Consider the following 57,017-nt stretch of genomic DNA (forward strand, 5'->3'; position numbering starts at 1 on the left):
TTGACCTGGCGGAGGCGCAGCCCGTTGGGGAGCGTCTGTCCGCGCACCACGTTGCCCACCGGATCAGGAAGGTTTGCCAGGATTTCCAGGGCGGCCACGAGTCCGTCAATCCGGGCGTCCGTGAGTGTCAGCCGGTCCAGCATGGCCGCGGAGGTGCCGTTGGCTTTTCCTGCCTCGACGTCCTTCGCATTGGCGGAAAGAATCGCCCGCGTATTCTCCTGGAGGGCTGTTCCTACAGCGCGGAGGGCGCGGTCCTTCCATGCCCGGTTTGCCATGGCCATCCGGCGCGCGGCATGACGGGAACGGTCGGCGATGGCATGCACTGCTGCTTCAACTTCGCCGGCGGACAGCGGGGCCTCGGCCGGAACGGGCGCTGCCGATGACTCGACCGGCTGCGTGGCGGCAGCAGCGGTGTCTCCGGAAAGGTCGGCAGTCTTGTGGGTCAGGGCCTCAGTCATGTTCCAAGTTTAGGCGAGCCGGAAGCTCAGACCAGCACCAGGTCGTCAACATGAACAACTTCGCGGTCGTAGCCGCTGCCGAGTTCCTCGCCCAGGTCCCGCGTGGACCGGCCCAGCATCCGGGGCAGTTCCGCGGAGGAGTAATTGACCAGTCCCCGCGCCACCACGGTGCCGTCAGCACCGGCGATTTCGACGGGGTCGCCCGCTTCAAAATCGCCGTGGACGGAGGAGATTCCGGCCGGCAGCAAGGAGGTGCGGTGGTGCCGCACAGCCTTGACGGCGCCGTCGTCCAGGACGAGCCTTCCCTGCACGGAGGCAACATGAGCCAGCCACAACAGGCGGACGGGTTTCCGGGCACCGTTGACGGTGAACCAGGTACCCACGTCCTCACCGCTGAGCGCGGCGCCGGCGTTGGCAGTGGACGTGACCAGGGCGTGGATGCCGGACCCGGCGGCCATGGATGCCGCCTCCACCTTTGTGAGCATCCCGCCGGTGCCGACGCCCGCTTTGCCGGTTCTTCCTATGGAGACGCCGGCCAGGTCATGTGGACCTTCCACCAGGGGGATCCGCTTCGCACCATGGGACGGCGGGCCGTCGTACAGGGAGTCGACGTCGGACAGCAGCACCAGCGCGTCGGCCCGGACCAGGTGGGCCACCAGGGCAGCAAGCCTGTCGTTGTCACCGAACCGGATTTCGTGCGTGGCCACGGTGTCGTTTTCATTGACCACCGGAACCACCCCGAGGTTGAGCAGCCGGTCCAGTGCGCGGAAGGCGTTGGTGTGCTGGCTGCGCCGCATCAGGTCTTCGGCGGTGAGCAGCACTTGGCTGACCGTAACGCCGTGGGCACCGAAGGCCTGGGTGTAGCGCGCCATCAACAAGCCCTGGCCCACGCTGGCGGCCGCCTGCTGGGTGGCGAGGTCCCGGGGGCGCTTCACCAGGCCCAGCGGTGCCAGGCCCGCCGCAATGGCACCCGAAGACACCAGGATGATTTCGGTTCCGGTGTTGCGCTTCGCGGCAAGCGCGTCTGCCAGGGCGGTGAGCGCCTCTTCCGAGATGCCGCCCTTGATGCTGGTGAGGGAGGATGAACCCACCTTCACCACGATGCGGCGTGCGCTGGCCAGCACCTTTCGATCAACGGACCGTGCCAGCGGCTCCGCTGCTGATGCCCTAGAGGTCATCGTCTGCGCCCAGTCCACTCTCCTTGAGCGGCTTGGCAACGCGGCGGCTGCTCACGGATTCGGTCCAGATGCCCGCCTTGCGCTCGGCTTCAAGCTCGGCGCGGGCAGCGGCTTTGGCGTCCTTGCGTTCCTGCTGTTCCTCGCGCTTCTGTCCGCGGGTGGGACGGTCGCCGAGGTCGGCAAAACGGACGTCCGTGCCTCGCGGCGACGCCAGCAGTTCAGCGCCCGCCATCATGGTGGGCTCCCAGTCGAAGACGACGCCGTCATCCTCGCCGATGACGACGGTATCGCCGGGCTTTGCGCCCTGCTTGAAGAGTTCGGTTTCGACGCCGAGCTTGGCCAGGCGGTCCGCAAGGTAGCCAATGGCTTCCTCATTGGTGAAGTCCGTCTGCTTGACCCAGCGTTCCGGCTTTTCGCCGATGACGCGGAACAGCGGCTCGAGGCCCTTCTCCTCCCGGCGGATCCTGAAGCCGGCCTCGTTGACGGCGCGGGGCTTGATGACCACCGGCTGCACCTTGGGCGGGGCCGCAGCAACAGCGTCGCGGGCTGCCTGGACGATTTCCGCCATGGCGAAGCCGAGCCGGCGCAGGCCCTCATGGCTTGTGGCGGAGATTTCGAAGACCCGGTAGCCGCGCGATTCCAGTTCCGGGCGGACGAACTCGGCCATGTCCTTGCCGTCCGGCAGGTCCACCTTGTTCAGCGCCACCAGGCGGGGCCGGTGGTTCAGGGGAACCACCTCCCCGTCCTGGCCGGCGTAGCTCATATCTACAGCGTACTTTTCCAGCTCAGCTTCAATAACGGCGAGGTCTGAGAGCGGATCGCGGTCCGCCTCGAGCGTTCCGCAGTCCAGGACGTGGACCAGTGCTGCGCAGCGCTCCACGTGGCGCAGGAAATGGTGGCCCAGTCCCTTCCCTTCGCTGGCACCTTCAATAAGGCCCGGCACGTCCGCGATGGTGAAGCGGACGTCGCCTGCCTGGACCACGCCCAGGTTCGGGACCAGCGTGGTGAACGGGTAATCGGCGATCTTGGGCCGGGCCGCGGACATGGCGGCGATGAGGCTGGACTTGCCGGCAGACGGGTAACCAACCAAAGCGATATCCGCGATGGATTTAAGTTCCAGCACGATGTCGCTGGCTTCGCCTTCGATGCCCAGCAGGGCAAAGCCCGGCGCCCGGCGCTTCTGGGAGGAGAGCGCAGCGTTGCCCAGGCCGCCGATGCCGCCTGCTGCGGCCACGTACTCGGTGCCCTCACCGACAAGGTCCGCCAGGACAGTGCCGTCCTTGGACTTGACCACTGTGCCGTCCGGGACAGGCAGGATGAGTGTCTCGCCGTTCTTGCCGCCGCGCCAGTCGCCCATGCCCGGGCCGCCGTTGCTGGCGTGGCGGTGGGGCGCGTGGTGGTAGTCCAGGAGGGTGGTGGTCTGGTGGTCCACGCGAAGGATCACGTCGCCGCCGTTGCCGCCGTTGCCGCCGTCGGGACCGCCCAGCGGCTTGAACTTCTCGCGGTGGACGGAGACGCACCCGTGGCCGCCGCTACCGCCGGATACGTGCAGTACTACCCGGTCTACAAAGCTGGCCACGTAAATCTCCTCAGTGCTGTTTCCTGGCCGCCCAAAGGCGCCAAGATGATTGTAATGCGGTTAAAAGAACAGTGGAGCGGACCATATGGCCCGCTCCACCGCTTCAGAACTGGTTGTTACTCTGCAGCTGCAGCAGCGACGATGTTGACGACGCGACGACCGCGGCGGGTGCCGAATTCAACGGCGCCCGGGGTCAGTGCGAACAGGGTGTCGTCGCCGCCACGGCCAACGCCGGCGCCCGGGTGGAAGTGGGTGCCGCGCTGGCGGACGATGATTTCGCCGGCGGAAACTACCTGGCCACCGAAGCGCTTGACGCCGAGGTACTGTGCGTTGGAGTCACGACCGTTGCGAGTGGAGCTCGCGCCCTTTTTATGTGCCATCTGAAATGCCTGCCTTTAAATTCTGGGGAATCTGCTGAAAAACCTGAACAGTAACGGAAGGTTACTTGATACCAGTGATCTTGACCTTGGTCAGTTCCTGGCGGTGACCCTGGCGCTTCTTGTAACCGGTCTTGTTCTTGAACTTCTGGATCACAATCTTAGGACCACGGAGGTCCTGGAGGATCTCAGCCGTAACAGTTACCTTGGCCAGGTCAGCAGCGGCAGAGGTGACCTTGTCACCATCAACCAGGAGCAGTGCGGGCAGCTGAATGGTGCTGCCAGCTCCACCGGCGACGCGGTTCAGGGTAACGAAGTCTCCAACGGAAACCTTCTCTTGGCGGCCGCCTGCGCGGACAATCGCGTACACCACTTGGGAACTCACTTCTCTCGACGTTTATTACAAATTTGCGTGCGGAACCCGGTTCCATAATTGGTTGGGCTCTCGCTGTGCCTCAACGCCGTGGGGTCATAACCCAAGTGTTGGCGTAAGCACCGAAGATCTAGAATACGCTAGTTTTGTCTTCGGCCGCAAATGAGGCTGGTTCCAGCGGGTTGTCTGTGATAGGTACCACACGACGTTTTCCCGGCCGGACCGCGCCCCACCATAGTACCCGCGGGACAGCCTTCCCGCTGTCAGGCATGAAGGCGCGGCGCGTCGAAGAATTCCACTTCCAGGCGGCAGGACTGCCTGAACGCCGTGATCATGGCGGCCCGTTCTGTCTCTGACGCTGCCCGCCCGGCCGCGTCCACGAGGGATATTGCTTCCCGGGTTGCTTCTGCGAAACCCTCATCGGCGTAGGTGCGGAGCCAATCGGCGTAGGGGTGCCCGGCGGGTTCGCCGGCAGCGACGAAGCGCCCGTGGAGTGCTGCGCCTGCCTCTGCGTAGAGCCAGAAACAGGGCAGGACGGCTGCCGCCAGGACACCGTAACTGCCCGAGGCCGATGCCGCCAGCAGGTGGTCGACGTAGGACTTGGTGACGGGGCCAGGCACGCGCTCGACCGGACGGGTGCTGAGCCAGGAGCGGTGCAGCTCCGATTCGACCTCGAGGCACTGCTGGGCGGACCGTGCCCAGAAGAGCTGTCCGGCTTCCGTCGGAGCGAGGGCACTGGCCCGGGCAAGCACCCGGGAGTAGCCGTTGAGGTAGATGGCGTCCTGGGCAAGGTAGTAGGCAAACTGGTTCTCCGGAAGGCTGCCCGAGGCCAGGTCCCCGATGAAGGGCAAGGCGTAGATGGCTTGCAGGTCCGTTTCCGCTTCCGTCCACAACTCGGCTGCGAAGCTGCCTTCCCCGCGCAGTGCCGGGAAGTGGTGGAAGTGATGGACGGGCCCGTTGCCGGTTCCCACGTCCAGTTGCGCCGAGGCCTCCAAGGCACCAGCCAGCCAGGGTTTGACCTCCCGGAGGGCTGCTTCCCAGTCCCCCAGCCGGGCCTGGACAGTGGCCATTGCCGAGGACAGGGAGCAGCCGGTGCCGTGGCTGTTCCTGGTTGCCACACGTTTCCCCGGAACCACCACCACGTCCCGGTCCAGCCCGCCGGCGGTATTGACGAGGGCATCGGGGCACTCATCCCCTGCCAGGTGCCCGCCCTTGACCAGCACCGTTGCACCCGTTACCGCAGCGAGTGTGCGGCCCTGTTCCAGGGCGCCTTCCCAGCTCTCCTGGACTGTCCCGCCCACCAGCATGGCAAGTTCGGCCAGGTTTGGCGTGATGAGGTGTGCCAGCGGCAGCAGCTGCCGCAGTGCGGCCTCGGCGGATTCCTGCAGGAGACGGTCACCGCTGGTTGCCACCATGACAGGGTCCACAACCACGACGCCGGGCCGCACCTTTTCGAGCCACGCCCGCACTGCTTCGATCACCGCAGCGTCGCCCAGCATGCCGATTTTCACGGCATCGATGTTGATGTCCTCACTGAGTGCATCGAGTTGCCGGGTGAGGAAGGCGGCGGGCGGAACGTGCACATCCTGCACACCGCGAGTGTTTTGCGCGGTGAGGGCTGTGATGGCGGCCATCCCGTAACCGCCGTGGGCAGCGATGCTTTTCAGGTCAGCCTGGATGCCCGCACCGCCGGAAGGATCGGAACCGGCAATGGAGAGGACGCGGGGGACGTCCCGCCGGCCGGGCCGGACGGCAGGAAAGACTGCAGGCGTGGCCTGGGAGGTGGCAGCGGGCATTGCAAGAGCAGTGGACAAGAGACATCCCTTCGCCGGTGCTAACCGGACAGGTTCAACGGGTCTGGATCTCAGCCGGCTCTCTGCGCGGCACCCCGTGTCGGTTCCCCAGCCTAGCTTTTTTGCCCTGCCCACGGCGAAGGTGACACATTGCGACTGGCACCGGGACAAGGGCGCAGGCCTTAAACAACGGATGCCCGGCCGCCACGAGGTGTAGCGGCCGGGCATCCGGTCACGTGTAGCGACTGCTCCTAGAGCTCCGAGGCGGGGACCCCGACGCCGAGAATGATCGGGGCCTCTTCGGGCTTGCTGCTGCCCGACCGGGCCGCCGGCGCCTTGGCCGCGTGGGAGTGACCTCCTGCCGCGGCCGGAGCATTCTCATGCTGCTGTACCGAGGTTTCGTTGGCCGCGCCCTGGGCACGGCTGGCACTCCGGTTGCGCCGCGCCCGCCGGGGGCGGGCCTGCTCCAGCGTGTGGTCCGAGTATTCCCTCTCCGCCGCACCGGGCGCCGTGCGCTGCGGCTGGACCGCTTCCGGTTCTCGCTGTTCCGGGGCCTGGGCAGGCTCCGGCGACCCTGGCTGCTCAACCACCGCTTCGGCGGCGGGAACTGGCTCCCCCAGGTGGGCGAACGCCTCGGCGAGCCGGTCCAGCGTGAGGGCAGGCTTTGGCTGCTGCTCCTCAGCGTGCTCGACGAAGGGCAGGACCACTTTCTCCCCGCCAAAGGTGAGGACTGCGGCAGGCCGGGAAGCCTCGCCGTCGTGCTTGTCCGCTTCTTCCGCCGGTGCTGCCGGCTGGGCCGGCGGCGCCTGCCTGGCAGCGGCCAGCTCATCGTCGTGCAGGTGGGCTGCGTGGGCAGCTGCCGCGATGTTGGCGAGGGCCAGCCGGGTGGCCTCGGCCTTGGCGTGCCGCTCAGCGTCCGAGGGGTCGGGATGGACGGTGTGGACCTGCAGAGCAGGGGCCGGGGCAACGTCAGGCTGCTGTCCGCCGCGGCCGCGGCGGCGTTTCCGGTCAGGACGAACGCCGGGCTGCGTGGTGTCCGCGCGCTGGACCTCACCACGGTTGCCCTCGGCACGGGGCTCCGGGCGGGTGTCAGTCCGCTGGACATGGTGCTCGGCCGCCACAATGTTGGCCCTGCGGTGTTCCACCGGGTCATCGTGGGTAACAACCCCACGGCCGGCACAGGCCTCGCACTGTTCGCCGAACACTTCGAGCAGTCCAGTGCCCATCCGCTTGCGGGTCATCTGCACCAGGCCCAGGGAGGTGACTTCGGCAACCTGGTGCTTGGTGCGGTCCCGGCCAAGGCACTCCACCATGCGGCGGAGAACAAGGTCGCGGTTGGATTCGAGGACCATGTCGATGAAGTCGATGACGATGATGCCGCCGATGTCACGGAGGCGCAACTGGCGGACAACTTCTTCCGCAGCCTCAAGGTTGTTCTTGGTGACAGTTTCCTCGAGGTTTCCGCCGCTGCCGGTGAACTTGCCGGTGTTGACGTCCACAACGGTCATGGCTTCGGTGCGGTCAATCACCAGCGAACCGCCGGAGGGCAGGAAGACCTTGCGTTCGAGCGCCTTGTGGATCTGCTCGTCAATTCGCCAGGCACTGAAGATGTCCTGGTCCTTGGTCCATTTCTCCAGGCGCCCCACCAGGTCCGGCGCCACGTAGGTAACGTACGCCTCGATGGTGTCCCAGGCTTCCTCGCCTGAGACGATCAGCTTGGAGAAGTCCTCATTGAAGACGTCGCGGACTACCTTGATGGTGAGGTCCGGTTCACCGTAGAGCAGCTCTGGAGCGAGGATCTTGGTGGACTTCGACTGGCTCTCGATGCCCTCCCACTGCGCGCGCAGCCGGTTGATGTCGTGCGTCAGCTCTTCCTCGGAAGCACCCTCGGCGGCGGTGCGGACAATAACGCCTGCCTGTTCCGGAAGGCGGTCCTTCAGGATCCGCTTGAGGCGGTTGCGTTCGACGTCGGGCAGCTTGCGCGAGATGCCGGTCATGGAACCGCCGGGCACGTACACCAGGTACCGGCCCGGCAGCGAGATCTGGCTGGTCAGGCGGGCGCCCTTGTGTCCCACGGGGTCCTTGGTCACCTGGACCAGGACGGTATCGCCGGATTTGAGGGCGTTCTCGATGCGCCGCTGCTTGCCCTCGAGGTTCACGGCTTCCCAGTTCACCTCACCGGCGTACAGGACGGCGTTACGGCCGCGTCCGATGTCCACGAAGGCAGCTTCCATGGAGGGCAGCACGTTCTGGACCTTGCCCAGGTACACATTGCCGATCAGGGAGTCCTGCTGGGTCTTCGATACAAAGTGCTCAGCCAGGACGCCGTCTTCGAGGACGCCAATCTGGATTCTGTCATCGCGCTGGCGCACAATCATCTGCCGGTCCACGGATTCCCGGCGGGCCAGGAATTCTGCTTCGGTGATGACGGTACGGCGGCGGCCGGTGTCGCGGGATTCGCGGCGGCGCTGCTTCTTGGCTTCCAGGCGGGTGGAGCCCTTGACGCTGGTGACGCGGTTGTTCACGACGGGTTCGGTGACGGCGCGGGGTGCGCGGACGCGGGTGACCGTGTTGGGCGGATCGTCGTCTCCCCCGCCCGTCAGCTCAAGGTCCTGGTCCCCGCGGCGGCGGCGGCGACGGCGGCGGGACGTCACGCCTTCATCAGCCTGCCCGGCGGACTCCTCATCGGCGTCGTCGGCATCGCTGTCCGCGCCATCGACGCTTTCTGCATCTCCTTCACCGTCGCGCTCACCGGTCCGGCTCCGGCCGCGGCGACCGCGCCCACGGCGCCTGCGGCGGTTGCCGGCGTCGTCTGCGTCCTCTTCCGCTTCGTCTTCCTCAGTTTCTTCAGCTTCCACCGGTGCAGGACGGACAACGGTGCTGAGGTCAGGAGCCTGGAAAAGTACCGAGGTGGCGGAACCAGGTTCCATGAACAGGGAGCCGAACGGGCTGGCCGGGGCGGCGGGTTCAGCGTCCTGCGGGGCGGCAGCGGCGGGTTCAGCGTCCTGCGGGGCTGCCACCGGGGCAGCTGCCTGGGCCGGGGCGGAAGCTTCGCCGGCCGGCTGCGTCTGCGGGGCGTCGCCGCCAGCCTGCCCGGCAGCCTGGGCTGAGAGCTCCGCGGCGTCTACAACCGGTGCACTGATCTCCGACGCGGCGAAGGAGGAGGCTTCAGCCGGTGCGGCGTCAGCAGATGGCCCTGCGGCCTCCCCGGGAGCGGGCTCTGCCTGGGCGGACACGGGGGCAGAGGTCTTTCGGGTGGCAACGCGGCGGCGCCGGACAGGTTTCGTGTCCTCCGCGGCAGCACCGGACGGTTCGCCTCCACCTACGCCCCGGGCACCAACATCGACGGTTGCTGCAGCGGGTGTGGCAGTCTCCGCAGCGGGTGTGGTGGTCTCCTCGGCGAAAGCCGGAAGCGGCTCGGCTGTGTCAACCTTTTTCCGCGAGCGGCTCCGGCGGACGGGGGTCTTGGCAGCCCCGGCTTCTGGTGCTTCACCGGCGGACGGATCCGCACTGTCCCCGGGCGCTGTAACTGCGTCGGAGAGGCCAGCTTCAGCGATCAGTGGGTCGCCGGCCTTGGGAGCTGCTTTCCGCCGGGTCCTCGTGGCCTTCTTCGGCGCGGGATCGGCATCCGTGACAGCTGCTTCATCATTAACGGCTGGAACTTGTTCATTATCCATATGTGGCAACACTCCTGCCCCTGACGTACCGCCACATCCGGCACCCATTGGGGCACATATTGTCAAAACCCGCAGGCATTGACAGAAGTCAAGTGGATACCCCCAGGTTCGCACCGGCTGTGGGGTGCGGCAGCCCGTGGGGGCCGGCAGGATGTTCTGAAACCCGTTGTTCACGTGCCACAACCAGGTGCCGTCCAATGGAGTTGCGGGACCTGGATTGATGATTCCGGGTCCTGCGCTGCTCATCATTGGCGGTCTTGCGAACAAGCTACCGGACTGGAATCCGAATGTGGATCGGGCTCCAGCCACGTTCATTCTCTCATACCCGGGCTATTTCACGGTGGAAGCGGCAGCACCCGTTCCCGTACCTGAAGGGTCTTTCCAGCGTCCGGCGTTACAATCGGGCAAGGACCACCCGATGAAAAGGACGCCTCGACAATGCCCAGCATCTCCCCCGTCAACGGCACCCACGCGCCGGAACGGCCTGTGGCTCCGGACAGCAGTACAACCGGAACCCGCCCGCCTATGACCCGCAACCGCCAGCTTGGCTGGCTGATGGTCATCACCGGAGTCGTGGGGTGGATTGCCTCCGGGATCCTGGTCCTCGAAAAACTGGAGGTCCTTAAGGACCCCAACCACACGACCGTGTGCGACGTGAACCCGTGGATCTCCTGCGGACAGGTGATGCAGACGTGGCAGAGCTCGCTGTTTGGCTTCCCCAACATGTTCATCGGCATCGTTGCCTTCGCCATCGCCATCACCGTGGGCATGTCACTTCTCGCCGGAGCCACCTTTGCCCGCTGGTACTGGCTGGGCCTGCAGGCCGGTGTCACGCTGGGCTTTGCGTTCGTGGTGTGGCTGTGGTCCCAGGCGCTCTACGTGATCCACGTTCTCTGCCCGTTCTGCATGGTTGTCTGGGCGGCCATGATTCCGTTGTTTGTCTGGGTGACAATCCGGAACATCACCACCGGGGTCATTCCGGCCCCAGCCAATGCTGCCCGCATTCTGGGTGACTCCGGCTGGATTATCACCGCCCTGCTGTACGTGGCCGTCATCGCCACCATCTTCTTCGCCTTCATCCAGGTCTTCGCCGGGACCTCGGGGTTCTGAACCGCCCCGCACAAAAGCCCCTGGTTCGCCATGAACCAGGGGCTTTCTGCTGTCCGGGAGGGTGTCAGCCCTGGAACCAGATCTTGATCTCGCGCTCGGCGGAATCGGTGGAGTCGGAGCCGTGGACCAGGTTCTGCTGGACCTTCAGGCCCCAGTCCCGGCCGAAGTCGCCACGGATGGTGCCGGGGGCCGCGGTGGTGGGATCGGTGGTGCCGGCCAGGGAACGGAAGCCCTCGATGACCCGGTGGCCCTCGAAAATGGCCGCCACCACAGGACCGGAGAGCATGAATTCCACCAGGGGCTCGTAGAAGGGCTTGCCCACGTGTTCCTCGTAGTGCTGTTCCAGGAGGTCGCGTGTGGCCTCAACCTTCTTCAGCTCGGCCAGGGTGTAACCCTTGGCTTCGATCCGGGCCAGGATGGCGCCCGTGAGGTTGCGGGCGACGCCGTCGGGCTTGATCAGGACGAGGGTGCGCTCAGTAGTCACAACTGCTCCAATGCGTTGGTAAGGGGTTTCGGCATCAAGTCTACGGGGACTGGGGCTGCTGGCCGGGACCGGCCTGGTCCGGTTGGGCTGCTTCCCATGCCGCTTGCTCGCGGGCCCGCGCCCCGGCTTCCCGGTCCAGCCTGATGCCCGTACGGATGCCGTACCACCAGGCGGCTGCGAACAGGGCGCCCACCAGGAACATGGCCGGTTCGAAGATGCCGGAGAGGATCAGGACGAGTTGCAGGATCCATCCCAGGCCCATGCCCCAGGGCCTGGTGAGGAAGGCGCAGGCCACGATCATCACCACGCTCAGCCCGATGCCAACCCCGAGGATCACGGCAGGCGGAAACTCCCCGCGGCGGAGTCCAAATACTGCCAGCGTGGCGAAGAACATGACGAAGGCTTCCAGCAGCAGTACCGTCGAAGCGAACATCACCTTGGTGGAACGCCGTTTTTTGGGCATGCCCGGGCGCCACTCGCGCTGGGCTTTGGTAAGCCTGGCCATAGCCTACGCCTCCGTCTTTCCGAGCAGGATCCGCGCTTCGGCCACCAGCGTGATGGAGCCGGTGACGAGAACGCCGCCGGAGAGGTCGTCGTTCGCTTCGGCCCGTTCCACAGCCCACTCCAGGGCGTCGTCGAGCTTCTCGGCGATGTGCACGTTGTCCTCGCCGAAGCCAAGCTCAACCGCAAGTTCGGCGAGCTCTGCTGCCGGCACGGCCCGGGGCGAATTCGACTGCGTAAAGCAGTACTCCTCGGCCATCCCGCCCAGGGACTCCTTCAGCTGCCGGAGGATCTCCTCGGCATCCTTTTCCTTCAGCACTCCTACCACCGGCACCAGCCTGGTGAACGTGAAGGCTTCCTGCAGGGCGGCGGCGGAGGCCTTAATGCCGTCCGGGTTGTGTGCAGCGTCCACAACAATGGTGGGTGCTGTCCGCACGACTTCAAGGCGTCCCGGGGACGTCACGTCTGCGAAGCCCTCCTGCAGCACCTCGAAGTCGAGTTCCTTCTCACCGCCGAAGAAAGCCTCGAGCGCTGCCACCGCGACGGCGGCGTTCTGGGCCTGGTGGGCGCCGTGCAGCGGGACGAGGAGTTCCGGGTAGCGGCCGGCGATGCCCTGGATGGTCACCATCTGCCCGCCAACGGCCACCGTCCGGGAGTCGACACCGAATTCCACGCCTTCGAAGCGGAACGGCACCCCCACGTCCTTGGCCTTGTCCAGCAGGACCTGGGCAGCGTCCAGTGGCTGCGCGGCGCTGATGAGGTAGCCGCCCGGCTTGATGATGCCGGCCTTCTCGTAGGCGATATCCTCCGTGGTGTCACCCAGCAGGTCCGTGTGGTCCAGGGAGATCGGGGTGATGACGGAAACCTGGCCGTCTCCCACGTTGGTGGCATCGGTGATTCCGCCGAGGCCTACTTCGATGACCGCGACATTAACCGGCTGGTCCGCGAAGATGGCGAACCCCAGGATGGTGAGGCATTCGAAGTAGGTCAGCCGGGGCTCGCCGGCGGCCTCAAGCTCGGAGTCCACAATCTGCAGGTAGGGGCGGATTTCGTCCCAGATCCTGACGAAGGTTTCATCCGGGACCGGGTGCCCGTCGATGCTGATCCGCTCCGTCACCTTGGACAGGTGCGGGCTGGTGTACCGCCCGGTGCTCAGCCCGTGGGCGCGCAGGACGGACTCGATCATGCGCGCGGTGGAGGTCTTGCCGTTGGTCCCCGTGACGTGGATGATCGGGAACGCCTTGTTGGGCTCCCCCAGCACGTCCATGGCCCGGAACAGCGGGGCAAGCCGCGGCTCCATTTTGTTCTCCGGCGCCCGGCCCAGCAGTTCGGCGTAGACGCTCTCTACGGAAAATTCGTCAGTCATGGATCAGGCCCCTGCCTTTTCGACGGCGATCTGCTGCTCTGTGCCGTCACCGCTGGAATACAAGCCAAGCTCCACGGTGAGGGTTTCGGTGGACACAAGGTCTTCATGGGCTTTCAACGCATCCACAACGTCCTGCGTCGCGGTGATGCTTGTCCGGATCCGGTCGCTGACGTTCAGTCCGGCGTCCTTGCGTGCCTGCTGGATGGCCCGGACCATGTCGCGGGCCAGTCCTTCCGCTTCCAGTTCCGGCGTGACCTCGGTGTTGAGGACAACGAAGCCGCCGCCGGGCAGGACTGCCACGGCCTTCCGGGCAGCGGCAGCACCGCCGTCGGCCTCTGCAACAACGGTTTCCAGCGTGTACTCCTGCGGTTCCAGCTGCAGTCCGCCGGCTGTCACCACCCCGCTGTCGTCCACAGACCAGTCACCGGACTTGGAACCCTTGATCGCCTGCTGGACGTTCTTGCCCAGGCGGGGACCGGCTGCGCGGGCGTTGACCACCAGTTTCTGCTGGATCCCGAACTCCTCCGGGGAAGCCGTGGCGGCATCCAGCAGGCGCACGGAGCGGAGGTTCAGCTCATCGGCGACGACGGCGGCGAAACCTCCCAGCGCATCGGCCCCGGGTGCCACGACTGTGAGTTCCTGCAGCGGCAGGCGGACGCGGAGGTTCGCGGCCTTCCGGAGCGAGGAACCGGTGGAGCAGATCTGCTGGACCTTGTCCATGGCCTGGACCAGGTCCGGGTTGGCGGGAAACAGGGCGGCGTCCGGCCAGTCGGCCAGGTGCACCGAGCGGCCGCCGGTGAGGCCGCGCCAGATCTCTTCGGATACCAGCGGCAGCAGGGATGAAGCCGCCCGGGAGACGGTTTCCAGCGCGGTGAAGAGCGCGTCAAACGCGTCATGGTCCTCGTCGAAGAACCGCTGGCGGCTCCGGCGCACGTACCAGTTGGTGAGCATGTCCAGGTAGCTGCGCAGCGCGTCGCAGGCACCGGAGATGTCGTACTCGTCCAGCCGTTCGGTCATGGTGCTGACCAGCTCGCCGGTGTTGGCCAGCAGGTACTGGTCCAGGGTGTCGGCGTAGCCCTCGTAGCGGAGCCTGGCCTCGTACCCGGCGCCGCCGTTGGCGGCGTTGGTGTAGAGCGTGAAGAAGCTGTACACGTTCCACAGCGGAAGGATGACCTGGCGGACGCCGTCGCGGATTCCCTGTTCGGTGACCACCAGGTTTCCACCGCGGAGGATGGGGCTGGACATGAGGAACCAGCGCATGGCGTCCGAGCCGTCGCGGTCCAGGACCTCGGACACGTCCGGGTAGTTCCGCAGGCTCTTGGACATCTTCTGCCCGTCGGAGCCCAGCACGATGCCGTGGCTGATGACGTTGCGGAAGGCCGGCCGGTCGAACAGGGCCGTGGACAGGATGTGCAGCATATAGAACCAGCCGCGGGTCTGGCCGATGTACTCCACGATGAAGTCAGCCGGGTTGTGCGTATCGAACCAGGCCTCGTTCTCGAACGGGTAGTGCACCTGCCCGTACGGCATGGAGCCGGAGTCGAACCAGACGTCCAGCACGTCCTCCACCCGCCGCATGACGGACTGGCCTTCTTCGGGCGTACGTGGATCGTCAGGGTTGGGCCGGGTCAGTTCGTCGATGAAGGGCCGGTGCAGGTCAACCTGGCCGTCCTTGTTCAGCGGCAGCCGGCCGAAGTCAGCCTCGATCTCGGCCAGGGAGCCGTACACGTCCGTGCGGGGGTATTCGGGGTCGCTGGACTGCCACACGGGAATGGGGCTGCCCCAGTAGCGGTTGCGGCTGATGGACCAGTCGCGGGCGTTTTCCAGCCACTTGCCGAACTGGCCGTCCTTGACGTTTCCGGGGATCCAGTTGATCTCCTGGTTCAGTTCGGACATGCGGTCCTTGAACTTGGTGACCTCCACGTACCAGGAGGACACCGCCCGGTAGATCAGCGGGTTGCGGCAGCGCCAGCAGTGCGGGTAGCTGTGCTCGTAGCTTGCCTGGCGCACCAGGCGGCCCTGGGCGCGGAGGACCTGGGTGATGGGCTTGTTGGCTTCGAAGACCTGCAGGCCCACGATGTCGTGCAGGTCGCCGTGCTGGAAGAGCGGCAGGAACTTGGCGCCCTCGTCAACGGAAAGGATTACCGGGATGCCGGCTTCTTCGCAGACCTTCTGGTCGTCCTCGCCGTAGGCCGGTGCCTGGTGGACGATGCCGGTGCCGTCAGTGGTGGTGACGTAGTCGGCCACGAGGAACCGCCAGGCGTTCTCCATGCCGTACTTTTCGTTGTCGGCAAAGTCGTTCCACAGCGGCTGGTATGCCAGGCCTTCAAGTTCGGCACCGGTGTGCGTGGACACGACAGCCGCCAGGGCAGCCTCGACATCGTCGTAGCCCAGGTCCTTGGCGTAGTTGGCCACCAGGTCCGCGGCCAGCAGGAAGCTCCCCGTGACGGGCGCCTCCGCAGAGGCCGCCTTGATGCCGTTGGGCCCGGCCGGCAGGACGGCATACGTGATGGCAGGTCCGACGGCGAGCGCTGCGTTGGTGGGCAGCGTCCAGGGGGTCGTGGTCCAGGCGAGCGCCTGGACGCCCTCGAGCCGGCGGGACAGCTCCGACTCCCCGGCGGTGATGGGGAAGGTCACCGTGACTGTCTGGTCCTGTCGGTTCTTGTAGACGTCGTCGTCCATGCGCAGCTCGTGGTTGGACAGCGGCGTCTCGTCCTTCCAGCAGTACGGAAGCACCCGGTACCCGTTGTAGGTCAGGCCTTTCTGGTGCAACTGCTTGAACGCCCAGAGGACGGACTCCATGTACTCCACGTTGAGGGTCTTGTAATCGTTGTCGAAGTCCACCCAGCGTGCCTGGCGGGTCACGTAGTTCCGCCATTCGTCGGCGTACTTCATCACCGAGGCGCGGCAGGCGTCGTTGAACTTGTCGATGCCCATGGCTTCGATCTGGGTCTTGTCCGTCATGCCCAGCTGCTTCATGGCTTCCAGTTCGGCGGGCAGCCCGTGGGTGTCCCACCCGAAGCGGCGCTCCACGCGCTTGCCGCGCTGGGTCTGGTACCGGCCCACAAGGTCCTTGGCGTAACCGGTGAGCAGGTGCCCGTAATGAGGCAGGCCATTGGCGAAGGGCGGGCCGTCGTAGAAGACGAACTCGTTGCTGCCGGGCTCGCCGCCGGGGACGTCTGCGCTGCGCTGGTCGATGCTGGCCTGGAAGGTGCCATCGGTGTCCCAGTACTTCAGGATGCGCTCTTCGATCTCCGGAAACTTCACGGAGGCGGAAACGGCGCCGCCGGCCGAAGTGCTGGTGGAAGCAGTGGTGGAGGCTGAGGCCTTCGGGTAATACGACATGTCGACATCCTGGGTTGAGCTTGGCGAACTGCCGGCTTGCGCCTTCTGTTCCGTTCAGGATGCGAGGACGGTTTTCCGTGGTGTCCGGCCGGACTCCACGCTCACCGCGGTACCACCTCACTTACCGGCGCTGCATGCTCCGCGGGGAGCATGCGCCACACCGGCCACTCGTTACTGCTGTGACGGGCTTACCCGTCCGGTTCTACTGGCGCGTTCCCCCCGTGTGTCAGTTCGACAGGCAGCCCGCGTGTTCTTCCGGAAGCTCACCGGTGATTGCCGGGTCATAGCCGCTTTCGAGTCTACTATTTCCCGCGCCGGGCCACCAATATGGAACCTATGCAAGAGAACGGCGGCGGCCGGCCCGGCATGTGGTCCCTGCTGCCGCGGTCCCGGTGGTCAGTCATCACGGCCGTCCTGGCCTTGCCCGGCGCGGCCCTGATGGTCCTGCGTCTGGTTCCCTGGGACGTCGGCAGCCCCTGGATCCAGCTTCTGTCGCTGTTTCCGGCGGCCCTGCTCACCACGACGGCGGCACTTGCCACCGCCGTCGTCGCTCTCATCCTGCAGGCCGCCGCCCGCAGGGCTGTGCTGGCGGCCCTGGTGGCGGCGCTGCTGGTCACCCAGCTCGGGCTGGTTTTGGACCGCGTTGTGGCGGCTCCCGGACCATTGGCCCGCGTGCAGTCCAGCCAGGTGCAGCGGGGCACTACTGAGTTATCAGGTCCGCCAGGCCGCAGTGCTCCCGGACAGGAACTGACGGTGATGGCCGTGAACGTTGGTTCCACCGGCATCGACCCCCGGGCTTTGGTGTCAGAGATCAGGAGCCGCGGTGTGGACATCCTGGCCCTGCCGGAGCTTGCGCCTCTTGGGTTGAAGGAGCTGGATAAAGCCGGGCTGGCTTCCCTGCTGCCGTACCGCGCCACCGATGTGGACTGGGTGGGAACCGGAAGCGCCCTCTTCTCGCGCTTTCCCCTTGAGCGGGTGGAGCGGGTGCCTGGCTCCGCGTTCCACCAAAGCCGTGCCGTGGCCGCGGTTCCCGGCGCAGCAGGCCCGGTGCACTTGACGGCAGTGCATGTTGATTCCCCGCGCCGGGGACACATACCTTCGTGGCGCGAGGAGCTGCGGCAGTTGGGCGGTCTGTGGCTGGCGCTGCCGGACGGCCATCACACCATCCTGCTGGGTGACTTCAACGCGAGCGCCGACCATCGGGAGTTCCGGGAGCTCGTGGCAACCGGACTGGCGGATGCGGCGGACGTGGCCGGCAAGGGCCTGACACCCACCTGGCCCGTAAACTCCCCTGCGCCCGCCTTCGTGGCCATCGACCATGTCCTGGTAAGCCCCGGAATCGGCGTGGCGGACTTCCAGGTGGTGAGGCTCCCGGGAACAGACCATGCTGCGGTTCTCGCCCGGCTGGTGCTGCCCTGAATCGGGGCCCGCGTCCGCCCCGAAGTCAGGCCCGGCGGACCATCTTGTAGTTTGAGGCCTGGGCCACGGGCCGGATCACGATCTGGTCCAGGTTCACGTGGTGCGGCGCGGCGACAGCGTACCGCACTACATCGGCCACGTCGCCGGCTGTCAGCGGCTTGTCCACACCGTGGTAGATCTTGGCGGCGGCCTGGCTGTCTCCGAGCCGGTTCAGGGCAAACTCCTCGGTCTGGACCAGCCCTGGTGCCACCTCGATCACGCGGACGTTGTGCTCCGCCTCCTCCAGCCGCAATGCCGACGTCATGGCGTGCTGGGCGAACTTGGCAGCGTTGTAGCCGGCGCCGCCCTCGTAGGCTGCCAGCCCGGCGGTGGAAGTCAGGTTAAGGACGGTCCCTTCGCCGGTGGCACGCAGCATCGGCAGGAACGCCCTGGTGAGTTTCATGGTGCCAAGCACATTGACCCGGTACATCCATTCCCAGTCCTCGGTGCGGGCTGAGCCGATGGTATCGGCGCCCCTGGCGCCACCGGCGATGTTCACCAGCGTGTCGATGCCGCCCGCTTCGGTGACCCGGGCCAGCAGCCGGGACACGTCGTCGTCCGCGGAAATGTCGGCGGGGATTGCGACGGCGCCCGTCTCCTTTTCCAGCGCCGCGAGGCGTTCTGCACGGCGGGCCACGGCAAACACCGTCCACCCTTCCGCTGCCAGGGCACGGACGGTGGCTTCCCCGATTCCACTGCTCGCGCCGGTCACCAAGGCTGCCTTTTTCTGCGAAACGTCAGTCATGGCACCACCCTAGCGGGCGGCAGGATGACCGCCCTTGGATGACATGGCGGATGCTCGGCGTGGCCACGCCCGACGCCGGGCCGGCGGAAGTGCCCGGCCATGAAACAATTGCCACATGGCTGAAGACACTCAGGGTACAGACACGCCCACCACCGCCCCTATCAACGTTCCGGACAAACCGGCCCTCGAGGGCCTCGAAGCTGCCCTCACGAAGCGGTGGCTGGCCGAGGGGACCTATAAGTTCGACCGGGAGACCACCCGTGACCAGGTCTATTCCATCGACACTCCCCCTCCCACCGCGTCCGGATCACTGCACGTGGGGCACATGTTCTCCTACACCCAGACTGACGTGCTGGCGCGCTACCAGCGCATGACGGGCAAAAACGTCTTCTACCCCATGGGCTGGGACGACAACGGGCTGCCCACCGAACGCCGCGTGCAGAACTACTACGGTGTCCGCTGCGATCCTGCCATCCCCTACAAGGCGGACTACCAGCCGCCGGCGCAGCCCGCCAAGAACCAGCGGGACTTCGACGTCGTCTCCCGCCGGAACTTCATCGAGCTGTGTGAAGAGCTGGCCGTCGAGGACGAGAAGGTCTTCGAAAACCTCTTCCAGACCCTGGGCCTGTCCGTGGACTGGGAGCTGACGTACCGCACCATTGATGACAATTCGCGGGCGGTCTCGCAGCGTGCCTTTTTGGCCAACCTCGCCGCAGGTGACGCCTACATGGCAGAGGCGCCCACCCTGTGGGACGTGACGTTCCGTACGGCGGTGGCGCAGGCCGAACTGGAGGACCGCGAGGTGCCCGGGGCGTACTACCGCTACCCGTTCTTCACCGAGGACGGGGACAGGATCTACATCGAGACCACCCGTCCCGAACTGCTCGCGGCATGCGCCGCGCTGGTGGCAAATCCCGACGACGAACGGTACCAGCCGCTGTTCGGCAAGAAGGTCACGTCCCCCGTGTTTGGTGTTGAGGTCGAGGTCAGGCCGCACCCGCTGGCCAAAGCGGACAAGGGCTCGGGCATCGCCATGGTCTGTACGTTCGGTGACCTGACCGACGTCACCTGGTGGCGTGAACTGCAGCTGCCCACCCGTGCCATCGTGGGCCGGGACGGCAGGATCGTCAGCGAGGCTCCCGAATGGATCACCACCGACATCGGCCGCGAAGCCTTTGCCGCGATCGCGGGCAAGACCGTCTTCAGCGCCAAGGAAGAAGTGGTGAAGCTACTCACCGCCGCTGAGCTGCTGGACGGTGAGCCCAAGAAGATCATGCACCCGGTGAACTTCTACGAAAAGGGCGACAAGCCCCTCGAAGTGGTGACGTCGCGCCAGTGGTACATCCGCAATGGCGGCCGCGACGAGGACCGCCGCGAACGCCTGATCGCACGCGGCCATGAGATCGACTTCCACCCCGCCTTCATGCGCTCCCGCTACGAGAACTGGATCGCCGGGCTCAACGGCGACTGGCTGGTATCCCGGCAGCGTTTCTTCGGTGTGCCCATCCCCGTCTGGTACCCGCTGGACGCCGACGGCAACCCGGACTACGACTCCCCCATCATCCCCTCCGATGAGCAGCTGCCGGTGGACCCCGCCGCGGACGCCGCTCCCGGCTTTGACGAAGCACAGCGCGATGTTCCCGGCGGCTTCACCGGTGACGCGGACATCCTGGATACCTGGGCAACGTCCTCGCTGACTCCCAAGATCGTGGGCGGCTGGAAGCGCGACGAAGACCTCTTCGCCAAGGTCTTCCCGTTCGATCTCCGGCCCCAGGGCCATGACATCATCCGGACCTGGCTCTTCTCCTCCGTGGTGCGCGCGGATGCGCTGGAGAACAGCGCACCGTGGAAGCACGCTGCCATTTCCGGGTGGATCCTGGATCCGGACCGCAAGAAGATGTCCAAGTCCAAGGGCAACGTGGTGGTACCCACCGATGTGCTGGAGGAGTACGGTTCCGACGCTGTCCGCTACTGGGCCGCCTCCGCCAAGCTCGGCGCCGACACCGCGTACGAAATCGCCCAGATGAAGATCGGCCGCCGCCTGGCCATCAAACTCCTGAATGCCTCAAAGTTCGTGCTGAACCTGGGCGCCACCGAGGACTCGGTGCTGTCGGGTGACCTTTCAGTGCTGACCAACGCCTTGGACCGGGCGGTACTGGCGCAGCTTTCAGAGGTTGTGGCCCAGTCCACCAAGGCCTTTGAGAACTATGACTATGCGCGGGCGCTGCAGATCACGGAGAGCTTCTTCTGGCAGTTCACCGACGACTACGTCGAGCTCATCAAGGACCGCGCCTACGGTGCCGCCGGTGAAACCGAACAGGCCTCAGTGCTTGCCGCCCTGGCAACCACCCTGGACACCCTGCTCCGGCTCTTCGCGCCGTTCCTGCCGTTTGCCACCGAAGAGGTCTGGAGCTGGTGGCGCAAGGGCTCGGTCCACCGCGCGGAGTGGCCGGCGGCACTGGCGGTGGCCGGCGGCGACACCACGATGCTGGCTACCGTCGGGATCGCGCTGAGTGGAGTCCGCAAGGCGAAGTCCGAGGCGAAGGTCAAGCAGCGGACCGAGGTCCTTTCCGCGACCATCACCGCACCGGCGGACCTCACGGCCCAGCTCGAGGCTGGCCTTGCGGACCTGAAGGCAGCCTCCAACGCACGTGATATTTCACTGGTGGCGGGTGAGGGCGAACTGGCCGTCACTGACGTGGCGCTGGCTCCGACCGAAGAGCCCGCGAAAGCCTAGTTCTGTTGTGAGCCCTGTATTCGGGCAAAGGGGAAGCCCCATCAGCGTTTTGCCGTTGGTGGGGCTTCGACTTTCGGCCATCCGGTGACGTCTTGATGGTCTGGCAGGATCCTTGGAAATTTCAGGTCTTCCTACCACGTCACTGGTAGCTTGTATCCGGCTTTGCCGATGGCTGCGTCAAATACATATCACTGAATCGTCGGTTCCTGCGTCCCCCTTCTTTCGAAGGGGGTAAGAACCATTGTTGTCCTGCCTCAGCTGATGCACAAGGGCCCCGGGTGAACTACACGCTGGTAGTTCTCCCGGGGCCCTCTACCGTCCCGCCGCGTCCCCGGCAGGCCAACGTCAGCTGAATTCGGGCCGTTCAGTCCGGCTGCGCTTCAGTTCAAAAAAGTGCGGGTAGGAAGCAATCGCGGTGGTGGCGTCCCACAGCTTGCCGGCCTCCTCGCCCCGGGGAATCCTGGTGAGCACCGGGCCGAAGAACGCCGTTCCGTTGAAGGCGACCACGGGTGTTCCGACGTCCTGGCCCACCAGCGAGATGCCTTCCTCGTGGCTGGCCCGGAGCTGCCCGTCGTGGGCGTCTGTGGCGGCGGCATCGGCGAGGCTTGCGGGGAGGCCGCATTCAGCCAGTGCCTTGGTGATCACAACGTCCCGGTCTTTTTCGCCGCGCTCGTGGATCCAGGTACCCATGGAATCGTAGAGGCCCTTGACTGCCTCCTGGCCGTGTTCCTGCTGTGCGGCGATGATCACGCGGACCATGCCCCACGCATTGTCCATGGATTCACGGTAGGCGGGTTCGAGTTCGCGGCCTTCGTTGAGCACTGCAAGGCTCATGACGTGCCACACCGTTTCGATGTCGCGGACGTTTTCCACTTCACCGATCCAACGCGACGTGATCCACGCAAAAGGACACAACGGATCGAACCAAAAGTCGGCCTTGTTCCTGGGGGCTTCAGTCATGGGGAATCCTTCCGATTGGGCCCGCTGCGCAGGGCAACCGCAACATGCAGGGTGGTGTGCGTTGATCAGATGCCAGAGTCAGGCGGACTTCCGACGCTTGGTGACGTGCGGGATTATGGTGGGTTCTGCACCCCTCAGGACAACGTCCTCCGTGATGACGACGCTTGCCACGTCCTCGCGGCTGGGGAGGTCAAACATCACGGGAAGCAGGACTTCCTCCATGATGGCCCGCAACCCACGGGCACCTGTGCCACGTTCCAGGGCCTGGTCAGCGATGGCGTCGAGGGCAGTGTCGTCGAAGACAAGCTCCACGCCGTCGATCTGGAACATCTTCTGGTACTGCTTTACCAAAGCGTTCTTCGGCGTGGACAGGATCTGGATCAGGGCGTCCCGGTCCAGGTTGGACACGGTGGTGATGACCGGGAGCCTGCCGATGAACTCCGGGATCAACCCGAACTTCAGCAGGTCTTCAGGCATGACCTCGCCGTAGGAGTCGACCTTCTTGCTGGCCTCGTTGAGGGGGGCGCCGAAGCCGATCCCCTTCCGTCCGGACCTGGAGCCGATGATTTCCTCGAGGCCGGCAAAAGCGCCCGCCACGATGAACAGGACATTCGTGGTGTCGATCTGGATGAATTCCTGGTGCGGGTGCTTGCGGCCGCCCTGCGGCGGAACCGAGGCCACAGTTCCTTCGAGGATCTTCAGGAGCGCCTGCTGGACACCCTCCCCGGAGACGTCGCGGGTAATGGAAGGGTTCTCGCTCTTCCGTGAGATCTTGTCGATCTCATCGATGTAGATGATGCCCTGCTCGGCTTTTTTGACGTCGTAGTCGGCGGCCTGGATGAGCTTGAGGAGGATGTTCTCCACGTCCTCGCCCACGTAGCCGGCTTCAGTGAGGGCGGTGGCATCGGCCACGGCAAACGGCACATTCAGGCGTCGGGCCAGGGTCTGGGCCAGGTAGGTCTTGCCACAGCCCGTGGGGCCGATGAGGAGGATGTTTGACTTGGCGATCTCGACGTCGTCGTGGTGTCCGCCGTCAGCGAGGCTTCCGGACTTGGGCGCATGGCCCGCCTGGATGCGCTTGTAATGGTTGTAGACCGCGACGGCGAGGGAACGTTTGGCGGGTTCCTGGCCGATGACGTATTCCTGCAGGAAGTCGAAGATCTCACGGGGCTTGGGAAGTTCGAAGCTCCCCAGATCGGCAACTTCCGCGAGCTCTTCCTCTATGATCTCGTTGCAGAGCTCAATGCATTCATCGCAGATGTAGACACCGGGCCCGGCAATGAGCTTGCGCACCTGCTTTTGGCTCTTTCCGCAGAAAGAGCACTTCAGCAGATCCGTGCTCTCGCCAATCCGAGCCATATGTGAACCCCTTAGTATCTTGCTGCCAGGCAGCCTTGCACCGTTGCTGGAATCTCCACCAGCCTGGATGGACCGGTTGTGACAACATCCACTCTAGGTCACATTCGCGCCCGAGGGTGGAAGGAAAAGGCCGGTGGGGCCAAATGAATGACGCCACCGGCCCACTACTTTACCGTTACCTGGTGATTGCCTGCGGTTTGATCTTGCGTGAATCCAGGACCTGGTCAATCAGGCCGTAGGCCTGGGCTTCCGCGGCGGTGAGGATCTTGTCGCGCTCGATGTCGTTGTTGACCTGTTCCGAGGTCCGTCCCGAGTGGTGGGCGAGGGTGTCCTCAAGCCAGGAGCGCATGCGCATGACTTCTGCTGCCTGGATCTCGAGGTCCGATGCCTGGCCGCCCTGCCCGCCGGAAAGTGCGGGCTGGTGGATCAGGACCCTCGCGTTGGGCAGGGCGAGCCGCTTGCCCGGAGTACCTGCCGCCAGCAGGACCGCTGCCGCGCTTGCGGCCTGGCCGAGGCAGACGGTCTGGATCTCGGGGCGGATGTACTGCATGGTGTCGTAGATCGCCGTCATGGCCGTGAAGGAGCCACCTGGCGAATTGATGTAGAGGGTGATGTCGCGGTCCGGGTCCGTGGACTCGAGGACCAGCAGCTGGGCCATGACATCATCGGCCGAGGCGTCGTCCACCTGCACGCCGAGGAAGATGATGCGGTCCTCGAAGAGCTTGGTGTAGGGGTCCTGGCGCTTGAAACCGTACGGAGTGCGTTCCTCGAACTGGGGCAGGACGTAGCGGCTGGACGGAAGGTTGCCGGCAGTCGATCCGAAGTTGTAGGTCATTTTTTGTTGCTCCTGATCTGGATGTTCTGTATGCCGGATTACTGGTCTGACTCGCCGGATGTTCCATTGGCAGTTCCGCCGCCACCGGAAACCGAGTTGGCGTGGGCGGCAATCTTGTCGAAGAAGCCGTACTCCAGCGCTTCAGTTGCCGTGAACCACTTGTCACGGTCGTTGTCCTTCAGGATGGTCTCAACGGTCTGCCCGGTCTGCTCCGCGGTCAGTTCCGCCATGACCTTCTTCATGTGCAGGATGAGCTCGGCCTGGATTTTGATGTCCGAGGCGGTGCCGCCGATGCCGCCTGACGGCTGGTGCATCAGGACGCGGGCGTTCGGGGTGGCGTAGCGCTTGCCCTTGGTACCCGAGGACAGCAGGAACTGGCCCATGGACGCGGCCAGGCCGGTGGCTACGGTCACCACATCGTTCGGGATGAACTGCATGGTGTCGTAGATGGCCATGCCGGCCGTGACGGAGCCGCCCGGGGAGTTGATGTAGAGGTAGATGTCCTTGTCCGGGTTTTCCGCGGACAGGAGCAGCAGCTGTGAGCAGATGGCGTTGGCGTTGTCGTCACGCACCTCTGAGCCCAACCAGATGATCCGCTCTTTCAGGAGCCGGTTGTAGATGTAGTTGTCCTGGGCTGCAGGATCGACAGTCGCCATCCGGGGGGACTCTGTGTGCTGTGACATGTGTACTAACCTCTCGCTGGTGACGGTGACATCACTGAAAATCACTACTTGGACACTAACCGGTTTCATCAGCGATTTGTTCGCGCACCCGCGGCTGTTCGCTGACGGCGCACGATCGGCAGGCCCTGCCCGCAGCGGCCTGGTCATTAACGCAAAGGGCCCCCGGATCAGGTGATCCGGGGGCCCTTGGAACTGTGTGTCTTAAGGCCTAGGCCTTTGCTTCTGCGGTCTCTTCCTCAACGGAACCCTCAGCGGTCTCCGCTTCCACTGCCTCAGCCTCAACAGGCTCGGCTGCGGGAGCTTCCTCTTCGTTGCCGGGGCGGACGAAGTCGCTGAGGTCGACGGCCTTGCCGTCGGTGTCGGTGACCTCAGCCTGGCCGAGGACAACGGCCAGGGCCTTGCGGCGGCGGACCTCGGAGACCATCATGGGCACCTGGCCGCTCTGGTCGATGATCTGGGCGAACTGGTTCGGGTCCATGCCGTACTGGCTGGCAGTGGTAACGATGTAGTCGATCAGCTCGTTCTGGCTGACGTTGACTTCTTCCTTCTCGGCGATCGCGTCGAGGATGATTTCGTTCTGGAAGGCGCGGGCCGTGTTGGCGCGGACTTCCTCGCGGTGCTCCTCGGTGTCGTGCTCGCCTTCGCCGTGTCCGTTGCCCTCCTTGAAGTGGGCCTCGAGCTGCTCTTCAACCACGGAGTCAGGAACGGGAACCTCTACCAGTTCAACGAGCTTGTCCAGGACCTTGTCGCGCGCTTCAACACCCTGCTCCACAACCTTGGAGTCCGCGGCCTGCTTGGCCAGGTCTTCGCGGAGTTCAGCGAGGGTGTCGAACTCGGAAGCGAGCTGGGCGAAGTCGTCGTTGGCCTCGGGGAGCTCGCGCTCCTTGACGGCCTTCAGGACAACCTTGACCTGGGCTGCTTCGCCGGCGTGGTCCCCGCCCACCAGTGTGGTGTCGAAGATGGCGTCTTCATCGGCACTGAGGCCGGTGACGGCTTCGTCGAGCCCTTCGAGCATGGTGCCTGCACCAACCTGGTAGGAAAGGCCGGCAGCAGAGTCGACTTCCTCGCCGTCGATGGTGGCAGTGATGTCGATGGTGAGGAAGTCACCGTCTGCAGCCGGGCGCTCGACCGACTTGAGCGTGCCGAAGCGGCCGCGCAGTTCGTCGAGGGCTTTGTCCACGTCTTCGTCAGAGGACTCGGCCGCTTCAACCTCAACCTTGATGCCGGCGTAGTCGGGGAGTTCAATTTCGGGGCGGACGTCAACCTCGGCGGCGAACTTCAGGCCGCCGTCGGTTGCGGACGGGTCCGGAACCTCGGTGATCTCAACCTCGGGGCGGCTCAGCGGGCGGATGCCGGATTCCTGCACGGCAGCCTGGTACCAGCCGTTGAGGCCTTCGTTGATGGCCGTCTCCAGGACGTAGCCGCGGCCGACGCGCTGGTCGATGAGCTTTGCGGGCACCTTGCCCTTACGGAAGCCCGGGACCTGGATCTGCGAAGCAACGGTCTTGTAGGCCGAGTCGATGCTGGGCTTCAATTCCTCAAAGGGGACCTCAACATTGAGCTTGACCCGCGTGGGGGTGAGGTTCTCGACAGCGCTCTTCACGGTCTAAGTACTCCTGGGATTGTGGGATGGGTATCTGCAAACGCAATGTTTTTGTCCAGGCCGTGAGGTCCGGGCCGCAGAGTCGGGGTGACAGGATTTGAACCTGCGACTTCCTGCTCCCAAAGCAGGCGCTCTAGCCAAGCTGAGCTACACCCCGTAAGTGCACAGGCAAGTCTACGGTGATACGCGCCGAGTTTGCACATTTGACACGTAGCCCATGGATTAGGTTTAGTTGTATCCGGCTTGAACAGCCAGCCCGAAGTTGCCGGCCTGCTAATGTTGCAGATGCAGCTTCTTTCGGGGACGTAGCTTAATGGTAAAGCCTCAGTCTTCCAAACTGATTACGCGGGTTCGATTCCCGTCGTCCCCTCCAAGGATCAAAGGGCCCCTCACCGAGGGGCCTTTTCTGTGTGGTCAGGACTGCTGGCAGTAAGGGCACCAGTAGAGCTTGCGTCCCACGAGTTCGGCAATCAGCACAGTTGTGCCGCAGACACGGCACGGCAAACCGTCCCGCTTATACACAAAATGGGCGTTGTCCCGGGCCGGAAAGGTGCCGCTTTTCATGGCGGACAGCGCTGCCGCCGGCGTTGTCCTCTTGCCGTTTCCGGACCAGTACCGGGGAGTTGTGGTGATGATCCTGCCGTCGGCCACGCCGTCGTTCATCACGGAGACGACGTCGCGCCACAGCTTGCGTGCCTCGCCGTCCGTAAGGTCCCCGCCTGGCAGCCAGGGATCGAGCCGCCGCCGGAACAGGACTTCCGCGCGGTAGACGTTGCCCACGCCGGCGATGATCTTCTGGTCCATTAACAGGGCGGCCACGGGGGTCTTCCGGCTTTGCAGGTTGGCGGCAAAGCGGCCGGCATCGCCCCTGCGATTGACGAGCGGGTCCGGCCCCAGCCGGGCCAGGATCCCATCTGTCTCGGCCAGGGTGACGGTTTCACACGTGGTGGCACCGCGCAGGTCGGCCCAGCCGTTGCTGCTGGCAAGCCTGACCCGCACAGCCCCTACCGGTGGCGGCGGTCCCGCATATGCATTGCCGCCGTCGTCGTAGCCGTCCTCGTCCGCCTCAGCAAAGGTTTCCTCCTCCCCCACCCGTCGCGGCGCACCAATGCTGGAGGAGCCGGCGAAGGTGCTGTCACCGCCAAAGCTCCAGGCGCCGTAGAGTCCCAGATGGACATGAAGCACCAGGGCGTTGTCGAAGTGCAGGAACAGGTGTTTGCCGTGCGCCTCAGCGGCGAGGAGAGTGTGGCCGTCCAGGAGCGCGGCGCCCGCACTGAACCTGCCCTGAGGACTGGAGACACTGAGTTGCCGGCCGGTAAAGACGTCCCCGAACTGCCGCGCCAGGCGGCGGACGGAATGCCCTTCAGGCACTACTCGACGACCTCGCCGGTGGCCTCGTAGGCAGCAATTTTCCCGATGCGCCGTACGTGGCGCTCGTCATTGCTGAAAGGCTCCGTCAGGAAGGCCTCAATGAGTTCGGTGGCTTCCTCCACACTGTGCTGCCGGCCGCCGACGGCAACCAAATTGGCATCGTTGTGCTCGCGGGCCAGCTTTGCGGTGGAGTGGTTCCATGCCAGGGCCGCCCTGGCGCCCTTGACCTTGTTCGCCGCAATCTGTTCGCCGTTGCCCGAGCCGCCCAGCACGATCCCGAGGGCGTGGACGCCGGCCTGCTGGTCTGCAACGACAGCACGGGCGGCGTTGATGCAGAAGGACGGGTAGTCGTCCTGGGCGTCATAGACCTTGGGACCGTGGTCCACCACCTCATATCCCTTGGCAGTCAGGTGTGACACCAGGTGGGCACTGAGCTCCATGCCTGCATGGTCGGTGGCGATGTGTACGCGCGGGAAGGCAGGGGAAGAGGTCACGAGCAGAATCCGTTCGGTTGGGGCGCTGGTCGCCGGCCGGGACGGCGCAGGCCAGGGTCAGGACAACACGGTCCAGAATACTAGGACTCCGGCTGCCCGGCGGCTGATGACGGGCCGCCGCCGCGCCGGGCCCGCGCCGCAACCCGGGTCAGGACTTCAGCCAGCCTGGCAGCGGACGCCGGGCTGCCGCCGCTCACTGCCACGCGTTGGCCGTCCGTCTTGCTGACGACGACGGCGGGGCCGCTGCTGACAAGCATGGCTGCGGTTCCGTCGTGGTGCCGGTAGCCCCACCCGCCATAGTCTGCCGCCTTGACGTCCGCCGCAGTCGCCACGGAGATGGCCCCGGCCGGAACATTCATGACCGGCACAATGCCGGCGAGGAGGACTTTCAACCCGCGGCGGTCGGCTTTGATCCGGGCGAACAGGAAGGCGGCGCCGACCACAGCAACGAGCACGAGGAGCGCGCCGAGCCAGGGCACGGCGACGGCAATAAGCGCTGAAGGGAACAGCGACGCTACGGCGATCATGATGAAAACCGAGCTGCGGGCATGCACCCAAAGCCGGATGTTGTCGGCCGCCAGGTCCGGGTCCGCTTCCCTGGCGATGGCCAGCTGGAGCGCGCGGTCATCATCCGGGGACCACTGCTGGTCGGCCTTGAACACGAAGGCCATGATGACCCCCAGCGACACGGCTGCACCACTTCCGAGTGCCAGGACGGTCATGTCCACCCGCGATTCCCGGGCGTCCACCAGGCCTGTCTGTCCAACAAGTCCGGCCGCCAGGGTGCTGGTGACGAAGAGGGTGAGGAAAAGCCCGGCGCCCATCATGATCCGCCGCATCAGGACGGGCCTGTTGATGGGCACTGCCTGGAAGAGGACCAGCCATCCGGCGGCGATAATCATCAGGGCGCCGCCCGCGATGTAGGCGCTGAAGGGCGCGAAGGACGCACCGCCGTCGTCCGTCCACCGCACGGCGAGTGGTTCAGGAAGGTCAGGCCGCAGCAGGAACGCGCACACCACGAAGGCTGCTGCGACCACCACGGGGAACCCCACGGCAAAACGCAGGGCCTTGCTGTCCACCGATTCCATGAACTTGCCCATGATCTAACGCTACTCCCGCCGCCTGCCCCTTGCTTCCTGGGAGTATCCGTACCCACTGTGAGCCGCGCTACTTGTCAAGGGGTCAGGGAATGCAAGAATGATCAGTGCCGCACTGGGCACCGCCAGCCGGCAGTCGCAATCTTTCTGGAGGCCCCACTTTGCCAGGCATGAATCTGACCCGCGCTGAAGCGAGCGAACGCGCCGAACTGATCGCCGTCGACTCCTACGATGTCAGCCTTGACCTGACCCGCGGCGGAAAGGTCTTCGGCAGCACCACCACCGTGAAATTCAGCGCGAAGCCAGGCTCATCCAGCTTCATTGACGCAGTCACCTCCAAAGTCCACAGTGTCACCCTCAACGGCACGGACCTTGATCCGGCCACCGTGACCGACGGGATCAGGATCCAGCTGCCCGGACTCGCGGAGCACAACGAGCTCACGGTGGTGGCCGATGCCCCCTACATGAACACCGGTGAGGGCCTTCACCGCTTCGTGGATCCGGTGGACAACGAGGTCTACCTGTATACGCAGTTCGAGGTTCCGGATTCCCGCAGGATGTTCGCGGTGTTCGAACAACCCGACCTGAAAGCCACCTTTAGGTTCACCGTCACTGCCCCGTCGCACTGGGACGTCATCTCCAACTCCCCCACCCCGTCACCGGTGGAGACCACGCCCGCGGACGACGGCGGTGCACGCTCCGTGTGGTCCTTCACCCCCACCCCGCGCTTGTCCTCCTACGTCACGGCCCTGATCGCGGGTCCGTACCAGTCAGTGCGCAGCGAAGTGGTGAGCTCCGACGGAAGGACCATCCCGCTGGGGGTTTTTGCCCGCAAGTCCCTGATGCAGTACCTGGACGCTGACAACATCTTCGAGCTGACCAGGCAAGGGTTCGGGTTCTTCGAGGCACAGTTCGGCTGCCCGTACCCGTTCGAGAAGTATGACCAGCTGTTCGTGCCGGAGTTCAACGCCGGCGCGATGGAAAATGCCGGGGCGGTAACGATCCTGGAGGGCTACGTCTTCCGCAGCAAGGTCACCGGCGCCCAGATTGAACGCCGCGCCATCACGGTCCTGCACGAGCTCGCCCACATGTGGTTCGGGGATCTGGTGACGATGCGCTGGTGGAACGACCTCTGGCTCAACGAGTCCTTCGCCGAGTACATGTCCCATCTTGCAGCGGTGGAGGCAACCAGCTTCACCAGTGCCTGGACCACGTTTGCTTCAGTGGAGAAGTCCTGGGCCTACCGCCAGGACCAGCTGCCCACCACCCACCCGATCTTCGCGGAAATCAACGACCTGCAGGACGTTGAGGTCAACTTCGACGGCATCACCTATGCCAAGGGCGCCTCCGTCCTCCGCCAGCTGGTGGCCTGGGTTGGCCCGGAACAGTTCATGGCCGGCGTGCGCGAGTACTTCGCCAAGCACTCCTGGCAGAACACCGAGCTGGGCGACCTCCTGGTGGAACTGGAGAAAGCCAGCGGACGGGACCTTGATGACTGGGGCCGCCAGTGGCTGGAGACCGCCGGCGTCAACACCCTGAAACCGGAGCTCGAGGTGGACGCCGGGGGCATGCTTGCATCCTTCGCCATTGTGCAGTCCGCCGTGGAGCAGTGGCCCACCATCCGGCCGCACCGGCTGGCAGTGGGCTTCTACAACCTCAACGACGCCGGCAAGCTCGAGCGGGTACACCGCGAGGAACTGGACGTCGACGGCGCACGCACGGAAGTCCCCGGCCTGGTGGGTCTGCCACAGCCGGACCTGATCCTGGTGAACGACGACGACCTCGCCTACGCCAAGGTCAGGCTGGACGAAAAGTCCCTGGCCACGGCAACGGCCCACCTGAAGGACTTCAGCCAGAGCCTGCCCCGGACCCTGGTGTGGAACTCGGCCTGGGACGCTGCCCGGGACGGCGAAACTCCGGCACGGCGCTACGTGGAACTGATCCTCGCCAACGTGGCTGCCGAATCGGACTCCTCGGTCATCCTGGTCCAGCTCCGCCAACTGGCCACCACGCTGAACTTCTATGTAGCGGAGGAACACCGGGAAGCGACGGCGGTGGCTGCGGTGGACCGGCTGTGGGATCTGGCGTCCGGGGTGGCCGGCGGATCGGATGCGCAGCTGCAGTTCGTCAAGTCCTTTGCACTGCTGGCCCGCAGCGGATCCCAGCTGGACAGGGTGGCCGGGCTCCTGGACGGCTCCGCCACGCTGGAGGGGTTGACCGTGGACCAGGACCTCCGCTGGGAGCTGCTGGCGTCCCTGGTGGCCGGCGGCCGCCTCGGCCAGGAGGGGATCGACGCTGAACTCCAGCGCGACAACACCGCCAGCGGCCAGAACGCCGCTGCCCTCGCCAAGGCTGCCATCCCCACTCCGGAGGCGAAGGCAGCTGCCTGGGAGTCCATCGTGGTGAAGGGCGAGCTTTCCAACGCTCTGCAAGGCTCGGCGGTGACCGGCTTCATGCGGGTGCTGGACCGCTCCCTGATCGAGCCGTACGCCGAAAAGTACTTCGAAGCCGTGCCGGAAATCGTTGAAAGCCGAACCCACGCACTGGCCCAGCAGATCGTCGTCGGGCTCTACCCCGCGCTGCTCACCACCCAGGCAACCATCGACCGCACCGACGGCTTCCTGGCGGCGCTTTCGCCGGCAAGCGCCGCGCTGCGGCGGATGATGCTGGAAAACCGCGACGGCGTTGCCCGCGCTCTGCGGGCACGTGCGGCTGACGTCCTCCCGGCACAGGCCTAGGCGCAGCATGGGCCTGAGCGAGCACCGCTATGAGCTGACGGTCAGGTGGACCGGCAATACGGGTGAGGGAACGGCGTCCTACCGTGGCTACACACGGGACCACGACATCATAATCCCCGGGCTGCCAATCCTCAGGGGCTCAGCAGACCCTACATTCCATGGCGACAGGGAACGGTACAACCCCGAGCAGCTGCTCCTGGCGGCGTTGGCCCAGTGCCACATGCTCTCGTTCCTGCACGTGGCGGTAAAGCACGGTGTGGTGGTCACGGACTACGCTGACGAGGCCTCCGGCCTGCTGAAGCTGAACCGGGACGGCAGCGGCCAGTTCGAACACGTGACGCTGCGTCCCCGGGTGGCGGTGGCCGATCCGGCCCATGTGGAACTGTCAGCCCGGCTGCACCACGAGGCGAACCAGGTATGCTTCATCGCCCGCAGCGTGAACTTTCCGGTTGAGCACGAACCGGAAACAGTGGTGGCCTAGGCTGCGAGGCTGCTGACCAGCCGCGCCTCGGTCTCCGGAGTGAGTCCTGCCTTCCGGGGCCGGTGCAGTCCGCGCCGGCGCTCGTCCGCCAGCGTGTCCTGGAGTGTTTCCTGCCAGGGCCTGAGCTGCAGTCCGGCACTGCGTGCCGCGCTGTTGCTCCGTGCCATGAAACCATCGTGCCCGGGCGGGAGCCAGAGGGGCAGCGAGTCCGGCCCGGCCCAGTAGGCGACTCCCTGGTCCGTGAGCCAGTCCTCCTGGGCGGCAAGGACCTCGCCCTCGAAGCCGGCGGCGTCCCGGGCGGCAGCGAGGTACTGTCCAAAGGCAGCCTGATCCCCCACTGCGTTGACGGCACCGGTGAGGCCCTGCTCTGCAGCCAGCAGGATCCAGGCGGCAAGGTCGCGGACGTCGATGACCTGGACCGGGTGGTTGTCGATGGCGGGCACCAGGACATGCTTGCCGCCCCGTGCGAAGCGGGCGGGCCAGTAGCCGTAGCGGTCTGAGCTGTCCCCCGGTCCGGCAATCAGGCCGGCGCGGCACAGGTGGGTCCTTCCGTCCGTCGCGGCGAGGCTGGCTTGCTCAATGGCAACCTTTGATTCTCCATAGTTTTCGGCAATTGATTCCGTCCCGGGCGGCAGCGGGGGCAGAAGCTCCGCGTCCTCCGCGGCGCCGGGAACCGAGGCACCTGCATAGACGGAGCAACTGGAGACGAACGTCCAGTGGGCTGCCCGGCCGGCAAGTGCGTCCAGCGCACCCTGTGCAAGGTCCGGGTCCCGTGCTACCTCGACCACCGCATCCCACTCTCCGTGCGCGCCGGCATAGGCGCCCGCGCCACGTGAACGGTCCGCCCTCAGCCAGGAGGCGCCCGAAGGCGGAACAGCTGCGGAACCACGGGCGAGGCAGGTGACGCCGTGCCCCGCCGCTACCGCCTGGCGGGTGAATTCCGCTGACAGGAAGGCGGTTCCGCCGAGGACAAGGATGCGCATGTTGAGAGGCTACGGCGATAGTGTTGAAGGAGAACAGAGCCTTCCGCGCCGGGCGTAACCGGCGCCGCGGCGCCCCCTTTCCGGTGCAGCCGGAGAACAGCAGGAGTACTACCCCCTTATGGTCAGCACGTTGTCGATCCTTCCATCCGCCGCCAGTGACCCGAACGGCATCAGCGTCACCGGCATCGTGATCAGCCTCGGTGTCGGCGTTACCATCTGGCTCGTGGCCACTTTTGTGATTTCCCGCATCACCAACCGCGTGGCGGCAGGAAGCAATTTCTTCAAGAAGCCCACCTTCAAATGGGCGGCCCCGGCCTTCAGGGCGCTGGACCATGAACGGCGCGTACAGCGTGCGGAAACCATAGGTTCACTGCTGAACAGCATCGTGGGAGTGCTGGTGGTGGTCATCACCGGCATGTATGTACTGCAGAACCTGGACATCAATATCGCGCCGCTCCTGACCAGCGTCGGCATCCTGGGTGTGGCCATCGGTTTCGGCGCCCAGCAGCTCATCCGCGACTTCCTGGCAGGTATCTTCATTACCATTGAAGACCAGTTCGGCATTGGCGATGTGATCGAAACCAGCGAAGTGGTAGGCGTGGTTGAGTCCATGGGCCTGCGCATCACCCGTGTCCGCTCCGACGACGGTGCCATCTGGTACCTGCGCAACGGAGAGATCCTGCGGGTAGGCAACCGCTCGCAGGGCAACTACGTCCCGCTGCACGAGTCCGCGGGCGGTACCACGGACCAGAGCTCGGACCACGGCGCCGAGAATACCAAGACCGAGCAGAAAGCCGGAGAATAGCGATGACCATTCCCATCGAGCCCCAGCGTCCGCAGCTGATGCAGAACGACCCGTTCAGCAAGCCTGGCTACACTGACAACTTTTATGATGCTGTGGGCGGGCACGAGACGTTCGTGAAGCTGATCGACGTCTTTTACGACGGGGTGGCCACCGATCCCCTGTTGCGGCCTATGTATCCGGAAGAGGACCTGGCGCCTGCGAAGCGCCGCTTCCTGATGTTCCTTGAGCAGTACTGGGGCGGGCCCACCACGTATGGCGAGGAACGCGGCCACCCCCGGCTTCGGATGCGGCACATGCCCTTCAAGGTGACTCCCGAGGCCAAGGACCGCTGGCTCTTCCACATGCGGAACGCTGTGGACGCCCTTGAACTGCCGCCCCTGTACGAGGGGACGCTCTGGGATTACATGGACCGGGCCGCGTTATCGATGATCAACAGCCCGTCCGGCGCCTGACCCATCCTTGCCCGGTACTGCTAGAGCAGCCCGGTTCCGGTCCTTGCCAGCACATGCCCGCGGGGACCGGTAAGCCGGAACCAGCGGCCGGTCCGGTACAGCTTCTGGTCGCCGTCGGCAAGGAACCCCAGCGCCAGGGCGGCAAAGGCGGCTCCCGCCGGCAGCCCTGACTCGTCAAGTTCCCTCCCCCAGACAGCAGCCCGCGCGTTGTTGACGATCAGTGCTCCCGGCTTGTCGGGTACGATGCCTGCCACCTCTGCGATGCCTGCCTCGGCTGCCTTCCGCAGCGCCGCGTCGGTGCGCGTGCCCACCAGCTCCCATCCGCTCCTCGGAGCGCCCACCCCGGTCCAGGATTCCGTCACGGTCGACGGCGGCACGGGCAGTTCGGTATCGTCCCCGCCTGCGCGCGCGAGACGGTCCAGGACGGCGGACAACGCAACCGTTGCGTCCGTCGCGGAAGGCTCTGCCAGCGCCATGGTGCGCAGCCCGAGAATTGTCGGGGTCGACTCACCCAGGAGCCTGGGCCTCAGCACGCACACATAGGCGGCGAGAACGGAACCTGCCGCCTGAAGCCGGATGGCGCCGTCGTCAATGGCTTTTGCACGCGCAGCGAAGGTCTTCAGATCGGCAAGATCCTGGGAGTCGGCAAAACGGAAGGACGAGGTGAGGAGATCAGACACACCAAGAACACTACCGGCTGGGGCTTTGTTGAGCAGTGCCGGGGCGCCGTCTAGAGTCGAACCATGACTGAAGCCGACGCCGGACTGCTGGCGCTCCCCAGCGAAGATCCCACATCATCGCTCATCTCACTCCTGGACCTTGGTGAGCTGGAGGGGGCTCGGACTGATGAGGACATTTTCCTGGGACCCTCCCAGCAGCAGCCCCATCACCGGGTGTTTGGCGGCCAGGTGCTTGCCCAGTCGCTGATTGCATCCATCAGGACGGTGGAGCCGGACCGCTTTGTCCATTCAATGCACGGCTATTTCCTGCGCCCGGGCGATGCGAACAAGCCCATCACCTTCGGCGTCCAGCGGCTCCGGGACGGCCGGTCCTTCTCGGCCCGCCGGGTCCACGCCTACCAGGAAGGCACGCCCATCCTGTCGATGATTGCCTCCTTCCAGGGCGAGGACGAAGGAATTGAGCACCAGTCCACGATGCCAAGCGGCATCCCGGACCCCGAGTCCCTGCCCAGTACCGCCGACCTGCTGGGCAAATTCGACCACCCAGTGGCCCGGCACTGGGCTTATGAGCGGCCCTTTGACATCCGGCACGTTGATCCGCCGCTGTACGTCTCCGCGAAGGGCAAGCGCGAAGCGACGAACGCGGTATGGATGAAGACGTTCGGGCCGATGCCGGACAACCCTAACCTGCACCGGGCCGCCCTGGCCTACGCCAGCGACTACACCCTCCTCGAGTCCATCCTGCGCCGTCACGGACTGAGCTGGATCACCCCTGGCATGAACGTGGCCAGCCTGGACCACGCGATGTGGTGGCACCGCCCCGCCCGGGTGGACGAATGGCTCCTCTATGTCCAGGAATCACCCAGCGCCCAGGGCGCGCGCGGGCTCGCGACAGGAAAAATCTTCAACCAGGCAGGGCAGCACGTTGCCTCCGTGGCGCAGGAGGGCATGGTCCGCGTGCCCACAGACCTCAAAAACAAAGTAGTGGGTGCGTTCCAGTCCAAGGTCATGGAGCACCAGATCCGCAAGGCTGTCCGGGACTGACCGGAAATCCCGCATGCCTTCAAGCGCAGAACAGGCCGGCACCCAGTGGGTGCCGGCCTGTTCTTTACCGTTCCTGATGTGCTGCCCCGGTTCCTGGCCGGGGGTGCATATCAGTCGCGGGTGAGGCGGCGGTGCGTTACACGGTGCGGCTTGGCAGCATCCGGGCCCAGGCGTTCCACCTTGTTCTCCTCGTAGGATTCGAAGTTACCCTCGAACCAGTACCACTTGGAGGGGTTTTCCTCGTCGCCTTCATAGGCCAGGATGTGGGTGGCCACCCGGTCAAGGAACCAGCGGTCGTGCGAGACCACCACGGCGCAGCCGGGGAACTCGAGCAGCGCGTTTTCCAGGCTGCTGAGGGTTTCAACGTCCAGGTCGTTGGTGGGCTCATCGAGGAGCAGGAGGTTTCCGCCCTGCTTGAGGGTCAGCGCGAGGTTGAGGCGGTTGCGCTCACCACCGGAGAGCACCCCGGCCTTCTTCTGCTGGTCCGGACCCTTGAAGCCGAAGGCCGCAACGTAGGCGCGGGAGGGCATTTCGACGTGGCCAACCTGGATGAAGTCGAGTCCGTCCGAGACGACTTCCCACAGGGTCTTGTTGGGATCGATGCCGCCGCGGCTCTGGTCCGCGTAGGAGATCTTGACGGAATCGCCGATCTTCAGGTCGCCGCCGTCGAGCGGTTCCAGCCCAACGATGGTCTTGAAGAGCGTGGTCTTGCCGACGCCGTTGGGGCCAATGACACCGACGATGCCGTTGCGGGGCAGGCTGAAGGACAGGCCGTCGATCAGGGTGCGGTCCTCGAAGCCCTTCTGGAGGTTCTTGGCTTCCAGCACCAGGCCGCCCAGGCGGGGTCCCGGCGGAATCTGGATTTCTTCGAAGTCCAGCTTCCGGGTACGGTCCGCCTCCGCGGCCATTTCCTCGTAGCGGGCCAGGCGGGCCTTGGACTTGGTCTGGCGGCCCTTGGCGTTGGAGCGGACCCACTCCAGTTCCTCGCTCAGGCGCTTGGCCTGCTTGGCGTCCTTCTTACCCTGAATTTCCAGGCGGGCGCGCTTCTTCTCCAAGTAGGTGGAGTAGTTGCCTTCGTAGGGGTACAGGTGGCCGCGGTCCACTTCGGCGATCCATTCGGCCACGTGGTCCAGGAAGTACCTGTCGTGGGTGACGGCGAGGACGGCGCCTGCGTAAGAGGACAGGTGCTGCTCAAGCCACAGTACGCTCTCCGCGTCCAGGTGGTTTGTGGGCTCGTCCAGCAGCAGCAGGTCCGGCTTCTGCAGCAGCAGTTTGCAGAGGGCCACGCGGCGGCGCTCACCACCGGAGAGGTTTGTGACGTCTGCGTCCGCCGGCGGGCAGCGCAGGGCGTCCATTGCCTGTTCCAGCTGCGAGTCCAGATCCCACGCGTCGGCAGCGTCGATGGCTTCCTGCAGCTGACCCATCTCCTCGAGGAGGGTGTCATAGTCAGCGTCGGGGCTGGCCATTTCCTCTGAGATCTCGTTGAAGCGCTGGATCTTGCCGTAGATCTCGCCAACGCCTTCCTGGACGTTGCCCAGGACAGTCTTTTCTTCGTTGAGCGGGGGCTCCTGCAGCAGGATGCCGACGCTGTAGCCGGGGCTCAGCCGGGCCTCGCCGTTGGAGGGGGTGTCCAGTCCGGCCATGATCTTGAGGATGGTGGACTTACCGGCACCGTTCGGGCCCACGACGCCGATCTTGGCGCCCGGGAAGAAGGACATGCTTACGTCGTCAAGAATGAGTTTTTCGCCAACGGCTTTGCGGGCCTTGGTCATTGTGTAGATAAATTCCGCCATGGTTCCAAATCTAGTGGGTTGGCAGGCATATCTCACATTCGGTGCAGGAAGGTCAGGAGCCTACAAAGCACTTGCCGCTGGCAAGGACGGGCAGGACTGTCACCGCCACGGCACCCTCGCGGACCTGGCCGATGACGCAGTCGCTTCCCTGCCGTACCGCGGCCTCGACGGCATCGGCTTCCAGGCCGGTGGGGGTCCGGCTCTGGGACACCTCCAGTACTCCTGGCGCGATTCCAGCTCCGGTGAGGGCGTCGCTTACCTGGACGGTGGCAGGCTTGGGGCTGCCGGCTGCCAGTCTGCCCAGCGCGTCTGTGACGGTCTGTTTGACTGTTTCCGTGGCTGCGGCCTGGGCGGCCGGCTGGCTGGCGGAACCGTCCCCGGGCGCTGCGGATCCGCCAGAAGTGTCTGCAAGCGGGCCTGCAGCCGCTGGTCCCGTCGTCCCGTTGCCGGTTTTGGAGCGGGCAGCGGCTGAGCCCTCAACCGAGGGCGCTGCAGGTGCCGGTTCTGCCGGTCCCTGCTGGCTGCCGGACTGCGTCCCAATCCCCGACTGCGTCACGCCCGTGCAGCCCGACAAGGCGACGGCAAGGACCGGGGCGGCAATTGCAGCCAGTAAGCGGTGTGCGGTTGGCCGCAGCGGCAAGGTCCCAGCCTCGCTCGAGGCCGGGCGGCTATCCGGTGAGGTACCGGTGCTGACAGTCTGCCGGTGCTCAGGGGTATGCCGCATGCAGTCATTCTGCCACGGGCTTTGCATGCTCCAGGCAACCGTGACGGGCAGGGCGCGGCCGGGGGTGCCGCATCCTGCCCGCCAGGGAATCTGGTGAATCCTTGATGGAAGGACGTTGACAAGGGAAGGTCTAGGCGCCGGTCCCGGCGAGTTCCCCCGTTTCGAGATCGAGGGAAACCAGGTCCCCATTGTTGTCCTCGATGTACGCGGCGGCAGGATCGCCGTCCCCGGTTAGATCTTCTTCGGCGTCCTCAGGTTCGTCGAAGGCCCCCTCCGTGCCGGGTCGGGGACCGCCGTCAAAGGATGGATCCTGCTCCACCAGCGAAAGGATCGGCTTGGAGGAGGACCGGATGAAGTTGGCAGACCCCCAGCTCAGGTCATGGCCCACGGCGTCAGCGTCGATGATGTTCGAGTGGAAAACCTTGCCGTCTTTTTCCCACGTCCGGATCTTCAGCTTGCCAACAACGATGACGGGCTGGCCTTTCCTGATGCTGCAGCCCATGCTCCCTGCCAGCTGGCGGTAGCCCTGCACTGTGAACCAGTTCGTGTGGCCGTCCGCCCAGGTACCCGACTCCTTGTCGTAGCGGCGGGAAGTGGAGCCGATCCGGAAAGAGGCGGTGGCCACTCCCCCCGGCGTGGTGGAGCTCCTGGTCTCGGTGGCAACAAACCCCCGGATCGTAATGGTGTCGCTCATCTTTTCCGTCCTGTCTTCTGAGTGATGCCCTTTGCGGGCACCATCAGCTTCGCCCAAGCCGGACTTCTGCAGGAGGCTCTCCTTTATCTATGTGCACAACCCTGTCCTGCGCGTGGTTGTGGAGGAAGAGTGGAGCCTGCCACGCCGCTGACGGCTCAGGCACGTCCGGCAATGTAAACTTTTTGAGGCACCGGGCTTCGCAGCCGATGCCTTTGCCTCAGTAGCTCAGGGGATAGAGCAGCGGCCTTCTAATCCGCCGGTCGGGGGTTCGATTCCCTCCTGGGGCACCACGCAGAAACACCCCGGTTCACGAACCGGGGTGTTTCGCCACTTTCCGCTGTTGCCTTGGGCGGTTCAGGCCTGGAGCCGGTACGGCGCCTCCACCAGCGCCCGGACAACGCTGCCGGCAGCCCCCAGCAGGGCCCCCGCCTCCCCCACAGTCGATGCGCTGACGTCTTCAGGGGAAAGCAACCCCGGCGCGTACTTCGCCAGGCTTTCGAGAAGGGGACCACGCAGCCACTGGTCCAGGACGGCGAAGTGTCCGCCGAGCACCACGGCACGGACATTGACAACCCTGGACGTCGATGCCACCGCAACCCCCAGCGACGCCCCGGCCCGCTGGACGGCCAGCAGCGCGGAAGGACTCCCGGCGGCGAGCGCGGCCAGCAGATCGGACATGCTTTCCGATCTCGAGCGGGCTTTGGCTTCGATACCGGCTGCAGCGAATATGGCGTCCTGTCCCGCTATGGTTTCCAGGCAGCCGGTCCCGCCGCAGGAGCAGGGCGTTCCCGCCGGATCCACCACAATGTGGCCAACTTCCCCTGCGTTGCCTTCCGGGCCGGTAAAAAGTTCCGAACCTATGACCAGCCCGCCACCCACGCCGACCTCGCCGGAGACGAACAGGAAGTCGCGCAGCTCCTGTGGACCATGGGCAAGTTCTGCGAGGGCAGCAGCATTGGCCTCGTTAAAGAGGGAGACCCCAAGCGGCACGCCGGGAAGCAACCGGTTTACATCCAGCTTCGTATTCACCCAGCCCAGGTTCGGGGCAACAGTAACCATGGAACTGCCGGCTTCAACAAGGCCCGGCACGGCCAGTCCCCCGCCCAGGACTTCTACATCCTTTGCAGCAGCGGCGCCGCGGACTCCGGCCGTCAGCTCAGCAAGGGCGGACATGACGGCCGCGTCCGAGCTGTCCCGGTTGTCCCGTTCCTGGATTTCGTGCACCACCAGGTCCCCGGAAAGCCGTGTCACGCCTGCAGAGATGTAGTCGACGTTGATTTCCATGCCCATGACGCCCCGCGACGGATTGAGCTCCAGCCCCACCCCCGGCCGGCCGCGCTCCCCCTGGCGGCTCAGGCCGACTTCCCGGATGATGCCGGCGTCCAGGAGATCCAGGACAATGCTGGACACGGAGGCCTTAGTCAGCCCTGTTCCGGCAGCGATCTGCGCCCGCGTCAGATGGACCCCCGCCGCGGACTGCACCACCTTGCCCAGAACAAGTGCGAGGTTGCTCCTTCGCACGTCGCCCATATTTCCGGGCGTCCCGACCTCGGACACTGCGGCAGCTGCGGTGCCAGACATACCCCTCCCCTCAGGATCGAAACCGGGCCGTCAAAAGGCGGCCTTTCGCTATTGACCCTAGCGTAATCGCGCCTATATAGTTCAAGCTATAAACTAAGTCGCGCAAGAGCGACCACCCTGACTGCAAGGACGCATCATGACTCTTTCCCCCACCCCCGCTGACAAGTTCACCTTTGGCCTCTGGACCGTCGGCTGGACCGGCGCCGATCCGTTCGGCGTCGCTACCCGCGCAGCACTGGATCCCGTGGAGGCAGTCCACCGCCTCAGCGAACTCGGCGCCTACGGCATCACCTTCCACGACAATGACCTGGTTCCCTTCGATGCCACGGATTCGGAGCGGGAGCTGATCCTGAAGAACTTCAAGGCAGCCCTGGCCGAGACCGGCCTGAAGGTCCCCATGGTGACCACCAACCTGTTCAGCCATCCGGTATTCAAGGACGGCGGCTTCACCTCCAATGACCGCTCCATCCGCCGGTTCGCACTCAGCAAGGTCCTGCGCAACATCGATTCAGCCGCAGAGTTTGGCGCCGAGACGTTCGTGATGTGGGGCGGGCGCGAAGGCAGCGAATACGACGGCTCCAAGGACCTCGCCGCGGCGCTGGACCGGATGAAGGAAGGCGTGGACACTGCCGCCGCGTACATCAAGGACAAGGGCTACAACCTGCGCATCGCCCTGGAGCCCAAGCCCAACGAACCCCGCGGCGACATCTTCCTCCCCACCGTGGGCCACGGCCTCGCCTTCATCGCCGAGCTCGAACACGGCGACATCGTAGGACTGAACCCCGAAACCGGACACGAGCAGATGGCCGGGCTGAACTTCACCCACGGCATCGCCCAGGCGCTCTGGGCCGGCAAGCTGTTCCACATCGACCTCAACGGCCAGCGCGGCATCAAGTACGACCAGGACCTCGTCTTCGGCCACGGCGACCTCACCAGCGCATTCTTCACCGTCGACCTGCTCGAGAACGGCTTCCCCAACGGCGGACCCCGCTACGAGGGACCCCGCCACTTCGACTACAAGCCCTCCCGCACCGACGGCTACGACGGCGTCTGGGAATCAGCCAAGGCAAATATGGCCACCTACCTGCTGCTCAAGGAACGCGCACTGGCCTTCCGCGCCGACCCCGAGGTCCAGGAGGCACTGGCCGCGTCCGGTGTTGGTGAACTCGGTGAACCAACCCTCAGCGCCGGCGAAACCACCGCCGACCTGCTTGCTGACACCAGCGCATTCGAGGACTTCGACGCCGACAAGGCTGCCGAGCGCTCCTTCGCGTTCGTCCGCCTGAACCAGCTCGCCATCGAACACCTCCTCAACGCCCGCTAAAGCGAGCGCTTACGCCGCTCAGGCAACCGCCGCCGTCGGCCCGTCCCAAAGGTGCGGGCCGACGGCGGCTTTTCTCGAAAAGGAATTTTTAATGCCATTAGTTGCCGGAATCGACAGCTCCACCCAGTCCTGCAAGGTGGTGATCCGCGACGCGGACACCGGGAAGCTCATCCGCCAGGGCCGCGCTGCCCATCCCGAAGGCAGCGAAGTCCATCCGGACCACTGGTGGACAGCCCTGCAGGAAGCCATCGCCCAGGCAGGCGGACTGGACGACGTGGCAGCACTCTCCGTTGGCGGCCAGCAGCACGGCATGGTCTGCCTGGACAATGACGGCCAGGTCATTCGGCCTGCGCTGCTCTGGAACGACACCCGCAGTGCCGGTGCGGCTGCGGACCTGATCAAGGCAGCGGGCGACGGCGATGCTGCCGCCGGCGCCCGCTACTGGGCCCAGGCCACCGGCACTGTTCCGGTCGCTTCCCTGACGCTGACGAAGCTGCACTGGCTTGCCGGGAATGAGCCGGAGAACGCCGCCCGCGTTACAGCCGTGTGCCTCCCCCATGACTGGCTGACCTGGCGGCTCATGGGTTATGGCCCCGGGAGCGGCGAGGCGGGCCTGGCGGCCTTGAGGACCGACCGCTCGGACGCGTCGGGCACCGGCTACTTCTCCACGGCTTCAGGCCAATACCTGCCCGAGGTCCTGGAGTCATCGCTGGGCCACGTTCCACTGCTTCCCGAGGTACTGGGCCCGCTGGACTCCGCCGGTAAGACACCCGCCGGCACCCTCCTGGCGGCGGGCGCCGGTGACAACGCGGCGGCCGGGCTGGGAGTGGGGGCAGGCCTGGGGGACGTGGTCATGTCCCTTGGGACGTCGGGAACGGTATTCGCCGTGTCAGCTGCCCCTGCTGCCGATTCCTCCGGCCTGGTGGCAGGATTTGCGGATGCCGCGGGGAATTTCCTGCCCCTGGTCTGCACGCTCAACGCCACCCGGGTCTTTGACGCCACAGCAGCGCTGCTGGATGTCAGCCTGCAGGAGTTCAATGAGTTGGCCCTTGCAGCCTCGTCCGGTGCCGGGGGCCTGACCCTGGTTCCGTACTTCGACGGCGAGCGCACACCCAACCTGCCGGATGCCACCGGATCCCTGCATGGCATCACGCGCGCCAACTACACGCCGGCAAACCTGGCGCGTGCCGCCGTCGAAGGCGTGGTCTGTTCCCTGGCAGACGGCCTGGCTGCCCTGCAGGCCCAGGGGGTTGAAGCCCGGCGAATCATCCTGGTGGGCGGAGGGGCACAATCAACTGCCGTCCAGGAGGTGGCGCCGCAACTGCTGGGCATTGACGTAGTGGTGCCCGGGCCGGGCGAGTATGTGGCCGACGGCGCTGCCCGGCAGGCCGCCGCGGCACTCACGGGACAATTTCCGGAGTGGCAGCTGGACGCCGTCGAACTTTCCGCACGGAAGGACGACGCCGGCGTGCTGGCACGCTACCGCAGCTTCGCCTCGCTGTACGCCTAAGATAACGGCAGGAAAAAAGGACCCGGACCGCTTTTGCGGCCGGGTCCTTTTGGGTGGGGCGCAGGCTCCTGCCGTGACGTAGCAGGAGCCTGCGGTCTGGATCAGGACATCCAAAGCGTGTCAGGCGAACGGGAGAACAAGCTCCGCGTAGCGCTCCTTGACCGTGGCCAGGACGGTGTTGCCGTCCGTGTCCCAGATGTCCTGATTAAAGATCTCGACTTCGATGTCACCGGTGTAGCCGGCGTCGCGCACCCAGGTGCCGATGGTGGCGAAGTCCACCACGCCGTCGCCCATGTACCCGCGGGACAGCAGCGGATCGGCGGCGATGGGCATGTTGAAATCGCACACCTGGTAGGAGGCGATCCGGTTCTCCCGGCCGGCACGTTCGATCTGTGCCTTCAACTCGGGATCCCACCAGACATGGAAGGTATCGACGGCGACCCCCACCGTGGAGGCGTCGAACGGCGCTGCCAGGTCCAGGGCCTGCCCCAGCGTGGAGATCAGGGCGCGGTCCGCTGCGTACATCGGGTGCAGCGGCTCCAGGACCAGGCGGACCCCGTTTTCCTCGGCAAACGGAACCAGGTCGGCAAGGCGGTCTGCGACCCGCTGGCGGGCGGCCACCACGTCCTTCTCCCCCGGGGCCAGCCCGCCGACCACCAGGAACAGGTCCCGGGTGTCCAGGGCGACGGCTTCCAGGATGGCTGCACGGTTGTCCGCGAGAGCGGCTGCCTGGCCCTCCGCATCGGGGGCGGTGAGGAATCCGCCCCGGCACAGGGAGGACACTCGCAGGCCCGCGTCCTTGATCAGGCGGGCCGCCTTGTCCAGGCCGGCTTCCTCAACCCGGTCCCGCCAGGGACCAATGGCGGGGATGCCGGCGTTGACGCAGCCGTCAACAACCTGGGCAAGGGTCCACTTCTTGGTGGTGGCACTGTTGATGGACAGCCGGGCGAAGTCGCTCATACTCCCACCCCGTTGATGCGCAGGTAGTCAGACATTCGGAACGCGGCCAGCGCAGGATCCTTCAGCAGGCCTGCCTGGTCGGCCAGTTCGAAGGTCCTGGCCAGGTGGCATACCGAGCGGCCGGAGTGCAGGCCGCCGACCATCTGGAAGCCGGGCTGCTTGCCGTTGAGCCAGGACATGAACGCGATACCCGTTTTGTAGTAGAACGTGGGGGCGCTGAAGATGTGCTTGCCCAGCTCGCGGGTGGAGTCCAGGATTTCGCGGGCCTTGGCCGCATTGCCTGCGTCGTAGTTTTGCAGGGCTACCGAGGCGGCCGGGTAGATCGCCGCGAAGATGCCCAGCAGGGCATCCGAGTGGTGCGTGCCGTCGCCGTCGATGAGTTCGGGGTAGTTGAAATCATCACCGGTGTAGAGGCGGACACCCTCAGGCAGCGCTGCCCGCAGGGCCACCTCGTGGCTCGCGTCGAGCAGTGAGACCTTGACGCCGTCAACCTTGTCTGCGTTGTCCCGGATGAGGCCGAGGAACGTTTCCGTGGCGGCGGCGACGTCGTCAGAACCCCAGTAGCCGGCGAGGGCAGGGTCGAACATGGTGCCGAGCCAGTGCAGGATCACCGGCTGGTCCACTTCCTGCAGCAGGGTGGAGTAGACGTTCAGGTAATCCTCGGGGCCGCTGGCCACCTTGGCCAGCGCGCGGGAGGCCATGAGGATGACCTTGGGTCCGGCTTCGCTGATGACGGCGATCTGCTCGCGGTAAGCCTCCAGGACAGCCTTGATGCCTGCTTCGCCCACGGGCAGGGAGTCAATATCCAACTGGTCGGTGCCGGCTCCGCAGGAGACGAGGTCCCGGACGGACTTCCCTGCCGTGGCCGCGTTTCCTGCGGCAACCACGGAGGCTGCTTCGACGCCGGTCCGCTTGATGAGCTGCTGGGTTGCGGCCCAGTCCAGGCCCATACCGCGCTGGGCGGTGTCCATGGCGTCTGCGACGCCGAGGCCGTAGGACCACAGTTCATGGCGGTAGGCCATGGTGGCGTCCCAGTCCAGCCGGGCAGGAGCGCCGGGGGTGTTGTCCGCCAGGACTTCGGGGATGACATGTGCTGCGGCATAAGCGCGCCGGGCGGTGAGCGGAGCCGTGGGGCGTGCCCAGGTGGTGCCGCCCTGCAGGCGGTACTCGCGGGTGCCGCCGTCGTTGGAGGGGAGGATGAGAGAGGTCATTAGAGGGTGATCTCCGGGATGTCGAGGGTGCGGCGTTCGTCGTTGGACTTCAGGCCGAGCTCAGCGAGCTGGACGCCGCGGGCGGCGGACAGCAGGCCGAAGCGGTGTTCCCGACCGGCGACGACGTCGCGGAGGAATTCTTCCCACTGCAGCTTGAAGCCGTTGTCCAGTTCGGCGTTGGCGGGGACTTCCTGCCACTGGTCGCGGAAGGATTCGGTGACGGGCAGGTCCGGGTTCCAGACGGGCTTGGGGGTGTGGGCGCGCTGCTGGGCAACGCACTTGTTCAGGCCGGCGACGGCGGAACCGTGGGTACCGTCCACCTGGAACTCAACCAGTTCGTCGCGGTAGACGCGGACGGCCCAGGAGGAGTTGATCTGGCCAATGACTTCGTCGCCAGCGGGTGTTTCGAGTTCGAAGATGCCGTAGGACGCGTCATCCGCCGTGGCTTTGTATTCCTTGCCTGCCTCATCCCAGCGGGCAGGGATATGGGTGGCGGTCTTGGCGTTGACGCTCTTGACCTTGCCGATGATGCCTTCGAGGACGTAGTTCCAGTGGCAGAACATGTCCGTGGTCATTCCACCGCCGTCTTCCTTGCGGTAGTTCCAGGACGGGCGCTGGGCTGCCTGTATGTCGCCTTCAAAGACCCAGTAGCCGAACTCACCCCGGATGGAGAGGATGCGGCCGAAGAAGCCTTCGTCCACCAGCCGGCGGAGCTTGACCAGGCCCGGGAGGTACAGCTTGTCGTGGACAACGCCCGCTGTGACTCCGGATTCCTTGCCGATGCGGGCCAGCTCGATGGCTTCCTCCAGCGTCTCGGCAGTGGGCTTTTCAGTGAAGATGTGCTTGCCGGCGAGCATTGCCTTCTTGAGGGTGGCTGCGCGGAGGCTGGTCATGGATGCGTCAAAAATGATGTCGACTGTGGGGTCGTTGATGACCGAATCCAGGTCAGTGGTCCACTCCGCTACCTTGTGCTTTTCGGCAAGTTCGCGGATCTTTGCTTCGTTGCGGCCCACCAGGATGGGTTCAACCTGGACGCGCGTGCCGTCTTCCAGGGTGAATCCGCCGGCATCCCGGATGGGAAGGATGGAGCGCAGCAGGTGCTGGCGGTAGCCCATCCGGCCGGTGATGCCGTTCATGGCGATGCGGATGGTTTTAGTTTCGAAGCCCATGTGTCCTCCACGGTGAGTGAGCAGTAGTACTCAAGCTTGTTGGGAAAGCGCATTCCCACTACGTCAATAATGCACTGCCGCATTCACAGTTGGCAAGCGCTTTCCGGAAGAACTTCAAACTGCCATACTGTGGTTACCGCTATTGGACCTAGAACGTTGACCAGGAGATGCTGTGGCTGCAAGTACCCTTACCGAGGTGGCCCGGCTGGCCGGAGTCTCCCCCGCCACCGCCTCCCGGGTGTTGAACGGCTCGGCGCGCAAGCCCGGCAAGGACATCGCGGAAAGGGTGCGCCAGGCTGCGGATTCCCTGGGCTACATCCCCAACGCCCAGGCCCAGGGGCTGGCCAAATCGAGTTCAGGCCTGATCGGCCTGATCGTCCATGACATCGCAGACCCGTACTTCGCAGCAATAGCCCGCGGCGTCCAGGACGAAGCCAGGGAGCAGCGCCGGATGGTACTGCTGGCTACCACGGGCGGAGCTCCGGCGGAAGAACGCGAAGCCGTGGCCGCTTTCGCCGCCCGGCGCGCTGATTCGATCGTCATCGCAGGTTCCCGCTCGTCCCGGACGGAAGACCGGGACGACAACGCTGAACTGGCGGCTGAGCTCGACCGGTACTGCCGCAATGGCGGGCAGGTGGCCGTGGTTGGGCACCCGGTGGTCGGTGCCACAGTTACTGAGGGGTATCACGTGGTGGCGGTGCCCAACCAGGAGCTCGCAGGTGCCCTGGCAGCTGAACTCGCATCCCGCTGGGATGGCGACTTCGTCATTATCGGCGGCCCTGACGGTCTCTTCACCTCTGACGACCGGATTCGCGGCTTCCAGGAAGGCCTCGCCACCGCCGGCCGTCCACCTGCCGAGGTCCTGCGCACCGCGTTCAACCGCTCCGGCGGTTACGATGCCGGACTCGAGCTGGCGGCCAGGATCAAGGCCGGGAGGTCAGGGGACGGGGAAGCCTCCGCCCGGAAACTATGCATCTTCGCAGTCAATGACGTCATGGCCATTGGAGCATCGGCTGCTTTGCGGGCGGAGGGGCTTCGGATTCCCCGGGACGCCACAATTGCCGGATTTGACGATATCGAGACACTGCGGGACTTCCGCCCCGCACTCTCCACCGTCCGCCTGCCGCTCGAGGAGATCGGACGACTTGCCACCCGGGCCACGGGCCGCACGGCCGGTGGCAGCGAGGACCTGGATGACGGGGAGCCCGGGCCGGTGAGCGGTGAGGTGACGCTTCGGCGCAGCACCGAGGCGGTGGCATGAGCATGGCGGCCGCACTGACCAGCATCCCTGCACACCAGGCTGCTACCGGGGCCGATGCCGGCAACCCAAGGCCTGCCGTCCTGGTGCTGCCTGGCGGTGGCTATGCCCGCCAGGCAGACCACGAAGCGGAGCCGGTGGCAGAGTGGCTCGCCGCACTGGGCATCCACGCCTTCGTCCTGCGGTACAGCGTGGCGCCGGACAGGCATCCGGCGCCGCTGGTGGCCGCCAAGGAAGCCATGCTGCATATCCGCAGCGGATCCCATGGCCTCGGGGTGGACCCGGGCCGCGTGGGTGTCCTCGGGTTTTCCGCCGGCGGACACCTTGCCGCCACGCTCTCAACGGCCAGGGCAACGGGCAACGCGGACCTCGATGTTCCGGCGGCGGTACCGGACCTGACGGTACTGTGCTACCCGGTGGTGTCCTACACGCAGTCCGTGCATCAGGGTTCGGTGGACAACCTCCTCGGCCACGCGCCGTCGTCGGACCTCCTTGCCGAGCTCTCTGCAGAGCAGCATGTGACGGCGGCGACCCCTCCCGCGTTCGTCTGGCACACCGCTGACGACCCTGCCGTGCCGGTCAGCCACAGCCTGGGCTACGCGGGCGCGCTCATGGATGCCGGTGTTCCTGCCGAGCTGCATGTCTTTCCCCATGGCCGCCACGGCCTTGGCCTTGCCTCGGAAGAGCGGGGGCCGGACCGCTGGACCGACCTGTGCGCCGGCTGGCTGGACCGCGCCGGCTGGGCCTCCCGCCCCTCCACAGAGGAAAGCCGGAACTAGGGTAAAGCGCGGATGGTCCAGGCCGCGGAGTGCGACTCCCCCGGTTCAAGGTGGATGAGGTCCGTCCCGGAGTTGAAGGCATCCGGCGGGCACGTCATGGGTTCGACGGCCATTCCAAGACGGTCGGGGCCCACCGGCTTGTCACCTGTATGGATCTGGACCCATGGCCACTCGGCACCCCATTCCAGTTCAACACCCGTGCCGGCAGGATCCTGAACGCGGACCCGGGCCAGCCCTAGGTCGTCACGGGAAAGTTCAGTGAAGGCGTGGTCGATCTTCAGGGAACCGACCCGGCGGGGGCGGCGGAAATCGAAGTCGTGCCCCTCCACACTTTTCATTGCCACCGGGAGCAGCCGGTCCGGCGTCACCTCCAGGAACTCCCGGGCCGGCACTTCCAGCGTCCACTCATCCAGCCCTGCGGGCCCGGCCACCAGGTAGGGATGCGGACACACGCCGTAAGGGGCAGTGGCAGGCCCGATGTTTTCAGCGGTGACCGTGCTGTGCAGCCCGTCCGCGTCCAGGGAGTATGAGACGGAGACCTGCAGATCGGAGGGATAGTTCACGCCTGCCTTGACCCTGCAGGCGAGGACCACACAGTCTTCGGCTGCCTCCCGCACGTCCCAGACCTGTTCAGTAGCCAGGCCGTGGAGGGCAGAGCCGCGCTCGGGCTCGTTGATGGCGGCTTCGAACGCCTTGCCGGCGTAGGAGTATTTGCCGTCGGCCAGCCGGTTGGGCCAGGGAGCGCAAATGACACCGCGGTAGTCAGGGATCCGCCCGTCCGGACCGAAGCCCACCACGAGGTCCCGGCCGTCGTACTGAAGCTCCCGGAGCGCGCCCCCGCGCGCGGTGACCACGGCTGTGTAGGGACCGCTGGCAAGTCTGTGTTCCGTGGATGGCATGAAGGTCCTTAAAGCAGTTCCGTCCTGTTAGCGCTAACCAGCGTAACGCACATCTTCCTTCCCGGCAGGGCGGCGCCCCCCACGCTTTCCGCCGCCACTACAGTTGCAGCATGAGCGATGGGGACGCGGTGAACATCCAGGTGCTTGCCGCAATCCGCTCAGCGCTGCGGGAACGGGCTGATCCCGTCCGCGGGGCCGGCGCGCAGGCTTACATGAAATCCGCAATGCCGTGCCTCGGCGTGCGCGTCCCTGAAGTGCGCCGGATCGCTGCAGCCGCTGCCGCCGGCAGACCCTTTGCATCGGCCGGGCAGCTGCGCGGCACCGCCCTGGAACTGTGGCGGAATGCCACGGCCCGGGAGGAACGGTACGCGGCTATCGATCTCACCGGGAACCCGCTGGTGGCCGGATCCATGCCCATGCTGCCGGTTTACGAGGAGATGATCCGCAGCGGCGCCTGGTGGGACTTCGTGGATGGGACAGCAGCACGCCTGTACGGCCTGCTCCAAGCCAACCGTGCGGAGATGACGGCAGTACTGCTGGACTGGAGCACCGATCCGGACTTCTGGGTCAGGCGGGCCGCCATCCTCTCGCAGCTCAAGGCGAAGGCCGGCACCGACACTGAACTCCTGGCCAGGATCCTGGAAGCGAACCTGGAAGACCGGGAGTTCTTCATTCGCAAGGCCGTCGGGTGGTCCCTGCGCGAGTATGCCAAGACGGCCCCGGAGTGGGTGGCGGCATTCGTCGCTGCCCACGCCGCCACCATGAGCCCCTTGTCACGGAGGGAAGCACTCCGTGCCCGCGGCTTAACTCCGGCCGGCTAGATGACAGGACGTTCGACGACGACCTCGTGGCTCTTGCGGAACAGCCGGCGCGTGCGGGGATCCCAGAAAATCAGATACAGGCCAAACAGCAGGCCGGTCACCGCGGCGGCGACGCGCGCAAGGGCCAGCGCGAAGCCCAGGTCCTCGGTCTGCAGGTACGGGAAGACTTCCAGCTGGTCAGAAATGGCGTAAATCATGAAGAAGGAGACAACGAAGTACAGCGCCTTGACCTGCCAGTCGTTCCTGATGCCGGTTACCGCGAAGAGCGGTATGAGCCATACGACGTACCAGGACTGGATCATGGGCGCCAGCAGGACCACTGCGGCAAAGGCAAGGGTGAGGCGGCGAATCAGCCGGTCGTAGTCGCCTCGGAAGATCTGCCAGGCAACCACGCCCACGGCGATCAGCTTCCCGGCGTCGGACACAAAACCCGCCAGGGTGGCCCCGTCGAGGCCGAACGAGTTGGCCAGCGACGCCACCACCATCCCGATCAGGCCCACAGGTGCGTACCAGATGGAGATGCTCCCCGGCGCGGAAAGTCCGTTGATCCAGCCGAAGCCGAAACCGTTCACCAGGCTCATCAGGACCAGGATGCCCAGGCTCAGCGCGGCGGTCAGGCCCCAGTACGTGAACTTGCGGAGCCAGCCCGCGTCCTTGCCGGCCCAGAGGAGCCCAATGAACGGCAGGAAGACGATGGTGATGGGCTTCACCGCGATGGACAGAGTCACCAGGACAACGCCGCGGACCACCCTGTGCGTCGCGGAGTAGTACAGTCCGGCCAGTGCCAGCCCGATCATCAGTGCGTCGTTGTGGACGCTGGCGATGAAGTTCGTCAGGAACAGCGGGTTCGCCGCAGTGAGCCATAGGGCCCGGTGCGGGTTGACGCCGTGAAGCTCGGCCAGCCTGGGTACGTATATGACACACAGGACCACTCCTGCCAGCGCCACCAGGCGGAACAACATCACGCTTGCTTCGGGTTGGACGTTGGTGACCCAGACAACGACCTGCTCGATCCACAGGAACAACTGTCCATAGGGAACGGGCGCTTCGGTCCACATTTTGTCCGCGCCCAGCTGGAAGTAGTTGGACAGGGCCGAAATGCCGTTCTCGTAAGGATTGAATCCTTCCACCATCAGCCGGCCCTGCCCGATGTACGCGTAGACGTCCCGGCTGAAGAGAGGGACGCTGAACATCATGGGCAGTCCCCATGCCACGACGGCCATCAGGGTGGCTTTGCGTGCCTCCGCGCCCCAGACCCGGACCCGCTGCCCCAGCCTGAGCCAGGCACGGACCAGGAGCATTCCTCCGACCGCCAGCAGGACGATTGAGAGGGCAACGCCCACGGCTTCAGCACGCATCCAGATGAAGAGCGGCATCCGCCGAAGTTCCGAGACGGGAGCGAGCCAGCCGACTCCCAAAGATCCAATCAGCATGAACATGGACCCCGCGAATCCGGCAAGGAGGGGGGACCTGGCATTGTCCACTTCTGGTTCCGCACCGCCCGCCGCGGCGGTGGCGGCGGCCATCTCCCTCGCCGCAGGCACAGGCGCCGTCATCTCAGGCAAGTCCAATCCTTCTCGTTTGCGGTTCCGCCCGGCGGGCAACGAACCGGCCGGGCGCGTCACCACCGGAGCGGCATGACCCGCCGCATCTCCGAAATCCTAGCATCGGCCGGTGGCCGGGAGGTGAAACGGTAGGCTGGTCCGGTGCCTATATCTAACGAACGAATCGTCTGGATCGACTGCGAAATGACTGGTCTGGACATCAAGAATGATGCCCTGATCGAGGTGGCGGCCCTGGTCACGGACTCGGAACTGAACATCCTCGGCGACGGCGTCGATGTGGTCATCAAACCGGAGGACGCTGCGGTGGCCCAAATGAACGACTTCGTCCGGGACATGCACACGAAATCCGGGCTCCTGAAGGAACTGCCGCACGGCAAAACAATGGCCGAGGCCGAAGCTGCCGTGATGGAGTACATCTCCAAGTGGGTACCGGACCCGCGGAAGGCTCCTCTGGGCGGCAACTCGGTGGGAACCGACCGGGTCTTCCTGTCCCGGGACATGCCAGCAGTGGTGGAGCACCTGCACTACAGGGTGATCGATGTCAGCACCATCAAGGAGCTCTCCCGCCGCTGGTTCGCCCGCGCGTACTTCCAGTCACCGGCGAAAAAGGGCGGCCACCGCGCTTTGGGCGACATCAAGGACTCCATCGACGAACTCCGCTACTACCGGGAGGCCGTCTTCGTGCCGGCGCCCGGGCCGGACAGCGCTACAGCCCAGCGGATTGCCCGGCGCATCATGTCCGCTGGAGATGCAGGAACAGGGGAAAAGTAATCTGCGCCACCTTTGGCTGAATTTTCCGCCGAAAACCCCCAAAGTGGACAAAGCACCCCTGTAGAGCAGGTAAGCTATATGAGTTGCCTTTCAAGAGGGCCGGTTCGCCGGTCATCCTGCAGGCACATGGTGGGCTTAGCTCAGTTGGCAGAGCGCCTGGTTGTGGTCCAGGAGGTCGCGGGTTCAACCCCCGTAGCTCACCCTCACGGGACGGTATGTGCAGCCGTCCAAGAAGGAGGCCGCACCGGATATCCGGTGCGGCCTCCTTCTTTTTGCATTGTTGCCGCACATGTTCTCTTTGCACGAAACACCGCCGAAGGACCACCTGAAGATGACTGTTCTGCCAATAACCATCTGGGGAGAGCCCGTACTGCACCGCCGGGCTTCCGAGGTGGAAGTGTTCGACGACGGGCTGCGCACCCTGATAGCGGACATGTTCGAAACAAACGACGCCGCCAACGGCGTTGGCCTCGCGGCTCCCCAGATCGGGGTGGGCAAGCGGATCTTCATTTACAAGTACGCCAATGACGACGGCGCTCCCCCTGCAGGTGTGGTGGTCAATCCTGTCCTCACTCTGTCGAAGATTTCCGGTGCCGTTCCGGATCCTGACGAGGAAGAAGAAGGCTGCCTGTCCTTTCCCAGCGGGCAGTACCCTTTGAAACGCGCCGAATGGGCCCGTGTTGAAGGGTTCGACGGTTTCGGGGAACCGGTCAGGTTCGAGGCCACCGGGTGGTTCGCCCGGGTCATCCAGCATGAATATGACCATCTGGACGGCAAGCTGTACGTCAACCGGCTGATGGACCGGTATAAACGCAAGGCCATGAAGCTCGCCAAGAAAAACGGCTGGGGCGTTCCAGGACTGACCTGGATGCCCGGCGTGGATCCGGACCCCTTCGGTCACTAGCCGCACGCTGCTGGCGGGACAGCGCCGGCGCACTATGGCCGGTCCCGCAGCATACGCCTAGCCGGCCGCCACGGTTTCCTGGCCCGGGCAGGAAGCCAGCACACGTTTCATGGCGTCCCTTTCCGCTTCCGTTACCCAGAGGCCGTAAGCAGCTTTGACGGATATCTGGCGTGCCACATAGTGGCAGCGGAAGGATGTGTTCTTCGGCAGCCAGGTGGCAGCGTCGCCTGCGCCTTTTTCCTGGTTTGCTGGGCCGTCAGCGGCAATGAGGTTGAGAGGGTCATTGGCAAGGCTCTGCCGCTGCCTCGCGGTCAGCCCCTGGGCGCCCTTCTGCCACGCATCCCCCAGTGCCACCACGTGGTCAACCTGTACGGCGCGGCTGCTCTCGGAGCCCCGCCGGAAGTCGACGAACCGGGCGGTGTAGGGCTCGTGGAACCGGCCGGCCGCGATGCGGCACACCGACCCTTCCATGAACACAACCTCGGCCAGATCCCGCCGAAGGATGTCGTTGCGGGTATCGCACCCGTTCCGGTCCACGTCCTGCCACGCCTGGCCAAAAGCTTCCCGCTGGTAGTTGTCCTTACCGGCCCGGCCCTTGACGGCGAGCCCCTCCAGGGCAGTGAGGGCGGAACCCGGCGGCACCCGGTGCACTGGGACCACAGGCTTCATCCACGCCGGATCGAAAACCGGCGCCACAACCGGCCCCGCAACGGCAGGCTCAGCGGCCTCGAACTGGCCGGCGGTAAAGAACCAGGCGAGGCCCGCCACCGCGGAGACAGCCGCCAGAAACAGGATGCCCCAGGCCTGCCGGGAACGGCGCCGGGCCCGCCGGTATGCGGACCAGTTCACGGTCATGGGGTTCCGGCACTTCGAGTGGCAGCCTGCACCAGACGAGCCTAGGACGTGCCTGCCTCACCCTTGGCGTTTTCCACAGTGTGGAGGGCAAGTGAGGGTCCGGCAGGAACGCGTTATTGTTCCCGCATCACCCTTCGTAAGTCTTCCTCGGCCAGGGCCAGCAACCCTTCGAGCTGGCGCACGCGGTCTTCTCCAACGTCACCGGTTTTGTAGCCGGCACGCGCGCCCTCCAGAAGCCTGATCGCCTCCTTGTGGTTGGCTTTGGCGACGTCAAGGGCGTGCTCAAGGGTGGTTTCGTGCTGCAGGGTCGAGTCGTTTTCCATGCCACCAGTGTGATCCCGTTTCCCGGCTGATTCCAGCATCATCAGCCGGGAAATCGGGAGACCAGGGTGGCGGGCCTAAACGGCGATCGCGGCCAGGGCGGCGGCGGTTTCCTTTGCAGGGAACGACGGCGGGTTCACGCCTGCCATTTCCTCCATGACGCGGACCACCTGGCAGCTGTAACCGAACTCGTTGTCGTACCAGACGTAGAGCACCAGGTTCTTGTCGTTTGAGATCGTGGCGAGGCCGTCAACGATGCCCGCACGGCGGGAACCGACGAAGTCGGTGGAAACCACCTCGGGTGAGTCGATGTAATCGATCTGCTTGCGCAGGTCCGAGTGGAGGGACATCTCCCGCAGGTAGTTGTTCACCTCGTCCTTGGTGGTGCCCTCTTCGAGGCTCAGGTTCAGGATAGCCAGGGAAACATCAGGGGTGGGGACGCGGATGGAACTGCCGGTGAGCTTGCCCAGCAGTTCGGGGAGGGCCTTGGCCACGGCCTTGGCGGCGCCGGTCTCCGTGATCACCATGTTCAAGGCTGCCGAGCGGCCGCGGCGGTCGCCCTTGTGGAAGTTGTCGATCAGGTTCTGGTCATTGGTGAAGGAGTGCACGGTCTCCACGTGTCCATGCACGACGCCGAACTTGTCGTTGATTGCCTTCAGCACCGGCGTGATGGCATTGGTGGTGCAGGACGCGGCTGAGACGATCTGGTCCGTGTCCTCGATGGTGCCGTGGTTGATGCCGTGCACGATGTTCTTCAGGTTGCCCTTGCCCGGGGCAGTCAGGAGCACGCGGGCAACACCCTTGCTCTGCAGGTGCTGGGACAGCCCTTCCGCGTCACGCCAGCGCCCGGTGTTGTCCACAACGAGTGCGTTGTGGATTCCGTAGGCGGTGTAGTCGATGGTGGCGGGGTTGTCCGAGTAGATGACCTGCACCTGGACGCCGTTGGCCGTAATGGTGTTGGCCTCCTCGTCAATCCGGATGGTTCCTTCAAAGGATCCGTGGACGGAGTCGCGGCGCAGGAGGCTGGCGCGTTTGGAAAGGTCGTTGTCCGAGCCTTTGCGCACCACGATGGCGCGCAGCCGGAGGCCGTGGCCGCCGCCGGCCTTTTCGAT

General features: G+C 65.3%; 49 protein-coding genes, 4 tRNA genes and 1 riboswitch (2 of these 54 only partly in view). Of the genes, 18 read left to right on the forward strand and 35 right to left on the reverse strand.

Translation table 11 applies throughout. The features are described from left to right. The 7 genes from CXX84_RS06155 to CXX84_RS06185 form a co-directional block, all read right to left on the reverse strand. Positions 1–458 carry the 5' portion of a glutamate-5-semialdehyde dehydrogenase gene (locus CXX84_RS06155; protein WP_102975793.1) on the reverse strand. The gene continues 919 nt to the left of window position 1, outside the view, so only the first 458 of its 1,377 coding nucleotides appear in the window; the start codon lies at positions 456–458; its stop codon lies beyond the left edge, outside the window. 26 nt (positions 459–484) lie between these two features. After that, positions 485–1,636 (reverse strand): glutamate 5-kinase, encoded by a 1,152-nt coding sequence (gene proB, locus CXX84_RS06160; protein ID WP_102975794.1) that lies wholly within the window; start codon positions 1,634–1,636, stop codon positions 485–487. After that, positions 1,626–3,215 carry a GTPase ObgE gene (gene obgE / locus CXX84_RS06165; RefSeq protein WP_102975795.1) on the reverse strand — a complete coding sequence of 530 codons (1,590 nt, stop codon included), beginning with the start codon at positions 3,213–3,215 and terminating at the stop codon, positions 1,626–1,628. The genes proB and obgE overlap by 11 nt, the downstream gene beginning before the upstream one ends. A gap of 116 nt (positions 3,216–3,331) precedes the next feature. Then, positions 3,332–3,595, reverse strand: a complete 264-nt coding sequence (rpmA, locus tag CXX84_RS06170) for a 50S ribosomal protein L27 (protein ID WP_009372867.1) — start codon at positions 3,593–3,595, stop codon at positions 3,332–3,334. Positions 3,596–3,656: 61 nt separating this feature from the next. Further along, a complete protein-coding gene (gene rplU, locus CXX84_RS06175; RefSeq protein WP_066276623.1) occupies positions 3,657–3,965 on the reverse strand; it encodes a 50S ribosomal protein L21 in 309 nt (102 codons plus the stop codon). Positions 3,966–4,228: 263 nt separating this feature from the next. Further along, entirely contained in the window at positions 4,229–5,761 is a 1,533-nt protein-coding gene (gene thiD, locus CXX84_RS06180) for a bifunctional hydroxymethylpyrimidine kinase/phosphomethylpyrimidine kinase (protein ID WP_102975796.1), read from the reverse strand. Positions 5,762–5,768: 7 nt separating this feature from the next. Next, positions 5,769–5,866, reverse strand: a riboswitch (TPP riboswitch). A 143-nt stretch (positions 5,867–6,009) separates the two neighbouring features. Continuing rightward, a complete protein-coding gene (locus CXX84_RS06185; RefSeq protein WP_102975797.1) occupies positions 6,010–9,435 on the reverse strand; it encodes an Rne/Rng family ribonuclease in 3,426 nt (1,141 codons plus the stop codon). 438 nt (positions 9,436–9,873) lie between these two features. On the opposite strand from CXX84_RS06185, the gene CXX84_RS06190 reads away from it, so the two are divergent. Next, entirely contained in the window at positions 9,874–10,545 is a 672-nt protein-coding gene (locus CXX84_RS06190; protein WP_102975798.1) for a vitamin K epoxide reductase family protein, read from the forward strand. 64 nt (positions 10,546–10,609) lie between these two features. Here CXX84_RS06190 and ndk read toward each other — a convergent pair whose 3' ends face one another. The 4 genes from ndk to ileS are packed head-to-tail and all read right to left on the reverse strand — an operon-like array spanning position 10,610 to position 16,241. Continuing rightward, entirely contained in the window at positions 10,610–11,029 is a 420-nt protein-coding gene (gene ndk / locus CXX84_RS06195; RefSeq protein WP_102975799.1) for a nucleoside-diphosphate kinase, read from the reverse strand. A gap of 40 nt (positions 11,030–11,069) precedes the next feature. Further along, positions 11,070–11,534: a DUF4233 domain-containing protein gene (locus CXX84_RS06200; protein WP_102975800.1), complete on the reverse strand. Its 465-nt coding sequence runs from the start codon at positions 11,532–11,534 to the stop codon at positions 11,070–11,072. 3 nt (positions 11,535–11,537) lie between these two features. Continuing rightward, on the reverse strand, positions 11,538–12,896 hold the full coding sequence (locus CXX84_RS06205) for a bifunctional folylpolyglutamate synthase/dihydrofolate synthase (protein WP_102975801.1): 1,359 nt from the start codon (positions 12,894–12,896) through the stop codon (positions 11,538–11,540). A 3-nt stretch (positions 12,897–12,899) separates the two neighbouring features. Then, positions 12,900–16,241 (reverse strand): isoleucine--tRNA ligase, encoded by a 3,342-nt coding sequence (gene ileS / locus CXX84_RS06210; protein WP_102975802.1) that lies wholly within the window; start codon positions 16,239–16,241, stop codon positions 12,900–12,902. Positions 16,242–16,577: 336 nt separating this feature from the next. Here ileS and CXX84_RS06215 point away from each other — a divergent pair, with 336 nt between their 5' ends. Next, positions 16,578–17,660 (forward strand): endonuclease/exonuclease/phosphatase family protein, encoded by a 1,083-nt coding sequence (locus CXX84_RS06215; protein ID WP_102975803.1) that lies wholly within the window; start codon positions 16,578–16,580, stop codon positions 17,658–17,660. A 25-nt stretch (positions 17,661–17,685) separates the two neighbouring features. Here the strand turns inward: CXX84_RS06215 and CXX84_RS06220 are convergent, their stop codons facing one another. Next, on the reverse strand, positions 17,686–18,444 hold the full coding sequence (locus tag CXX84_RS06220) for an SDR family oxidoreductase (RefSeq protein WP_102975804.1): 759 nt from the start codon (positions 18,442–18,444) through the stop codon (positions 17,686–17,688). Between the two features lie 115 nt (positions 18,445–18,559). Here CXX84_RS06220 and valS point away from each other — a divergent pair, with 115 nt between their 5' ends. Continuing rightward, positions 18,560–21,181 carry a valine--tRNA ligase gene (gene valS / locus CXX84_RS06225; protein ID WP_102975805.1) on the forward strand — a complete coding sequence of 874 codons (2,622 nt, stop codon included), beginning with the start codon at positions 18,560–18,562 and terminating at the stop codon, positions 21,179–21,181. 345 nt (positions 21,182–21,526) lie between these two features. Here valS and CXX84_RS06230 read toward each other — a convergent pair whose 3' ends face one another. The 6 genes from CXX84_RS06230 to CXX84_RS06255 all read right to left on the reverse strand — a co-directional run bounded on the left by CXX84_RS06230 (position 21,527) and on the right by CXX84_RS06255 (position 26,778). Beyond that, positions 21,527–22,141 (reverse strand): DsbA family protein, encoded by a 615-nt coding sequence (locus tag CXX84_RS06230; protein ID WP_102975806.1) that lies wholly within the window; start codon positions 22,139–22,141, stop codon positions 21,527–21,529. Positions 22,142–22,219: 78 nt separating this feature from the next. Next, positions 22,220–23,500 carry an ATP-dependent Clp protease ATP-binding subunit ClpX gene (gene clpX / locus CXX84_RS06235; protein ID WP_102975807.1) on the reverse strand — a complete coding sequence of 427 codons (1,281 nt, stop codon included), beginning with the start codon at positions 23,498–23,500 and terminating at the stop codon, positions 22,220–22,222. A gap of 175 nt (positions 23,501–23,675) precedes the next feature. Beyond that, on the reverse strand, positions 23,676–24,335 hold the full coding sequence (locus tag CXX84_RS06240; protein ID WP_102975808.1) for an ATP-dependent Clp protease proteolytic subunit: 660 nt from the start codon (positions 24,333–24,335) through the stop codon (positions 23,676–23,678). Positions 24,336–24,373: 38 nt separating this feature from the next. Beyond that, complete coding sequence (locus CXX84_RS06245) at positions 24,374–24,991, reverse strand: ATP-dependent Clp protease proteolytic subunit (protein WP_102975898.1); 618 nt, start codon at positions 24,989–24,991, stop codon at positions 24,374–24,376. A gap of 235 nt (positions 24,992–25,226) precedes the next feature. Beyond that, entirely contained in the window at positions 25,227–26,621 is a 1,395-nt protein-coding gene (tig, locus tag CXX84_RS06250; RefSeq protein ID WP_102975809.1) for a trigger factor, read from the reverse strand. 82 nt (positions 26,622–26,703) lie between these two features. Continuing rightward, a tRNA-Pro gene (locus tag CXX84_RS06255) sits at positions 26,704–26,778 on the reverse strand. Between the two features lie 142 nt (positions 26,779–26,920). Here CXX84_RS06255 and CXX84_RS06260 point away from each other — a divergent pair. Continuing rightward, positions 26,921–26,994, forward strand: a tRNA-Gly gene (locus tag CXX84_RS06260). Positions 26,995–27,035: 41 nt separating this feature from the next. Here the strand turns inward: CXX84_RS06260 and CXX84_RS06265 are convergent. The 3 genes from CXX84_RS06265 to CXX84_RS06275 all read right to left on the reverse strand — a co-directional run bounded on the left by CXX84_RS06265 (position 27,036) and on the right by CXX84_RS06275 (position 29,586). Then, positions 27,036–27,992: an Fpg/Nei family DNA glycosylase gene (locus CXX84_RS06265; RefSeq protein WP_102975810.1), complete on the reverse strand. Its 957-nt coding sequence runs from the start codon at positions 27,990–27,992 to the stop codon at positions 27,036–27,038. Continuing rightward, positions 27,992–28,486: a ribose-5-phosphate isomerase gene (locus tag CXX84_RS06270; protein WP_102975811.1), complete on the reverse strand. Its 495-nt coding sequence runs from the start codon at positions 28,484–28,486 to the stop codon at positions 27,992–27,994. Before CXX84_RS06270 ends, CXX84_RS06265 begins: the two co-directional genes overlap by 1 nt. Positions 28,487–28,566: 80 nt before the next feature. Further along, the gene (locus CXX84_RS06275; RefSeq protein WP_102975812.1) at positions 28,567–29,586 is read right to left on the reverse strand and encodes a hypothetical protein; all 1,020 of its coding nucleotides are present in this window, start codon (positions 29,584–29,586) and stop codon (positions 28,567–28,569) included. Positions 29,587–29,753: 167 nt separating this feature from the next. Here CXX84_RS06275 and pepN point away from each other — a divergent pair, with 167 nt between their 5' ends. Next, positions 29,754–32,321: an aminopeptidase N gene (gene pepN, locus CXX84_RS06280; RefSeq protein ID WP_102975813.1), complete on the forward strand. Its 2,568-nt coding sequence runs from the start codon at positions 29,754–29,756 to the stop codon at positions 32,319–32,321. 7 nt (positions 32,322–32,328) lie between these two features. After that, entirely contained in the window at positions 32,329–32,802 is a 474-nt protein-coding gene (locus CXX84_RS06285) for an OsmC family protein (protein ID WP_102975814.1), read from the forward strand. Here CXX84_RS06285 and CXX84_RS06290 read toward each other — a convergent pair. Continuing rightward, on the reverse strand, positions 32,799–33,785 hold the full coding sequence (locus CXX84_RS06290; protein ID WP_102975815.1) for an epimerase: 987 nt from the start codon (positions 33,783–33,785) through the stop codon (positions 32,799–32,801). The two genes, CXX84_RS06285 and CXX84_RS06290, sit on opposite strands and share 4 nt — an antisense overlap. Positions 33,786–33,903: 118 nt before the next feature. Between CXX84_RS06290 and CXX84_RS06295 the strand changes: the two genes are divergently transcribed. Next, a complete protein-coding gene (locus CXX84_RS06295) occupies positions 33,904–34,590 on the forward strand; it encodes a mechanosensitive ion channel family protein (RefSeq protein ID WP_102975816.1) in 687 nt (228 codons plus the stop codon). Positions 34,591–34,592: 2 nt separating this feature from the next. Then, a complete protein-coding gene (locus tag CXX84_RS06300; RefSeq protein WP_102975817.1) occupies positions 34,593–35,042 on the forward strand; it encodes a globin in 450 nt (149 codons plus the stop codon). 20 nt (positions 35,043–35,062) lie between these two features. On the opposite strand, the gene CXX84_RS06305 is transcribed toward CXX84_RS06300, so the two are convergent. Next, positions 35,063–35,722 (reverse strand): hypothetical protein, encoded by a 660-nt coding sequence (locus tag CXX84_RS06305; protein WP_102975818.1) that lies wholly within the window; start codon positions 35,720–35,722, stop codon positions 35,063–35,065. 63 nt (positions 35,723–35,785) lie between these two features. On the opposite strand from CXX84_RS06305, the gene CXX84_RS06310 reads away from it, so the two are divergent. After that, a complete protein-coding gene (locus CXX84_RS06310; protein ID WP_102975819.1) occupies positions 35,786–36,766 on the forward strand; it encodes an acyl-CoA thioesterase in 981 nt (326 codons plus the stop codon). A gap of 110 nt (positions 36,767–36,876) precedes the next feature. Here CXX84_RS06310 and ettA read toward each other — a convergent pair whose 3' ends face one another. The 3 genes from ettA to CXX84_RS06325 form a co-directional block, all read right to left on the reverse strand. Continuing rightward, a complete protein-coding gene (ettA, locus tag CXX84_RS06315; RefSeq protein ID WP_102975820.1) occupies positions 36,877–38,559 on the reverse strand; it encodes an energy-dependent translational throttle protein EttA in 1,683 nt (560 codons plus the stop codon). A gap of 52 nt (positions 38,560–38,611) precedes the next feature. Beyond that, positions 38,612–39,283 carry a DUF6993 domain-containing protein gene (locus CXX84_RS06320; protein WP_223252990.1) on the reverse strand — a complete coding sequence of 224 codons (672 nt, stop codon included), beginning with the start codon at positions 39,281–39,283 and terminating at the stop codon, positions 38,612–38,614. 130 nt (positions 39,284–39,413) lie between these two features. Continuing rightward, positions 39,414–39,977, reverse strand: coding sequence for a single-stranded DNA-binding protein (locus CXX84_RS06325; protein WP_102975822.1), 564 nt, complete (start codon positions 39,975–39,977; stop codon positions 39,414–39,416). Between the two features lie 214 nt (positions 39,978–40,191). Between CXX84_RS06325 and CXX84_RS06330 the strand changes: the two genes are divergently transcribed. Next, positions 40,192–40,267, forward strand: a tRNA-Arg gene (locus tag CXX84_RS06330). Positions 40,268–40,331: 64 nt separating this feature from the next. Here CXX84_RS06330 and CXX84_RS06335 read toward each other — a convergent pair. Next, positions 40,332–41,558, reverse strand: a complete 1,227-nt coding sequence (locus CXX84_RS06335) for an ROK family protein (protein WP_102975823.1) — start codon at positions 41,556–41,558, stop codon at positions 40,332–40,334. 136 nt (positions 41,559–41,694) lie between these two features. Here CXX84_RS06335 and xylA point away from each other — a divergent pair, with 136 nt between their 5' ends. Both xylA and xylB read left to right on the forward strand, forming a co-directional pair. Continuing rightward, complete coding sequence (gene xylA, locus CXX84_RS06340) at positions 41,695–42,882, forward strand: xylose isomerase (protein WP_102975824.1); 1,188 nt, start codon at positions 41,695–41,697, stop codon at positions 42,880–42,882. A 91-nt stretch (positions 42,883–42,973) separates the two neighbouring features. Further along, complete coding sequence (xylB, locus tag CXX84_RS06345) at positions 42,974–44,392, forward strand: xylulokinase (protein WP_102975825.1); 1,419 nt, start codon at positions 42,974–42,976, stop codon at positions 44,390–44,392. A 120-nt stretch (positions 44,393–44,512) separates the two neighbouring features. On the opposite strand, the gene CXX84_RS06350 is transcribed toward xylB, so the two are convergent. Genes CXX84_RS06350 through CXX84_RS06360 form a run of 3 tightly spaced genes read right to left on the reverse strand, consistent with a single transcriptional unit; the run spans position 44,513 to position 47,732 of the window. Further along, complete coding sequence (locus tag CXX84_RS06350) at positions 44,513–45,352, reverse strand: sugar phosphate isomerase/epimerase family protein (protein ID WP_102975826.1); 840 nt, start codon at positions 45,350–45,352, stop codon at positions 44,513–44,515. Further along, a complete protein-coding gene (locus CXX84_RS06355; protein ID WP_102975827.1) occupies positions 45,349–46,563 on the reverse strand; it encodes a dihydrodipicolinate synthase family protein in 1,215 nt (404 codons plus the stop codon). The genes CXX84_RS06350 and CXX84_RS06355 overlap by 4 nt, the downstream gene beginning before the upstream one ends. Next, complete coding sequence (locus tag CXX84_RS06360) at positions 46,563–47,732, reverse strand: Gfo/Idh/MocA family protein (RefSeq protein ID WP_102975828.1); 1,170 nt, start codon at positions 47,730–47,732, stop codon at positions 46,563–46,565. Before CXX84_RS06360 ends, CXX84_RS06355 begins: the two co-directional genes overlap by 1 nt. Before the next feature lie 172 nt (positions 47,733–47,904). Here CXX84_RS06360 and CXX84_RS06365 point away from each other — a divergent pair, with 172 nt between their 5' ends. Together CXX84_RS06365 and CXX84_RS06370 are read left to right on the forward strand one after the other, a co-directional pair. Next, entirely contained in the window at positions 47,905–48,993 is a 1,089-nt protein-coding gene (locus tag CXX84_RS06365) for a LacI family DNA-binding transcriptional regulator (protein ID WP_102975829.1), read from the forward strand. Further along, positions 48,990–49,769, forward strand: coding sequence for an alpha/beta hydrolase (locus CXX84_RS06370; RefSeq protein WP_102975830.1), 780 nt, complete (start codon positions 48,990–48,992; stop codon positions 49,767–49,769). The genes CXX84_RS06365 and CXX84_RS06370 overlap by 4 nt, the downstream gene beginning before the upstream one ends. Here CXX84_RS06370 and CXX84_RS06375 read toward each other — a convergent pair. After that, on the reverse strand, positions 49,766–50,668 hold the full coding sequence (locus CXX84_RS06375; protein ID WP_102975831.1) for an aldose 1-epimerase family protein: 903 nt from the start codon (positions 50,666–50,668) through the stop codon (positions 49,766–49,768). The genes CXX84_RS06370 and CXX84_RS06375 overlap by 4 nt on opposite strands. A gap of 110 nt (positions 50,669–50,778) precedes the next feature. Here CXX84_RS06375 and CXX84_RS06380 point away from each other — a divergent pair, with 110 nt between their 5' ends. Further along, complete coding sequence (locus CXX84_RS06380) at positions 50,779–51,489, forward strand: DNA alkylation repair protein (protein WP_102975832.1); 711 nt, start codon at positions 50,779–50,781, stop codon at positions 51,487–51,489. On the opposite strand, the gene mptB is transcribed toward CXX84_RS06380, so the two are convergent. After that, positions 51,486–53,045, reverse strand: coding sequence for a polyprenol phosphomannose-dependent alpha 1,6 mannosyltransferase MptB (gene mptB / locus CXX84_RS06385; RefSeq protein ID WP_102975833.1), 1,560 nt, complete (start codon positions 53,043–53,045; stop codon positions 51,486–51,488). The genes CXX84_RS06380 and mptB overlap by 4 nt on opposite strands. 150 nt (positions 53,046–53,195) lie before the next feature. Here mptB and orn point away from each other — a divergent pair, with 150 nt between their 5' ends. The 3 genes from orn (at position 53,196) to def (ending at position 54,729) form a co-directional block, all read left to right on the forward strand. Next, complete coding sequence (gene orn / locus CXX84_RS06390; protein ID WP_102975834.1) at positions 53,196–53,825, forward strand: oligoribonuclease; 630 nt, start codon at positions 53,196–53,198, stop codon at positions 53,823–53,825. A 129-nt stretch (positions 53,826–53,954) separates the two neighbouring features. Next, a tRNA-His gene (locus CXX84_RS06395) sits at positions 53,955–54,027 on the forward strand. A gap of 129 nt (positions 54,028–54,156) precedes the next feature. Further along, positions 54,157–54,729 (forward strand): peptide deformylase, encoded by a 573-nt coding sequence (gene def / locus CXX84_RS06400; protein ID WP_102975899.1) that lies wholly within the window; start codon positions 54,157–54,159, stop codon positions 54,727–54,729. 57 nt (positions 54,730–54,786) lie between these two features. Here def and CXX84_RS06405 read toward each other — a convergent pair whose 3' ends face one another. The 3 genes from CXX84_RS06405 to CXX84_RS06415 form a co-directional block, all read right to left on the reverse strand. Continuing rightward, positions 54,787–55,584, reverse strand: coding sequence for an HNH endonuclease family protein (locus CXX84_RS06405; protein WP_102975835.1), 798 nt, complete (start codon positions 55,582–55,584; stop codon positions 54,787–54,789). Positions 55,585–55,697: 113 nt separating this feature from the next. Then, the gene (locus CXX84_RS06410) at positions 55,698–55,907 is read right to left on the reverse strand and encodes a hypothetical protein (protein WP_102975836.1); all 210 of its coding nucleotides are present in this window, start codon (positions 55,905–55,907) and stop codon (positions 55,698–55,700) included. 75 nt (positions 55,908–55,982) lie between these two features. Further along, positions 55,983–57,017, reverse strand: partial view of a glyceraldehyde-3-phosphate dehydrogenase gene (locus CXX84_RS06415; RefSeq protein WP_102975837.1) — the 3' portion only. It continues 444 nt past the right edge of the window; only the last 1,035 of its 1,479 coding nucleotides appear in the window; its start codon lies beyond the right edge, outside the window; the stop codon is at positions 55,983–55,985.

Origin of the sequence: Arthrobacter sp. AFG7.2 (genome assembly GCF_002892835.1) — a bacterium.
Lineage (GTDB): Bacteria > Actinomycetota > Actinomycetes > Actinomycetales > Micrococcaceae > Arthrobacter.

Coding starts and splice junctions, on each gene's coding strand:
- proB (WP_102975794.1), bottom strand. CDS start 1,636: ATGACCTCTAGGGCATCAGCAGCGGAGCCGCTGGCACGGTCCGTTGAT.
- rpmA (WP_009372867.1), bottom strand. CDS start 3,595: ATGGCACATAAAAAGGGCGCGAGCTCCACTCGCAACGGTCGTGACTCC.
- thiD (WP_102975796.1), bottom strand. CDS start 5,761: ATGCCCGCTGCCACCTCCCAGGCCACGCCTGCAGTCTTTCCTGCCGTC.
- CXX84_RS06185 (WP_102975797.1), bottom strand. CDS start 9,435: ATGGATAATGAACAAGTTCCAGCCGTTAATGATGAAGCAGCTGTCACG.
- CXX84_RS06190 (WP_102975798.1), top strand. CDS start 9,874: ATGCCCAGCATCTCCCCCGTCAACGGCACCCACGCGCCGGAACGGCCT.
- CXX84_RS06200 (WP_102975800.1), bottom strand. CDS start 11,534: ATGGCCAGGCTTACCAAAGCCCAGCGCGAGTGGCGCCCGGGCATGCCC.
- CXX84_RS06205 (WP_102975801.1), bottom strand. CDS start 12,896: ATGACTGACGAATTTTCCGTAGAGAGCGTCTACGCCGAACTGCTGGGC.
- ileS (WP_102975802.1), bottom strand. CDS start 16,241: ATGTCGTATTACCCGAAGGCCTCAGCCTCCACCACTGCTTCCACCAGC.
- CXX84_RS06215 (WP_102975803.1), top strand. CDS start 16,578: ATGCAAGAGAACGGCGGCGGCCGGCCCGGCATGTGGTCCCTGCTGCCG.
- CXX84_RS06220 (WP_102975804.1), bottom strand. CDS start 18,444: ATGACTGACGTTTCGCAGAAAAAGGCAGCCTTGGTGACCGGCGCGAGC.
- valS (WP_102975805.1), top strand. CDS start 18,560: ATGGCTGAAGACACTCAGGGTACAGACACGCCCACCACCGCCCCTATC.
- CXX84_RS06230 (WP_102975806.1), bottom strand. CDS start 22,141: ATGACTGAAGCCCCCAGGAACAAGGCCGACTTTTGGTTCGATCCGTTG.
- clpX (WP_102975807.1), bottom strand. CDS start 23,500: ATGGCTCGGATTGGCGAGAGCACGGATCTGCTGAAGTGCTCTTTCTGC.
- CXX84_RS06240 (WP_102975808.1), bottom strand. CDS start 24,335: ATGACCTACAACTTCGGATCGACTGCCGGCAACCTTCCGTCCAGCCGC.
- CXX84_RS06245 (WP_102975898.1), bottom strand. CDS start 24,991: ATGGCGACTGTCGATCCTGCAGCCCAGGACAACTACATCTACAACCGG.
- CXX84_RS06275 (WP_102975812.1), bottom strand. CDS start 29,586: ATGGGCAAGTTCATGGAATCGGTGGACAGCAAGGCCCTGCGTTTTGCC.
- pepN (WP_102975813.1), top strand. CDS start 29,754: ATGAATCTGACCCGCGCTGAAGCGAGCGAACGCGCCGAACTGATCGCC.
- CXX84_RS06285 (WP_102975814.1), top strand. CDS start 32,329: ATGGGCCTGAGCGAGCACCGCTATGAGCTGACGGTCAGGTGGACCGGC.
- CXX84_RS06290 (WP_102975815.1), bottom strand. CDS start 33,785: ATGCGCATCCTTGTCCTCGGCGGAACCGCCTTCCTGTCAGCGGAATTC.
- CXX84_RS06295 (WP_102975816.1), top strand. CDS start 33,904: ATGGTCAGCACGTTGTCGATCCTTCCATCCGCCGCCAGTGACCCGAAC.
- CXX84_RS06300 (WP_102975817.1), top strand. CDS start 34,593: ATGACCATTCCCATCGAGCCCCAGCGTCCGCAGCTGATGCAGAACGAC.
- CXX84_RS06310 (WP_102975819.1), top strand. CDS start 35,786: ATGACTGAAGCCGACGCCGGACTGCTGGCGCTCCCCAGCGAAGATCCC.
- ettA (WP_102975820.1), bottom strand. CDS start 38,559: ATGGCGGAATTTATCTACACAATGACCAAGGCCCGCAAAGCCGTTGGC.
- CXX84_RS06320 (WP_223252990.1), bottom strand. CDS start 39,283: ATGCGGCATACCCCTGAGCACCGGCAGACTGTCAGCACCGGTACCTCA.
- CXX84_RS06325 (WP_102975822.1), bottom strand. CDS start 39,977: ATGAGCGACACCATTACGATCCGGGGGTTTGTTGCCACCGAGACCAGG.
- CXX84_RS06335 (WP_102975823.1), bottom strand. CDS start 41,558: ATGTCTGGCACCGCAGCTGCCGCAGTGTCCGAGGTCGGGACGCCCGGA.
- xylA (WP_102975824.1), top strand. CDS start 41,695: ATGACTCTTTCCCCCACCCCCGCTGACAAGTTCACCTTTGGCCTCTGG.
- xylB (WP_102975825.1), top strand. CDS start 42,974: ATGCCATTAGTTGCCGGAATCGACAGCTCCACCCAGTCCTGCAAGGTG.
- CXX84_RS06350 (WP_102975826.1), bottom strand. CDS start 45,352: ATGAGCGACTTCGCCCGGCTGTCCATCAACAGTGCCACCACCAAGAAG.
- CXX84_RS06355 (WP_102975827.1), bottom strand. CDS start 46,563: ATGACCTCTCTCATCCTCCCCTCCAACGACGGCGGCACCCGCGAGTAC.
- CXX84_RS06360 (WP_102975828.1), bottom strand. CDS start 47,732: ATGGGCTTCGAAACTAAAACCATCCGCATCGCCATGAACGGCATCACC.
- CXX84_RS06370 (WP_102975830.1), top strand. CDS start 48,990: ATGAGCATGGCGGCCGCACTGACCAGCATCCCTGCACACCAGGCTGCT.
- CXX84_RS06375 (WP_102975831.1), bottom strand. CDS start 50,668: ATGCCATCCACGGAACACAGACTTGCCAGCGGTCCCTACACAGCCGTG.
- CXX84_RS06380 (WP_102975832.1), top strand. CDS start 50,779: ATGAGCGATGGGGACGCGGTGAACATCCAGGTGCTTGCCGCAATCCGC.
- mptB (WP_102975833.1), bottom strand. CDS start 53,045: ATGACGGCGCCTGTGCCTGCGGCGAGGGAGATGGCCGCCGCCACCGCC.
- def (WP_102975899.1), top strand. CDS start 54,157: ATGACTGTTCTGCCAATAACCATCTGGGGAGAGCCCGTACTGCACCGC.
- CXX84_RS06405 (WP_102975835.1), bottom strand. CDS start 55,584: ATGACCGTGAACTGGTCCGCATACCGGCGGGCCCGGCGCCGTTCCCGG.
- CXX84_RS06410 (WP_102975836.1), bottom strand. CDS start 55,907: ATGGAAAACGACTCGACCCTGCAGCACGAAACCACCCTTGAGCACGCC.